The sequence below is a fragment of the Streptomyces viridiviolaceus genome (genome assembly GCF_014650995.1).
GTDB lineage: Bacteria > Actinomycetota > Actinomycetes > Streptomycetales > Streptomycetaceae > Streptomyces > Streptomyces viridiviolaceus.
In genome coordinates, this window is sequence record NZ_BMWA01000037.1 from 1 (window position 1) to 57,671 (window position 57,671).

48 protein-coding genes and 1 pseudogene (1 of these 49 running past the window's edge) are annotated in these 57,671 nt (G+C 70.7%); 26 read left to right on the forward strand and 23 right to left on the reverse strand.

Annotation, left to right across the window (positions count from 1 at the left end; genetic code table 11):
- Positions 1–82 precede the first annotated feature (82 nt).
- Positions 83–982, forward strand: a complete 900-nt coding sequence (locus IE260_RS36370; RefSeq protein WP_189879886.1) for a TauD/TfdA dioxygenase family protein — start codon at positions 83–85, stop codon at positions 980–982.
- A 33-nt stretch (positions 983–1,015) separates the two neighbouring features.
- On the opposite strand, the gene IE260_RS36375 is transcribed toward IE260_RS36370, so the two are convergent.
- Both IE260_RS36375 and IE260_RS36380 read right to left on the reverse strand, forming a co-directional pair.
- Positions 1,016–1,855 (reverse strand): CbrC family protein, encoded by an 840-nt coding sequence (locus IE260_RS36375; RefSeq protein WP_189879888.1) that lies wholly within the window; start codon positions 1,853–1,855, stop codon positions 1,016–1,018.
- A gap of 57 nt (positions 1,856–1,912) precedes the next feature.
- Positions 1,913–2,614: a bleomycin resistance protein gene (locus IE260_RS36380; RefSeq protein WP_189879889.1), complete on the reverse strand. Its 702-nt coding sequence runs from the start codon at positions 2,612–2,614 to the stop codon at positions 1,913–1,915.
- Between the two features lie 356 nt (positions 2,615–2,970).
- Here IE260_RS36380 and IE260_RS36385 point away from each other — a divergent pair, with 356 nt between their 5' ends.
- Positions 2,971–3,441 (forward strand): lamin tail domain-containing protein, encoded by a 471-nt coding sequence (locus IE260_RS36385; protein WP_229881663.1) that lies wholly within the window; start codon positions 2,971–2,973, stop codon positions 3,439–3,441.
- 184 nt (positions 3,442–3,625) lie between these two features.
- Here the strand turns inward: IE260_RS36385 and IE260_RS36390 are convergent, their stop codons facing one another.
- On the reverse strand, positions 3,626–4,075 hold the full coding sequence (locus IE260_RS36390; RefSeq protein ID WP_189879891.1) for a DoxX family protein: 450 nt from the start codon (positions 4,073–4,075) through the stop codon (positions 3,626–3,628).
- Positions 4,076–4,305: 230 nt separating this feature from the next.
- Between IE260_RS36390 and IE260_RS36395 the strand changes: the two genes are divergently transcribed.
- Complete coding sequence (locus IE260_RS36395; protein ID WP_189879893.1) at positions 4,306–4,863, forward strand: GNAT family N-acetyltransferase; 558 nt, start codon at positions 4,306–4,308, stop codon at positions 4,861–4,863.
- 75 nt (positions 4,864–4,938) lie between these two features.
- Here the strand turns inward: IE260_RS36395 and IE260_RS36400 are convergent.
- Positions 4,939–5,190, reverse strand: a pseudogene (locus IE260_RS36400) (VOC family protein); the annotation flags it as partial.
- Positions 5,191–5,319: 129 nt separating this feature from the next.
- Entirely contained in the window at positions 5,320–6,207 is an 888-nt protein-coding gene (locus tag IE260_RS36405) for an NAD-dependent protein deacetylase (RefSeq protein WP_189879895.1), read from the reverse strand.
- Positions 6,208–6,501: 294 nt separating this feature from the next.
- On the opposite strand from IE260_RS36405, the gene IE260_RS42225 reads away from it, so the two are divergent.
- Positions 6,502–6,744 carry a hypothetical protein gene (locus IE260_RS42225; protein WP_229881665.1) on the forward strand — a complete coding sequence of 81 codons (243 nt, stop codon included), beginning with the start codon at positions 6,502–6,504 and terminating at the stop codon, positions 6,742–6,744.
- Between the two features lie 60 nt (positions 6,745–6,804).
- Here the strand turns inward: IE260_RS42225 and IE260_RS36415 are convergent, their stop codons facing one another.
- From IE260_RS36415 to IE260_RS36425, 3 genes are all read right to left on the reverse strand, one after another.
- A complete protein-coding gene (locus tag IE260_RS36415; protein ID WP_189879899.1) occupies positions 6,805–9,441 on the reverse strand; it encodes a SpoIIE family protein phosphatase in 2,637 nt (878 codons plus the stop codon).
- Positions 9,442–9,729: 288 nt separating this feature from the next.
- Positions 9,730–10,518 carry a hypothetical protein gene (locus IE260_RS36420; RefSeq protein ID WP_189879901.1) on the reverse strand — a complete coding sequence of 263 codons (789 nt, stop codon included), beginning with the start codon at positions 10,516–10,518 and terminating at the stop codon, positions 9,730–9,732.
- A complete protein-coding gene (locus IE260_RS36425) occupies positions 10,515–11,132 on the reverse strand; it encodes an ABC transporter ATP-binding protein (RefSeq protein ID WP_189879903.1) in 618 nt (205 codons plus the stop codon). The genes IE260_RS36420 and IE260_RS36425 overlap by 4 nt, the downstream gene beginning before the upstream one ends.
- A gap of 616 nt (positions 11,133–11,748) precedes the next feature.
- Between IE260_RS36425 and IE260_RS36430 the strand changes: the two genes are divergently transcribed.
- Positions 11,749–13,530: an N-acetylglutaminylglutamine amidotransferase gene (locus tag IE260_RS36430; RefSeq protein WP_189879905.1), complete on the forward strand. Its 1,782-nt coding sequence runs from the start codon at positions 11,749–11,751 to the stop codon at positions 13,528–13,530.
- Positions 13,527–15,761: a S9 family peptidase gene (locus tag IE260_RS36435; RefSeq protein ID WP_229881667.1), complete on the forward strand. Its 2,235-nt coding sequence runs from the start codon at positions 13,527–13,529 to the stop codon at positions 15,759–15,761. Before IE260_RS36430 ends, IE260_RS36435 begins: the two co-directional genes overlap by 4 nt.
- Positions 15,762–15,841: 80 nt before the next feature.
- Here the strand turns inward: IE260_RS36435 and IE260_RS36440 are convergent, their stop codons facing one another.
- From IE260_RS36440 to IE260_RS36450, 3 genes are all read right to left on the reverse strand, one after another.
- Positions 15,842–16,936 (reverse strand): carboxylate-amine ligase, encoded by a 1,095-nt coding sequence (locus tag IE260_RS36440; RefSeq protein WP_189879908.1) that lies wholly within the window; start codon positions 16,934–16,936, stop codon positions 15,842–15,844.
- Positions 16,937–17,297: 361 nt separating this feature from the next.
- Complete coding sequence (locus tag IE260_RS36445) at positions 17,298–18,155, reverse strand: hypothetical protein (protein WP_189879910.1); 858 nt, start codon at positions 18,153–18,155, stop codon at positions 17,298–17,300.
- Between the two features lie 234 nt (positions 18,156–18,389).
- Complete coding sequence (locus tag IE260_RS36450; protein WP_189879913.1) at positions 18,390–18,686, reverse strand: GYD domain-containing protein; 297 nt, start codon at positions 18,684–18,686, stop codon at positions 18,390–18,392.
- Positions 18,687–19,173: 487 nt separating this feature from the next.
- Between IE260_RS36450 and IE260_RS36455 the strand changes: the two genes are divergently transcribed.
- A complete protein-coding gene (locus IE260_RS36455) occupies positions 19,174–21,393 on the forward strand; it encodes an MMPL family transporter (protein WP_189879915.1) in 2,220 nt (739 codons plus the stop codon).
- A 209-nt stretch (positions 21,394–21,602) separates the two neighbouring features.
- Positions 21,603–21,839 (forward strand): hypothetical protein, encoded by a 237-nt coding sequence (locus tag IE260_RS36460; RefSeq protein WP_189879917.1) that lies wholly within the window; start codon positions 21,603–21,605, stop codon positions 21,837–21,839.
- 142 nt (positions 21,840–21,981) lie between these two features.
- Here the strand turns inward: IE260_RS36460 and IE260_RS36465 are convergent, their stop codons facing one another.
- From IE260_RS36465 to IE260_RS36475, 3 genes are all read right to left on the reverse strand, one after another.
- Positions 21,982–22,422, reverse strand: coding sequence for a VOC family protein (locus IE260_RS36465; RefSeq protein ID WP_229881668.1), 441 nt, complete (start codon positions 22,420–22,422; stop codon positions 21,982–21,984).
- A gap of 386 nt (positions 22,423–22,808) precedes the next feature.
- A complete protein-coding gene (locus IE260_RS36470) occupies positions 22,809–23,267 on the reverse strand; it encodes a TIGR03618 family F420-dependent PPOX class oxidoreductase (RefSeq protein ID WP_189879919.1) in 459 nt (152 codons plus the stop codon).
- Between the two features lie 33 nt (positions 23,268–23,300).
- Complete coding sequence (locus IE260_RS36475; protein ID WP_189879921.1) at positions 23,301–24,254, reverse strand: hypothetical protein; 954 nt, start codon at positions 24,252–24,254, stop codon at positions 23,301–23,303.
- 62 nt (positions 24,255–24,316) lie between these two features.
- On the opposite strand from IE260_RS36475, the gene IE260_RS36480 reads away from it, so the two are divergent.
- Positions 24,317–24,988, forward strand: a complete 672-nt coding sequence (locus tag IE260_RS36480; protein WP_189879922.1) for a TetR/AcrR family transcriptional regulator — start codon at positions 24,317–24,319, stop codon at positions 24,986–24,988.
- Positions 24,989–25,134: 146 nt separating this feature from the next.
- Here the strand turns inward: IE260_RS36480 and IE260_RS36485 are convergent, their stop codons facing one another.
- Positions 25,135–26,166, reverse strand: coding sequence for a LacI family DNA-binding transcriptional regulator (locus IE260_RS36485; protein WP_189879923.1), 1,032 nt, complete (start codon positions 26,164–26,166; stop codon positions 25,135–25,137).
- A 353-nt stretch (positions 26,167–26,519) separates the two neighbouring features.
- On the reverse strand, positions 26,520–27,065 hold the full coding sequence (locus tag IE260_RS36490) for a P-loop nucleotide/nucleoside kinase family protein (RefSeq protein WP_189879924.1): 546 nt from the start codon (positions 27,063–27,065) through the stop codon (positions 26,520–26,522).
- Between the two features lie 171 nt (positions 27,066–27,236).
- Here IE260_RS36490 and IE260_RS36495 point away from each other — a divergent pair, with 171 nt between their 5' ends.
- Positions 27,237–27,938 (forward strand): 4'-phosphopantetheinyl transferase family protein, encoded by a 702-nt coding sequence (locus IE260_RS36495; RefSeq protein ID WP_229881669.1) that lies wholly within the window; start codon positions 27,237–27,239, stop codon positions 27,936–27,938.
- A gap of 123 nt (positions 27,939–28,061) precedes the next feature.
- On the opposite strand, the gene sbnA is transcribed toward IE260_RS36495, so the two are convergent.
- Complete coding sequence (gene sbnA / locus IE260_RS36500) at positions 28,062–29,096, reverse strand: 2,3-diaminopropionate biosynthesis protein SbnA (RefSeq protein WP_189879925.1); 1,035 nt, start codon at positions 29,094–29,096, stop codon at positions 28,062–28,064.
- A 431-nt stretch (positions 29,097–29,527) separates the two neighbouring features.
- Between sbnA and IE260_RS36505 the strand changes: the two genes are divergently transcribed.
- The 9 genes from IE260_RS36505 to IE260_RS36545 all read left to right on the forward strand — a co-directional run bounded on the left by IE260_RS36505 (position 29,528) and on the right by IE260_RS36545 (position 47,109).
- Positions 29,528–32,233 carry a Pls/PosA family non-ribosomal peptide synthetase gene (locus IE260_RS36505; RefSeq protein ID WP_189879926.1) on the forward strand — a complete coding sequence of 902 codons (2,706 nt, stop codon included), beginning with the start codon at positions 29,528–29,530 and terminating at the stop codon, positions 32,231–32,233.
- Positions 32,234–32,287: 54 nt separating this feature from the next.
- Complete coding sequence (locus IE260_RS36510) at positions 32,288–34,849, forward strand: non-ribosomal peptide synthetase (RefSeq protein WP_189879928.1); 2,562 nt, start codon at positions 32,288–32,290, stop codon at positions 34,847–34,849.
- 55 nt (positions 34,850–34,904) lie between these two features.
- Positions 34,905–35,945 carry a TauD/TfdA family dioxygenase gene (locus tag IE260_RS36515; protein WP_189879930.1) on the forward strand — a complete coding sequence of 347 codons (1,041 nt, stop codon included), beginning with the start codon at positions 34,905–34,907 and terminating at the stop codon, positions 35,943–35,945.
- On the forward strand, positions 35,942–37,027 hold the full coding sequence (gene sbnB / locus IE260_RS36520) for a 2,3-diaminopropionate biosynthesis protein SbnB (RefSeq protein WP_189879932.1): 1,086 nt from the start codon (positions 35,942–35,944) through the stop codon (positions 37,025–37,027). Before IE260_RS36515 ends, sbnB begins: the two co-directional genes overlap by 4 nt.
- Before the next feature lie 162 nt (positions 37,028–37,189).
- Positions 37,190–37,702 carry an arginase family protein gene (locus IE260_RS36525; protein WP_229881670.1) on the forward strand — a complete coding sequence of 171 codons (513 nt, stop codon included), beginning with the start codon at positions 37,190–37,192 and terminating at the stop codon, positions 37,700–37,702.
- Between the two features lie 34 nt (positions 37,703–37,736).
- Positions 37,737–39,428, forward strand: a complete 1,692-nt coding sequence (locus tag IE260_RS36530; RefSeq protein WP_189879934.1) for a hypothetical protein — start codon at positions 37,737–37,739, stop codon at positions 39,426–39,428.
- Positions 39,429–39,481: 53 nt separating this feature from the next.
- Positions 39,482–39,811 carry a trypco2 family protein gene (locus IE260_RS36535; RefSeq protein ID WP_189879937.1) on the forward strand — a complete coding sequence of 110 codons (330 nt, stop codon included), beginning with the start codon at positions 39,482–39,484 and terminating at the stop codon, positions 39,809–39,811.
- Between the two features lie 36 nt (positions 39,812–39,847).
- Positions 39,848–43,897: a tetratricopeptide repeat protein gene (locus IE260_RS36540; protein WP_189879938.1), complete on the forward strand. Its 4,050-nt coding sequence runs from the start codon at positions 39,848–39,850 to the stop codon at positions 43,895–43,897.
- A 386-nt stretch (positions 43,898–44,283) separates the two neighbouring features.
- A complete protein-coding gene (locus IE260_RS36545) occupies positions 44,284–47,109 on the forward strand; it encodes a SpoIIE family protein phosphatase (RefSeq protein ID WP_189879940.1) in 2,826 nt (941 codons plus the stop codon).
- 52 nt (positions 47,110–47,161) lie between these two features.
- Here IE260_RS36545 and IE260_RS36550 read toward each other — a convergent pair whose 3' ends face one another.
- Both IE260_RS36550 and IE260_RS36555 read right to left on the reverse strand, forming a co-directional pair.
- Positions 47,162–47,776, reverse strand: coding sequence for a dihydrofolate reductase family protein (locus tag IE260_RS36550; protein ID WP_189879942.1), 615 nt, complete (start codon positions 47,774–47,776; stop codon positions 47,162–47,164).
- A gap of 197 nt (positions 47,777–47,973) precedes the next feature.
- The gene (locus IE260_RS36555; RefSeq protein ID WP_189880005.1) at positions 47,974–48,699 is read right to left on the reverse strand and encodes an alpha/beta fold hydrolase; all 726 of its coding nucleotides are present in this window, start codon (positions 48,697–48,699) and stop codon (positions 47,974–47,976) included.
- Positions 48,700–48,879: 180 nt separating this feature from the next.
- Here IE260_RS36555 and IE260_RS36560 point away from each other — a divergent pair, with 180 nt between their 5' ends.
- Positions 48,880–49,278 carry a winged helix-turn-helix transcriptional regulator gene (locus IE260_RS36560; RefSeq protein ID WP_189879945.1) on the forward strand — a complete coding sequence of 133 codons (399 nt, stop codon included), beginning with the start codon at positions 48,880–48,882 and terminating at the stop codon, positions 49,276–49,278.
- A gap of 98 nt (positions 49,279–49,376) precedes the next feature.
- Here IE260_RS36560 and IE260_RS36565 read toward each other — a convergent pair whose 3' ends face one another.
- The gene (locus IE260_RS36565; protein ID WP_189879947.1) at positions 49,377–49,928 is read right to left on the reverse strand and encodes a YciI family protein; all 552 of its coding nucleotides are present in this window, start codon (positions 49,926–49,928) and stop codon (positions 49,377–49,379) included.
- A gap of 85 nt (positions 49,929–50,013) precedes the next feature.
- Here IE260_RS36565 and IE260_RS36570 point away from each other — a divergent pair, with 85 nt between their 5' ends.
- Complete coding sequence (locus tag IE260_RS36570) at positions 50,014–50,514, forward strand: type II toxin-antitoxin system Phd/YefM family antitoxin (protein WP_189879950.1); 501 nt, start codon at positions 50,014–50,016, stop codon at positions 50,512–50,514.
- Positions 50,515–50,539: 25 nt separating this feature from the next.
- On the opposite strand, the gene IE260_RS36575 is transcribed toward IE260_RS36570, so the two are convergent.
- Positions 50,540–50,989 (reverse strand): carboxymuconolactone decarboxylase family protein, encoded by a 450-nt coding sequence (locus tag IE260_RS36575; RefSeq protein WP_189879952.1) that lies wholly within the window; start codon positions 50,987–50,989, stop codon positions 50,540–50,542.
- An 83-nt stretch (positions 50,990–51,072) separates the two neighbouring features.
- Here IE260_RS36575 and IE260_RS36580 point away from each other — a divergent pair, with 83 nt between their 5' ends.
- The gene (locus IE260_RS36580; RefSeq protein ID WP_189879954.1) at positions 51,073–51,951 is read left to right on the forward strand and encodes a sigma-70 family RNA polymerase sigma factor; all 879 of its coding nucleotides are present in this window, start codon (positions 51,073–51,075) and stop codon (positions 51,949–51,951) included.
- Between the two features lie 334 nt (positions 51,952–52,285).
- On the opposite strand, the gene IE260_RS36585 is transcribed toward IE260_RS36580, so the two are convergent.
- Entirely contained in the window at positions 52,286–53,188 is a 903-nt protein-coding gene (locus tag IE260_RS36585; RefSeq protein ID WP_189879956.1) for a LysR family transcriptional regulator, read from the reverse strand.
- A gap of 326 nt (positions 53,189–53,514) precedes the next feature.
- Between IE260_RS36585 and IE260_RS36590 the strand changes: the two genes are divergently transcribed.
- From IE260_RS36590 to IE260_RS36605, 4 genes are all read left to right on the forward strand, one after another.
- On the forward strand, positions 53,515–54,135 hold the full coding sequence (locus tag IE260_RS36590; RefSeq protein ID WP_189879957.1) for a LysE family translocator: 621 nt from the start codon (positions 53,515–53,517) through the stop codon (positions 54,133–54,135).
- Positions 54,136–54,382: 247 nt separating this feature from the next.
- Positions 54,383–55,255, forward strand: coding sequence for a trypsin-like serine protease (locus tag IE260_RS36595; protein ID WP_229881671.1), 873 nt, complete (start codon positions 54,383–54,385; stop codon positions 55,253–55,255).
- A 280-nt stretch (positions 55,256–55,535) separates the two neighbouring features.
- Positions 55,536–55,976: an OsmC family protein gene (locus IE260_RS36600; protein ID WP_189879961.1), complete on the forward strand. Its 441-nt coding sequence runs from the start codon at positions 55,536–55,538 to the stop codon at positions 55,974–55,976.
- Between the two features lie 171 nt (positions 55,977–56,147).
- Positions 56,148–56,765 carry a TOPRIM nucleotidyl transferase/hydrolase domain-containing protein gene (locus IE260_RS36605; RefSeq protein ID WP_189879963.1) on the forward strand — a complete coding sequence of 206 codons (618 nt, stop codon included), beginning with the start codon at positions 56,148–56,150 and terminating at the stop codon, positions 56,763–56,765.
- 165 nt (positions 56,766–56,930) lie between these two features.
- On the opposite strand, the gene IE260_RS36610 is transcribed toward IE260_RS36605, so the two are convergent.
- Positions 56,931–57,671, reverse strand: partial view of an MFS transporter gene (locus IE260_RS36610; RefSeq protein ID WP_268255002.1) — the 3' portion only. Its footprint extends 654 nt past the window's final position; the window shows 741 of its 1,395 coding nt (coding positions 655–1,395); the start codon falls outside the window, past its right edge; its stop codon occupies positions 56,931–56,933.

A 57,671-nucleotide genomic window follows, 5' to 3' on the forward strand; every position in this document is an offset into this window, starting at 1 on the left:
ACAGCCATACCCAGAGCCCCTGGGCCCTCCGATCTTACGAATGACCAGATCAGACCCACGTCTTGAAAGGTAGGACAGACACGTGAGCATCCTCAGTGCCCGGCCGGAGACCGAGCAGTTGCTGATCACCGAGCTCGGCCCGAGCTTCGGCGCCGAGATCCGCGGCATCGACCTCGGACGCCTCGACGACGACCAGGTCCTCGCGCTCCGGGAAGCGCTCGTACGGTACAAAGTGCTGTTCGTCCGCGGCCAGGACGGCCTCGACGACGCCGCGCAGATCGAGTTCGGCAGGCGTCTGGGCGAGGTCACCGTCGGGCATCCGGTCCACGACTCCGGCGACGTGGCACCCGAGGTGTACAGCCTGGACAGTCAGGACAACGGGTTCGCCGACGTGTGGCACACGGACGTGACCTTCGTACGCCGGCCGCCCGCGATCTCGGTGCTGCGGGCCGTGGTGCTGCCGCCCACCGGCGGTGACACCAACTGGGCCGACAGCCAGCTCGCCTACGAGTCGCTGTCGCCTGGCCTGCGGGCGTACGTCGACACGCTGACCGCGGTCCACGACGGCAGCCGCGAGTTCGGCTACTACCTGGCCCAGCGCCGGCAGGGCCGGGGGAACCTGTGGGAGGGCGAAGTGTTCACCGAACTGGTGCCGGTCGAACACCCGGTGGTACGGGTGCACCCCGAGAGCGGGCGCAAGGGCCTGTTCGTGAACCCCGGCTTCACCTCGCACATCGTCGGCGTCTCCGAGCACGAGAGCCGGGGCATCCTCGACATCCTCTACGCCCACCTCACCAAGCCGGAGCACGTCGTACGCCACCGCTGGCAGCCCGGCGACGTCGCCCTGTGGGACAACCGCAGCACGGCCCACTACGCCAACCGCGACTACGGTGACCAGCACCGCGTCATGCACCGCATCACGCTGCGCGGGGACACTCCCGTCGGCCCGGGCACGGCGCGCCCCGAAGGCAGCGGCGCCTAGGCACCGGTTCCCACGCCGGGGGCGGGGCGCCCGTCATCCGCACACTGTGTCGGCGACCGGGCTGTCGCAGCTTCGGCAGCGGAAGGACCGGTCGGCCGTGCGGCCGTCGTCCGTGACGGTGCCCACGAAGAGGGCGCCGTCGCGGCAGTGCGCCGGCCAAGGCCGGCGCCCGCGGCCCGGCAGGCCGGGAGTGCGCTCACGGATCCTGGCGGCGACCGCGCCGGGCACCTGATCCGGCAGGACCTCGTTGAAGTACAGGCCGTGCCGACGGGCGGCGGTGCCGAACGCGACGCAGTACGGACAGAGACGGCCCTCCGGCACGTCCTGGCCGTCCCGCCCGAGGGCCGGGACCGTGCAGAGCCAGCCCTGGTCGTGGCCGCAGCAGGCGCACCTCTCGTCGGCCGCGACGACCGCGCCGGACGCCACCGGATCGGGCAGGTACGGGAACGGCGGCAGCACGGGCCGGGTGCGCGGCTCCGGCCGGGGCCTGATGACCAGTCCGATCGCCCGGCCGGTCAGGCCCGGGGGCGGTACGACGAACGCGCTCTCCCGAAGCGCCTGGGGCAGGTGCTGCCGATCGGACTCGCTCGTCACGATCGCCCCCTCCACGCCCGCCGGGAGGACGGCGGCGCCCGTGCGGCGGGCGAGTTCGGCCACGATGTCGAGAACGCCGGAGCCCGGCCGGGCGAACGAGACGCCGTGGTCGACGGACACATCGGCCTCGCTGCCGTCGGCGGCCCGCACCCACGCCACGTGCTCCTCGCCGGGGACCTCGTAGGGGGCGTACGGCTCCAAGACCTCCCGAACGAGGGCTTCTTCCACCGGGACGATGCCGCCGTCGCGGAACCTGTACACGTAGATGCCGGAGCCCATGGGACCCACCTCATCACGCCGGTCCGACAACGCGGCCCCGGCTCGTCGTCGCCGGCGTCAGACCCGCAGCTCGTCCAGGCGCTCCAGGTCGTCGCGGGCGGACGTGCGCTCCTCCTCGGTGAGGCGGACGGCGGCGGCCCGGTCGAGCGCGGCCGTCGCGGTCCGTTCGTCACCGAGCCGCACGGCGACGTCGGCGCGCAGGACGAGGAGGCGCAGCAGTTGCACGGGCGTGGGCCGCTCGTCGTCCAGGCCGAGGACCCGGTCGACGACCTTCGCGGCGCCCTCCGGGTCGTCCTTCGAGTCCGCGAGGAGGGAGGCGTGGTGCAGAGCGCGGGCGAAGGTCTCCTCGGGAGCGGCCCGGTGGTGCTGGTCCTGGCTCATCGGGCGGCCGACCCGGATGCAGTTGCCCGCCGGATCGGTCATGAGGAACTGCCTTATGCCGTACGACATGTCCTTGAGCGGTCCGATGCGCGGCAGCCCCCGGGTCGGGACGCGTCCGTACGCCGCCGCGAGGCCCGCCCGGAAGGCGGTGTGCAGCCCGTCGACGTCGTCGGTGAGCACGTAGCAGGTGCTGAACGACTCGGCCGGCTCGTGTTGCTTCCGCCCGAAGAACTGAAGCTCGATGCCGCCGCGCCGCACGACCGCGTAGGGGTTGGGGCTCTTCTGCCGGAAGGTCACCTCGAACCCGATGGAGGTGTAGAAGTCCAGAACGGGCTCGATGGTCCTGCACGGCAGGATGGGAATGGTTCGCTCACTCATCGCCTCGGATTCTAGTCAAAGTTGAGTAGTCGGGGTGGTCATCTGTTACACACTTTCGGGTACCGGTCTCCCGATGCCGGGGCGCGCATGCCGCCGTGTCGACTGACGACAAACCTGGTCTTCTGCCCTCAGATCACGCATTCCCTGCCTGAAGTAAGTAAATGGACGTTACAGGTGAGAGTCACAGCAATGTGGGTGTTCCGTAACACGGTTCACGCCTCGCCCGTGTCCCGGGTGAAGGCGGAGAAGGTGGCTGTGCGCGGCCGTCCGGCCGCCGGTACACCCCGCACAGCCCGGATCCCCGGCAGCTTCCGCTCCGTCGTCCCGGCTGTGCCCGCACCCCGCAGGGAGAACCTGTGTTCCAGTCCACGACAGCCCGCCGCCTCACCGCCGCCGTACTGAGCGCGGGAGCGGTCACCGCCGTCCTGGCGGCGCCGGCCTCCGCGACCGATCACCGTCGGCACCGGACGGACGTGGAGATCAGCCGCGTCCAGTACGACTCCCCGGGCCGCGACGACCACTCCCGCCGGTCCCTGAACGGCGAGTGGGTGGAAGTCACCAACAACACCCGCCGCGCGGTGAACCTGGACGGCTGGACGCTGACCGCCGAGGACGGCCGCACCTACACCTTCCACCACTACCGCCTGGACGGCCGCTCCACCGTCCGCGTCCACACCGGATCCGGCCGCGACAGCCGCCACGACCTCTATCAGGACCGCCGCACTTACGTCTGGGACAACCGCTCCGACACCGCCACCCTGCGCAACCACCGCGACCGCTTCGTCGACGACTACGCCTGGGGCCACCACCGCTCGGGCCGCCGCTGACGCCGGCACCCCATCCCACCGACGGCGCGACGTCCAGGACGGCGCGCCGTCCGCTCGGTGGGGCCGGCCACGCAGCGGGCCACCAGGGCGTGCACGATGTCGGGCCGCTGCCGTTGCAGACAGACCTTGCGCTTCGACGGACGCTGTCTGCTCGGGTGCCGGTTCTCCCAGCGGGCGAGGGCGGTTACGAGGCCCGTCCCGGTACCGGCCCGGCCGCGCCCGGTTCGGTACCGGGACGGCGGACGAGGCCCGCCAGGGACAGGGCGCCCGGCCCGAAGAAGAACAGCAGCAGGAAGCCCCAGCAGAACAACGCGGGAGCCAGGCCGTCGTTCTGCAACGGGAAGAGCCCGTCCGGCTGGTGCTCGGTGAAGTAGGCGAACGCCATGATTCCCGAGCTGAGGAACGCCGCGCCGCGTGTCGCGACCCCGAGCAGGACGAGCGCACCGCACACCAGCTCGATCACCCCCGCGTACCAGAACGGCCAGTCACCCACGGGGCTGGCCCGCCGGCCCAGCAGTCCGAAGACCGTGGCCGCGCCCTCGGTGGTGAACAGCAGGCCCCAGACGATGCGGAACAGGCCGAGGACGAGAGGCTGGTGCCTCGTCGTCCGGTCGCTCGGGCGCGGGGTGCTCATCGGTGCGGTCTCCTCGGGTCGGTGACCGCGTCCCCCAAGGACGCGGGGCGGGCATGAACCCTCCTGTATGTCCTACGTGCGCGCGAGGGGGTCCGCTCAGCCATGCCGTCACCGATTCGGCTCCCCATATTTGCCCAGCACCTTCTCACCGTCCTCAGTGGTTAAGATCCGGGAGTTCCGGCGGCCGGTGCGCGGCGAGCGCATTCGCGAGACCGTTCGAGGGGGATCACATGGCGCAGCAAGGCATCGTCGCGATGGAGCGCATGGATGGATCGGCCGCAGTGCGGGCCGAGGACGCGTTCGAGCTGATCTACGCCGAAGCGTTCGCCGAACCTCCGTACAACGAGACCGAGGACGATGTCGCCGCCGCCTTCCGCCGCTTCCCGGTACAGGCTCGCAAGCGCGCCTTTCGCGCTGTCTTGGCCCGTACCTCGGAGGGCGAGCCGATCGGCATGGCGTACGGCTACCCGCTCGCGCCCGACACGGTGTGGTGGGACGAACTCACCGAGCCCGTGCCCGACGAGATGCGGCGCGAGGACGGGCATCGCACCTTCGGGCTCATGGAACTCGCCGTGCGCGGACCGTGGCGCGGACAGGGTGTTGCGCGACGTCTGCACGAGACGCTGCTCGACGCCGTCGGAGCCGAGCGGGTGCTGCTGAACGTCCACCCGGCGAGCAAGGTGGCGTCGGCCGCCTACCGGGCGTGGGGATACCGCAAGATCGGCGAGGCGCGGCCATGGGGCGAGGGCCGGGACCTCCACGACGTGATGCTGCTCGATGTGCGCTGAGAGCACGGCGTCGAGGCTTTGATGGACGACGCTGTTCGGTGTGGCTCACCGTGTCGTCGGGGCTTCCGGGCAGGACGGGGCGAGCACGCAGAACTCGTTGCCCTCCGGGTCGGCGAGGACCGTCCACGGCACGTCGCCCCGGCCCACGTCGGCGGGCGTCGCGCCGAGAGCCCGGAGGCGCGCGACCAACTCCTCCTGATGGGCCGCGGAGGTGGTGGCGAGATCGAGGTGCACACGGTTCCTCGTCGTCGTCCTGGGTTCCGGGACGGCAACGACGTCGATGCCGACGGCGACCGGGTCCGGCCAGACGAAGTCGCCGACGGGTCCACCAGCCGGACTGCCCTGCTCGCCGACCAGAGCGCTCAGCCCCGCCAGGTGAACTGCCCAGTCGTCAGACGAAGTGCTGAGTCGCAGTCAGCTTCTACGGCATCAGGAGTTCCATCTCAGTGGGCAGTGCTAGTCGTCGACGGGGACACCGAGTCGGTCGGCCACGGTGGTGAGGGCCGTGCCCAGGGGGAGCGCGACCCGGGTGACGGCGTGCCGGTCGCCCCGGGTCGGGTCCCGGTTGACGATCAGCACCGGCTTCCCGGCCTCGGCCGCCTGGCGGACGAACCGGAGTCCGGACATCACCGTCAGTGAGGATCCCAGGACCAGCAGCGAGGTCGCCTCCCGGACCAGGCCGCGGCAGTGTTCGACTCGCCCGGGCGGCACGGCTTCGCCGAAGAACACCACGTCCGGTTTCACAATGCCGCCGCAGACGGTGCAGGGCACCACGCGGAAGTCCCCGACCTGCTCGTCGGTGAGGTCGGCGTCACCGTCCGGGTTCATCCCGGCGGCCACCGGCTCGAAGCCGGGATTGGCCTCCTGAAGCCGCCGGGCGAGCTCCCGGCGCGGGCTCGAAGCGCCGCAGGAAAGGCAGACGACCCGGTCCAGGCTCCCGTGGAGCTCCACCACGCCCTCGCTGCCGGCGGCCTGGTGGAGGCCGTCGACGTTCTGGGTGATCACACCCCTGAGCAGGCCGTGCCGCCCGAACGCGGCCACGGCCCGGTGCCCGGCGTTGGGGAGGGCGCGGCGGAACGTGCGCCAGCCCAGGTGGCTGCGCGCCCAGTACCGTCGCCGGGCCTGCGCGCTGGTGGTGAAGTCCTGGTAGGTCATCGGGGTGTGCCGGCTCAGGCTGCCGCCCACGCCCCGGTAGTCGGGGATACCCGACTCCGTGGAGATGCCCGCCCCGCTGAGCACCAGCACACCGCCGGTGGTCAGCGCATCGGCGACCGGCTCCAGGTCAGTCGTGCCCGGCGGCAGGTCCTCCGCGGGGGTCCAGCTCAGAGTGGGGCGCATCCGCATGCCGCCAGGGTACGGAACGGGCTGCCAAGACCTGCTTCCGCCGTCGACGGCGTCGTGGGTCCGAACGTCCGGCTGTCCGTGGTGGCTGGGATGCCGGGCCACGGCGGGCCCGGCTGCGGGAACCGCTCGCCGTGGAACGTGGGGGAGGCAACGGATGCTCGCCCGCCTGGGCATCCGCTCCTCGGTGAGGGACCTCCAGGACGAGAGGGTCCACGACTGGGGCGAGCGCGGCGGCGAGTACACATCGCAGCGCAGTTACGCCTGATCATCACCGGAGCGAACGCGGAGCGCTACATGCAGGTGGTCGGCTTCCTCAACTCGGCCAAGTCCGGCAAGTGGGGAACGCTCACCGGAGACATGCGGCGCGGCTTCTACAAGAAGCCCTACACGGCGACTGTGGAGGGCGTCGAGCCCGATGGGCACGAGGGTGTCTACGACGTGACAGTGGCCGACGTGCACGCCTTCGACGGCAACGGCATCGTGCTCCACGACTGGGGCGAACCGTCGCCGGACCGCTCGAGGTCCTCGGCAGGGTGAGTTTCGCCGACGGGAGGCACACGGTCCGGGCGCGATGCCTCCCTCACGGTGGCGCCAGGATCACCACGCCAGGTCGTCCAGCACCGGCACCGGTATCGCTGCTTCCCCCGCTCCTGCGGTGAGGGGCTGTTCGCTCCAGATGACCTTGCCGCGTTCGGTGTAACGGGTGCCCCAGCGTTCGGTGAGCTGGGCGACGAGGAACAGGCCGCGGCCGCCCTCGTCCGTGGTGGCCGCGTAGCGCAGGTGCGGGGCGGTGCTGCTGCTGTCGGAGACCTCGCAGATGAGGCTGCCGTCGCGGATGAAGCGGACGTGGATCGGCTCGGCGCCGTAGCGGATGGCGTTCGTGAGCAGTTCGCTGAGGACGAGTTCGGCGGTGAAGGCGATGTCGTCCAGCGCCCAGTCGGCCAGTTGCCGGGAAGCCTCGGCGCGCACACGGGAGACGGCGGCCGGGTCGGCGGGCACGTCCCAGTCGGCGACCTGCCCGGCCTCCAGGCGACGGGTGCGGGCCACCAGCAGCGCGACGTCGTCGCCCGGGTGAGGGGAGAGCACGGCGTCGAGGACGTCGGTGCAAATCTCCTCCGGGCTCCGGCCCGGGCGAGCCAGTGCGCCGCGCAGGAGGCCCAGTCCGGTGTCGATGTCCCGGGCGCGGTCCTCGACGAGCCCGTCGGTGAACAGAACCAGTCGGCATGCCTCGGGCAGGAGCAGTTCGGCGGATTCGAAGGGCATGCCGCCGACGCCCAGGGGCAGGCAGGCGGGCACATCGGGAAAGGCCACGCGCCCGTCGGGATGGACCAGGGCGGGGCCGGGGTGTCCGGCCCTGGCCACGGCGCAGCGCCCGGAGACCGGATCGTAGATCGCGTACAGGCAGGTGGCGCCGGCTATGCCGTCGCTGTCGCGGGACGCCTCGTCCCGGTCGATCGTGACGACCAGCTCATCGAGGTGCCCGAGCAGCTCCTCCGGCGGCAGGTCCAAGGTGGAGAAGTTGTGTACGGCGGTGCGCAGGCGGCCCATGGTGGCCGCCGCGTGCAGGCCGTGCCCCACCACGTCCCCCACGACCAGTGCCACGCGGGCGCCGGGCAGCGGGATCACATCGAACCAGTCCCCGCCGACCCCGGCCAGCGCCGGCAGATACCGGTGGGCGACTTCCAGCGCGTCCTGCTCGGGCAGTGTGCGGGGCAGCAGGCTGCGCTGCAGCGTGACGGCCATGGTGTGCTCGCGGGTGTAGCGGCGGGCATTGTCGATGGCCACCGCGGCACGGGCGGCCAGCTCCTCGGCGACGGAGACGTCGTCCTCGGCGAAGGGTTCGGGATGCTCCGCACGCCAGAAGTTGGCCATCCCCAGGATCACGCCGCGGGCCTGGAGCGGCGCCGCGATCAGCGAGTGCAGGCCGTAGTCGAGGGCCTGGTCCGCTCCTTCGGGGTCCTGGGCCCGCCAGCCGGCGGCCGCACTCAGATCGGGCACGAGCACCGCATGGCCACCGGCCAGGGCCGCCGCCATCGGTGTGGTGGGGACGAGGAACCGGATCAGGTCGCCCACCGGCTGCAGCGGTGAGTCCTCGCGGATGCCGCGGATGGCCGTGCGGCGCATTTCGGTGTACGCGCCCGACGGTTCCTCACCGCGCAGCACGGGGTCCAGGAGCTCGACCGTGACGAAGTCGGCGAACCGGGGGACCGCGATCTCCGCGAGTTCCTCGGCGGTGCGCGCCACGTCCAGGGTCGTGCCGATCCGCACCCCGGCCTCGTACAGCAGCCGCAGCCGACGCTGGGCCGCCTCCGCTCGCCCCGCCAGTGCCCGCAGCTCGGTGGAGTCCCGCAGCGTCGCCACGCTGCCCGGCCGGCCGAAGGGGGCGGTGGGCCGCACGTTCACCGCCAGCAGCCGGTCCCCGGCCAGGCGCACCTCGTCGGTGGCCGCCCGGCCCGAGGCCAGCAGCTCGGCGGTGTCCTCGTCCAGACCCAGCTCCCGGACATGGCGCCCCTCCGCGCCCTCGGGCAGTTCGAGCAGCCGACGGGCCTCGTCGTTGACCAGCAGCAGCCGGTGGTCGGCCCCGACGATGAGCACGCCCTCCCGGACGGCATGCAGCACCGCGTCCTGGTGTTCGTACATCCGGGTCATCTCCGCCGGGCCCAGTCCGTGGGTCTGCCGCCGCAGCCGCCGGTTCACCAGCGCCGAGCCGGCCGTGGCGAGCACCAGCGCGCCCGCCGCGGCGCCGAACAGGATCGGCAGCTGGCGGTCCACCGCATCGGCGACGTTCTCGACCTCGATGCCGCTGCTGACCAGCCCGACGACGGAGCCATCGGTGTCGAAGACGGGGGCGATGGCCCTGACCGCGTCGTTCGGGGCTCCTTCGAAGACCTCCGTGAAGGACTCCCCGGCCGCCGCTCGCTCGATGTCTCCGGCGGCGCGCTTGCCGATCAGCTCGGGCTCGGAGTCGGTGTAGCGGATCCCGTCCGTGCTCATGACGGCGATGAAGTCGACTCCGGATGCGCGGCGGGCGCCTTCGGCCTGCGGCTGCAGCACGGCCGTCGGATCGGGAGATTTCAACGCCTCCACGATGCCCGGGGCGTGCGCGAAGGACTCCGCGGCGACGAGCGAACGGTCGCGGGCATTCTGTGTGCTGTCGCGCTGGGCCTGGAGCACGAGCGCCAGCGCCGCGGCGACGACCAGCAGCGCCACGATCAGCCCCTGCAGGGCGAACATCTGCCCGGCGACGCTGCGCGCGCCCAGCAGGGAGCGAGAGGGTTGCTCCGGCGAACGCCGGTGCCGTGACGCCTTGTACCCATTCCCGTGCCGAGTGTTCCGAAGGCACGGGTCGGAGAGCCGGTGGACTGGCCGAAGCAAGGATCGGCCAAAATGTCCGCTCATGAGCCATTTCTAACACTGCCGCCCTTCCCGGGGCGAAGCCGGCATGATCGGCGTCGGCGGCCCTGCGCGCCCGGGGTCAGGGGGTGGGCGTCCAAGCCGCCGGCGAGCAGCGCGACTGCCGGCTCACAACCGTGCCCTGTGAGGACGCTCGCGTGGTTGCTGTCCGACGTTGTGGATGCGTGTGCGCCGCACGAACGCCGCGAGTGCGATGGCCGACAGGGCGCACAGCCAGGCCAGGCTGTTGGCCAGGGGTGCCACAGTGAGGTGGTGGGTGAAGCCGGCCTGGAGGGCCGTCTGCAGGGATCCGTAACTGGGCAGCAGCGTGATCAGCAGGCTGTCGGCGGTCGTCGCGGCGACGGGGTTCTGCGGGGCGAGGTCGATGATGCTGGTCATGATGATGGCGACCATGCCGGCGACCTCGCTCGACAGGAACAGCGCCAGGAACAGGCCCATGGCGCCGTAGATGAGGGCCGCGGAGAGTACGGCGAAGATGAGCAGGCCGGTCTGGCGCGGTGTCCAGTACAACAGCATCCAGGCCACGGCGTAGGCGCTGACCATGGCGGCGGTGGCGAGCAGGGTGGTGAGTTCGGCGGCCAGCAGCGCACGGCGCGGGTAGCCCGCCGCCGTCAGGCGCCGGTCGAAGTCGCTGGTGCGGCGGGCGGCGCTGAACATCCAGAAGCCGACCAGCAGGGACACGGCGTTGAGGGATCCGCTGATCATGGTGATCTCGTCTCCGCCCGCGTGGAGGACCTGTCCGGTGGCGCGCAGCCGGAACGCGGTGGAATCGGGGGTGGCGACGGTCTTGGCGATGGTGATCCACAGGGGAACCAGGACGGCCAGGAGGGTGAGGGCCAGCCGGTTCTTCACCAGAGCCAGAAAGTTGTAGGCGGTAGCGGTGCGGTAGGCGTTCATCGCTGCGCTTCCGTGGTCGGTACGGGGTGCAGCCGGCCGTCGCTCAGCCGGTACAGGGCGTCCAGGCGGTGGGTGTCGTAGGCGAGGTGGGAGACGATGACCACGGTGCGGCCGGCCGTCCTGAGTTCGTGGGCGATGTCCCAGAACCGCAGGTAGGTGTCCCAGTCGAAGCCTTGGTAGGGCTCGTCCAGCAGCAGCACCTCCGGGTCGTGCATCAGGGCGAGGACGAGGTTGAGTTTCTGCCGTGTGCCCCCGCTGAGCGTCTTGACCGGCTGTTGGTCGTAGGCGGCCAGCCCGAGCGCTTGCAGCAGGTTGTCGGCCCGGTCGAGACGGGACAGCCGGTGGGCGATCTGGAACAGCCGCAGGTGCTGCCGAATGGTCAGCTCCTCGTCCAGCACAGGATGCTGCGGGCAGTACCCCAGTGTGCCGTCGAGGCGCACGGTCCCCGCGTCCGCACGCAGATCGCCGCTGAGGATACGCAGCAACGTGGTCTTGCCGGCACCGTTCTCACCCACGACGCCGACGAGCTGCCCGGGTTCCGCCCGCAAGCTCGCATCGCGCAGAACGCTCCGAGAGCCATAGCTCTTGGCGACATGCGCCACCGTCAGGACCATGGCCGACGCGGTTCAGGAGGAGCAGAGGCCGCAGGCGGCGCGGCCGCTGTCGTGGAGGGCCCGGTCGCGTGCCCGTGCCCGGTCCCCGCGCAGGCTGCCGGCCATGGGCGGACCCAGGTCCTCCCGGGCCGGCTCGACGCCACCTCAGCCGTCTCGTCGACGTGGTACAGGTTCCGCATGCCCCGCAGCTCCTCCACGGCCGTCAGAAAATCCGGCGTGTGTTGCCCGACCGGGGAGCCGGGCACGGCGGTGCGCTCGTCCCACGCGCCATCCGGGTCCCTGACCACGGCCATCAGGTGATCGCGATCCCCTGTGCGGTCTCCTTGCACACCGAGTACAGGTCGTCGGTCCACGATACGACGGCTGTGGGCCGCAGGCCGCGCGTGAGCATGGGGCCTGCAGCTCCCGTTCATCCTCGCTCACCTGTGCCATGTAAGGCTCGAATGAGCAGGGGATGCTTACTCGTCGCTTGTCTGGGAACTCCGAGTGGGTCAGCCCGCCTCCCGTGAAGGAGAAGTTCCACCATGTCGACCAGTCCGGCCCGGATTCCGACCGGCGGGACCGCGTACGCATCATGGCTGTGGGTCGCCGACGCACGCCGCGGAGGTGGTGCTTGATGTGCGGCCTGAGCGGCGAGATGCGTTTCGACGGCACACGGCCCGATCTCGCGGCCGTACAGCGCATGAGCGAGCGCCAGGCCGCCCGTGGCCCCGACGGCCGGGGGATCTGGTCGCGGGGCCCTGTGGCGCTGGCCCATCGCCGCCTGAAGATCATCGACCTTTCCGAGCTCGGGCACCAGCCGATGACGGATGCCGAACAGCAGATCACCGGGGTCTTCAACGGGTGCATCTACAACTACAAGGAGCTGCGCGAGGAGCTGCGGGGCCTCGGACACAGCTTCGAATCGACCTCGGACACGGAGGTCATCCTCAAGGCCTACCGTCAGTGGGGTACGGGCTGCGTCGACCGCTTCTTCGGCATGTTCGCGTTCGCCCTCGTCGAGCACCGAAGCGGCCGTCTGGTCCTGGGCCGTGACAGGCTCGGCATCAAGCCGCTGTACCTGGCCCGGACCTCGGGCCGGCTGAGGTTCGCCTCGTCGCTCCCGGCCCTGCTCGCCGGCGGTGATGTCGACACCTCGCTGGACCCGGTGGCCGTGCACCAGTACCTCAGCTGGCACGCGACCGTGGCGGCGCCGCGCACGGTCCTCGCCGGCGTACGCAAACTCCCGCCGGCGACGGTGCGTGTGGTCGAACCGGACGGAAGCCACCGGGACCACTGCTACTGGCAGCCGTCGTACACACGCCGCCCCGAGTACACGGACATGGGCCCGAGCGAATGGCGGGACGCCGTGCTCGACGCGCTGCGTACCGCCGTACGCCGACGGATGGTCGCCGACGTCCCCGTGGGCGTCCTGCTCTCGGGCGGTCTCGATTCCAGCTTGATCGTGGCGCTGCTGGCCGACGAGGGACAACGTGACCTGGCGACGTTCAGCGTCGGTTTCGAGTCGGAAGGCGGCGACGACGGCGACGAGTTCCGGTACTCCGACCAGGTCGCCAGGGAATTCGCCACCGACCATCACCAGCTGATGGTGCCGTCCGAGCGGGTGTCGACGGCGCTCGACGGAGCGGTCGCGGCGATGAGCGAGCCGATGATCAGCCATGACGTGGTCGCGTTCCATCTGCTGTCCGAGCAGGTGGCGAAGGAGGTGAAGGTCGTGCAGAGCGGGCAGGGAGCCGACGAGGTGTTCGCCGGCTACCACTGGTACCCGCAGTTGGCCTCCGTCGCCCGTGAGGCGGAACCCGACAGGTATGCCGAAACGTACTTCGACCGGCCGCACGGCGATCTCGCCAGGATGCTCCAACCGGACATGCTCCCGCGGGACGACGTCTCCGGCCGGTTCGTCCGGGACCACATGGCGGTGCCGGGGGCCGAGACCGCCCTGGATGCGGCCCTGCGGCTGGACACCCACGTCATGCTCGTGGACGATCCGGTGAAACGGGTCGACAACATGACCATGGACTGGGGTCTGGAAGCCCGTGTGCCCTTCCTGGACCACGAGCTGGTGGAGCTGGCGGCCGCCTGCCCGCCGGACCTCAAACTGGCCGACGGCGGCAAAGGTGTGCTCAAGGAGGCGGGACGCAAACTGCTGCCCCACGAGGTGGTGGACCGTCCCAAGGGCTATTTCCCCGTCCCGGCGATCACTCATATGGCCGGACCCGTCCTGGACCGCGTCCGAGGGGCACTCAACGCCCCGGAGGCGAAGCGGCGGGGACTGTTCAAGGACTCGTACCTCACCGAGCTCATGGCGGCACCCGGAGAACACCGCACGAAGCGCGGGGCCAACGCCCTGTGGCAAGTGGCTTTGTTGGAGATATGGCTTCAGACGCACGGGATATGACCGACGGGGACGTGACGTACGGCGCGGACGGCGACGGCACGGTGGCTGCCGAGCGGCCCGCCGTGCCCCACGTGACGCGCGGCCCCGGGCCGGGTCCGCGCGAGGCGGACGGCCGCGAGCTCGCGCATGCGGCCCCGGCCCAGTTCGCCCTGCTCGACACGTCCGGACCGCGCGACGCCACGACGCGGCTCACCGCCCACGGCTGCTGGTATCCCTCGGCCGACCCGACCGGGGCGCAGGTGGCCTTCATCTGCGACCGCGGCGGCGTACCGCAGTTGTGGGCCGGGCCCGTCGACAGCAATGAGGTGCGGCTGCTCGACGCGGAACCGGACCCCGTACGGGAGGTCTCCTGGTCGCCGGACGGCCGCTGGATCGCCTACACCACGGCCCCCGGTGGCGGCGAACACACGCGCGTGCTGTGCGTACGCCCCGACGGCACCGACCGCCGCATCCTGGCCGGGGCGGAGCCGGGCACCTCGGCCTACCTGGGCTGTTGGGCGCACGACGGATCGGCCGTCGCGGTCACCGTCGCCGTCCCGACCGCTCAACCCCTGTCCCTGGACGCGGTGGGCGAGGCTCCGGCCGAACCGGACGGGCTGGTCGCCGGCAGGCCGGCCGGCTGGTACGGCCGTGACGGCGACGCCGTACTCCTCGGTGCGCCACCGCTCACCGACACGGAGCCGGAGGCGACGCACCCCACCGCGCCGGCCGAAGGCACGGCGGCCAGGCATCCCCAGCTCTCTCGGACGGGCCCCATGACACCCGGCGCCCATGACTCACTGTCGGCCTACCTGATCGACCCCGACGGTGTGGCCGCCGCGGTTCTGCTGGCCGGCGAGGCGGACGCGGCGACGCTGCGCGTGTGCGACATCAGCCGGGACGGCAGGCTCGCCCTGCTGCGTCGTGGCCCACGCGGACGGCGTGAGGCGGTCGTCATCCGCACCACGGACCTCGTCACGACGTATGTCGTACCGGTGGCCGACGGCGATCCGTGGATCGGCAGGTTCTCCGCCCAGGCGGACAACCTCTGGCTGCGGAGCAACGCCAACCGTGAGTTCGCGGTGCTGCTCACCGCCGGACTCGACGGCGAAGGCCGTCCGCGGGGCTGGTCCGTCGCGGCGGAGCGAGAGGGCAGCGACCTGGAACTGCTCGCGTTCGCCGAGAACGACCGTGCCGCCATCCTGGCCTGGAACATCCGAGGCGCGAGCGAAGTCGAGGTCGTCGACACGCACCCGCCCGGCACGACCGGAGCCGCCGCCGGTCCGCCCCGGCCCGTGCCACTGCCTCACGAAGTGGTCACCCGCATCGTGGACGCCGGCACGGGGCGGCTGGTGATGTCCCTGTCCGGCTCCCAGCGCCGCCCCGGCATCTGGTGGCTCCCCAAGGGCGTGGCTCTCCTGCGCACGCCGTGGTCGTCCCGGGACGAGGACGCCGTTCCCCCGGGCCGCCCGCCCGTGCGACCGGTCCAACTGAACCTGACCGCCCGGGACGGCCAGGCCCTGAACGGCTGGTACTACCGCGCACCGGGACGGGGTCCGGCCGAACCGGCGCCCTGTGTGATCCATCTTCACGGTGGCCCCGAAGAACAGGAACGCCCTGTCTTCAACCCCCTGTACCACGAAATCCTCGGGCGAGGGCTGGACATCTTCGCCCCCGACGTCCGCGGCTCCTCCGGTCACGGACGGTCGTTCGTCGACGCCGACCTGGGGACGGGCCGGTTCGCCGCACTCGACGACGTGGCGGACTGCGCCGCCCACGCGGTGCTGGCAGGCCCGGCCGACCCGTCCCGCCTGGCCGTCATGGGCCGCTCGTACGGCGGCTATCTCACGTTCGCCTCCCTCGTCTGGCATCCCGATCTGTTCCGCACCGGGGTGGCGGTCTGCGGCATGTCCGACTTCGCGACGTTCTTCGAGGGCACCGAACCCTGGATCGCGCAATCCGCCGCCCACAAGTACGGCCACCCGGAACGCGACCGCGAGCTGCTGCGCTCGTTGTCGCCCATGAGCCGTATCGACGCGCTGCGGGTTCCCGTGCTGGCCGTCCACGGGGAACACGACACCAATGTCCCGCCGGGGGAGTCGGAACAGTTCGTGAGGGCGGCGCGCGAACGGGGTCGGACCGCCGAGCTGCTCACGCTGTACAACGAGGGACATGACTTCCTGCGCGCCGACAACCGGCGACTGTTCCGCCGTGCCGCTGCCGACTGGCTGCAGCGGCACCTGAGCGACTGACCGTTCCTCGGAACCTCACTGCTGGGGGCGTGAGGGCACATCAGTCCGTTGAAATGCGGATCATTGCCCTCAGGGGCGGTTCACGGCATCACGGTGGCTTCGGCGATCATGTCGATCACAGCGTCGAGGCCGCCCTGGGCCAGCGCCCGGCGTTGCATGTCCGCACCCGTGCCGTGCTGCATCCGGTGATGGAGCAGCGCGGCGACCTCCCGGGCGTCGCCGGCGTCCTCGAGCGCGGGACCGATGTGTTCCAGGAGCTGGTACACCACGTCACCGGCACGGCAGCGCCTGCCGCCGGGATCGATCAGCTCCTGGCTCAGTCCATGGCGCGCGGCTTGCCACATCGCCGCCTTCAACAGCTCCGGGCTGGTGTCCGGCACCGTACGGCCGGTGGCGGCCTCGCGCAGGGCCGTTTCCACGAGTCCGCGCGCCACACCGGCGAACATCACGGCGCTGTCGGGACGCATCTGCACGTCCAGGCAGCGTATCTCCACCGTGGGATGGCGCTCGCACAGCCGGGCCTGCCAGTACAACTGCCCGCTGTCGGCGATCATGCCTGTGGACAGCAGGCGCGCGACCCGCTGATCGTAATCTCGGTCGTCGGTGAAGCGCGGCGGCATTCCACTGACCGGCCAGCGGTCGAAGACGATGGTGCGCCAACTGGCGAACCCGGTGTCGTGCCCGTCCCACAACGGGGAGTTCGCTCCCATGGCGGTGAGCGTGGGCAGCCATGGCCGCAGTCGGTTCAGCACCTCGACGCCGACACGTCGGCTGGGCACGGCGACGTGTACGTGCATGCCGTTGACCATCTGTTCCGCCACCAGTTGCGGCGCCTGCCGCCGCATGGCCCGGTAGCGGGCCTTGTCCGTGACGGGCACGGGGGTGTCGTGCACCATCGAGGCGGTGCCGCTGGCCAGGATCCGGCAGCCGTACATCTCCGCCGCATGCGCCACGGCGTGCCGCAGACGCAGCAGGTGCCCACCGACCTCCTCCAGAGTGCCGCAGACGGGGGTGGCCACCTCGACCTGGGCCTGCAGAAGCTCGAGCTGTATCTCATCGGGTGTGACGAACGGTTCCAGGCCGGCCGCGGTCCGCACCTTCTCGCCGTTCGGACTCAACCGGCGTGTGGCCGCATCGACCAGAATGTACTCCTCTTCCACACCGATGGTCGTCATGCGCAACCCTTCCACGGCGCCGGGCATCGCTCTCGCGCGAGCGGTGCGATCCCTTCCGGGCCCGTCCGGACGACGCCCGGTGTCGCATCCGACTCTGCCAGGATGCCCCGTGCGGCGCAGGATTCCACCAGCTCGACCGGCGAGGCCGCGATGCCGTCCGGCGTCGCCCCCCGGTCGGCCCCTGGGCGGGCAGACCCCGCGCAAGCACGGCAGGCGCGCCGGTGCCGAGAAAAAATGCGCGAACCGGCGGGCCGGCCGACACTGGTTGCAGGATGCTCGGCCGGCCCAAGTCCACGACGGCCGTCGGGCCTGGGCCGTACTCGTCCCAGAGTCTTGTGGCGAGCGGAGAAGCCGGGGCCTGTCAGAACAACAGGCTCACCACCTGGCCCACGGTCATGACGAGCCCGAGCAGCAGGATCGGGCCCCCGAAGAGCGCGATTCCTGCCGTCCGCCAGGCCAGGGTCCGCCCGGTCAGCGTGCATACGGCCTTGCCCGGCTCCTCCGGGTCGTAGACGACCTCGATGCGGTCCGGGTCGCCACCGATCTTCGGCGCTGCGTAATCGGCCAGGATCTCGTGGTCGCCGCCCTGAAGGTCCGTGTATCGGAAGTACCTCTTCTGGCCACCGCCGTGGGAAAACCGCGCCACGACCGCGACCCCCCGCTTCCTCAGCGCCCACCGCCGGCGCGCCGCTGCGGCTCCTATTCCGACGAGGAGGATGCCGAGGGCGAGCGGGCCTATCCCTGTCGCCCACATGATCACCCGGAACATGTCTCCCGCCAGGGCCAGCCCCGCGATACCCCCGAGGTAGACCACGAGCACGGTGAGGACTTCGGCGCGAGTGCGCCGTTTCCTGCGCCGGACGGCCTCGGGTGTTCCCGGGGGCAGCACGTCGACCAAAGCTGCCCCGCCTCGGGGCGGTCCCGTCCGCGGTCTCGCCCGGTTGATCACCTCGACGAACCGCGCCGCCGCCGCGGCATCGCGTCCCTCCACCACGAACACCGGCCCTGGCAGCCCGTTGGTGCCCCACAGCGCCACCTCGACCGACCGGCCGTGGCGTCCCGTCGCCCGGGCGCCCTCGACGGCCGCGATCGGTATCCGGCGACGTTCTTCCCCATGGTCCAGCCACACGGCCCCGGCATCGAGCCAGATACTCCCCCTACGCCCGCGGAGCGAGAGCGACGGCAGCCGGGGGAGCGACGGTTCGGATTGACGGGGCATGACTACCTTTTCCTTGCGGCCACTCGAGCGTCGGACGTCGAGTGGATTTTCGCAGCAACTGCCTCGTGCATGGAATGCATTGACCTCACACAGCAGGTCATCGAACCGGGGAGACGTCCGCGTGGCGGCGTGTCGGCGGGGCCGGAGCGTCACCGTCTGCTCCTGCGTACGGTCCCGGCCGGCATGCAGGGGCCGGCCGGGGTGGCACGACAGAGCCTTGAACCTGACGGCTTCTCAGCCGGCAGCCTTGGCGAGGATACGATCCATCTCCTCTTTGCCGAAGGCACGCAAGGTCGTGGTGCGGACGTTGCCCACCCCGCCGAGTTGCAGGATCGCCGCGGTGGCGGTCTCGTCGTCGGGGGCCTCGACGACGGCCACGAGGTCGTACGGACCGACGGTCCAGAAGACGTTCAGGAGATTGGCCCCGAGCTTCTGCACCGCCGAGCCGAATGCTTCGGCACGCTTCGCGGTGTCCCTGTAGTTCCGGATCCCTTGATCGGTCCAGTTCAGCAACGTGACATACGTCGGCATGCTCTTTCCGCCTTCGTTGAGATTCTTCGTGGATACCCGGCCTTCAGGCCGGGGACGGGATGAAGCGCCTGCAGAGCAGGGCGGGGCAGTCGTCGGTGCAGACCCAGCGGGAGCCCGCTGGAGCCCCGCCTTTGGGCGGGGGAGGAGGTCGAGAGGGAACACATCGCGAGGCCCATCCTGGACATGACCCCTGCGGAATGCATGACGTAGGCATCCGATCGGGTTGCCCGAGCGGGATCGCCATGACCAACTGACCTATCCGGCAGCGCGCAGGAGCGGATGCGGCGTACACGCATCGCCGTGACCTACGCCCGTGGGAGAGGCGCGCAGAGGCGTACTACACCCGACGCAGTACGTCAGTCCAGATCCAGGGACGGATCAAATGCAGGAGAGCCCGGGTGAGCATGGACGGGTACCCCGGTCAAAGTCTGCCTTCTCCCCTGTGCCGGGTCTTCGCCCTGCCCGTAACCCGACGGATTGGTCCCAGGTGGCTACGTTCCTCTATCGACTCGGTCGACGTGCGTTCCGGCGCCGCGGCCTCGTTGCCCTGCTGTGGGTGGCCGTACTCGTGGGCGCCGGCGTTGCCGCGTCCGCAGCGCCCGCCCCTCCCGAAGACTCCTTCTCCATGCCTGGCACGGAGTCGCAGAAGGCGTTCGACCTGCTCGACGAACGCTTCCCGGCCGCCAGTGCCGAAGGCGCCACGGCCCGCGTGGTGATCCGTGCCCCGGAAGGCGAGAAGATCTCCGACCCGGCCGGCAAGGCCAAGGTCGAAGAACTCGTCGCGGCCCTCGGTGACGGCCCGCAGGTCGCCTCGGTGGCCGACCCGTTCGAGGCGGACGCCGTCAGCGAGGACGGAACGACCGCGTACGCCTCGGTGACGTACAAGGTCAACTCCATGGAGCTGACCGACCAGGCTCGCGAGTCGCTCACCGAGGCCACCGACGACGCGCGCAGTGACGGATTCACCGTCGAGACCGGCGGCGACGCGGTGATGGCCGAGCAGGAGATGGGCGGCACCGCCGAGCTGATCGGCATAGGCGTCGCCGCGATCGTCCTCCTGCTGACCTTCGGCTCACTCGTCGCGGCAGGCATGCCGCTGCTCTCGGCCATCATCGGCGTCGGCATCGGCATCTCCGGTATCGGAGCGCTGGGCAGCACGCTCGAGCTGTCCGCCACGACCTCGACGCTGGCCATGATGATCGGCCTGGCGGTCGCCATCGACTACGCCCTGTTCATCGTCTCGCGCTACCGAGCGGAGATCGCCGAGGGCCGGTCCCCCGAGGACGCGGCGGGACGCGCCGTCGGTACCGCGGGCTCCGCGGTGGTCTTCGCCGGACTCACCGTGATCGTGGCCCTGGCAGGCCTCGCGGTGGTCAACATCCCCATCCTCACCAAGATGGGCCTGGCCGCCGCGGCCACGGTCGGCATCGCCGTACTGATCGCACTCACCCTGACCCCGGCACTGCTGGCCTTCGCCGGCAAGAAGGCGCTCAGCCGCAAGGACCGCAAGGTTTCCGCGGCAGAACGGAAGGCGCCCGCCAAGCCCAAGCTCGGCACACGCTGGGCCGGGTTCGTCCTCCGGCGCCCGGTGACCGTGCTGCTCACCGCGGTGATCGGCCTCGGCGTCGTCGCCGTACCGGCCACCAGTCTGGAGCTGGGCCTGCCCGACGAGGGCAGCGCGGCGCCCGACTCCACTCAGCGCAAGGCCTACGACATGCTGTCGGAGTCCTTCGGCGCCGGGTTCAACGGTCCGTTGATGGTCACCGTCGACACACGGGGCGCGGACGACGCGAAGGCCGCCGCGGATGCCGTCGGCAAGGAGATCACCGGCCTGGGCGAGGCCGCGGCCGTCACCCCTGCGAACTTCAACAAGGCGGGCGACACCGCCGTCCTCACGGTCGTGCCCAAGACCGGGCCGAGCGACGCGGCCACCGAGTCGCTGGTCAAGGACATCCGCTCGTTGTCCGGTGACATCGAGGCCGAGACGGGCGCGACCATGCTGGTCACCGGCATGACGGCGATGACCATCGACTTCTCGCAGACCCTGGACGACGCGCTCATCCCGTACCTGGCTCTGGTCGTCGGCCTCGCCTTCCTGCTCCTGATGCTGGTGTTCCGCTCGATCCTCGTTCCGCTGAAGGCCGCACTGGGCTTCCTGCTCTCGGTGGCCGCCGCGCTCGGCGCGGTCGTCGCGGTGTTCCAGTGGGGGTGGCTCGCCGACGTGTTCGGCGTGGACCAGCCGGGTCCGATCATGTCGATGATGCCCATCTTCATGATCGGCGTGGTCTTCGGACTGGCCATGGACTACGAAGTCTTCCTCGTGACGCGCATGCGCGAGGCCTACGTCCACGGGTCGTCGTCCGCCGAGTCCATCACCACGGGCTTCACCCACGGCGGGCGGGTCGTCGCGGCGGCCGCGATCATCATGATCAGCGTCTTCTCCGGCTTCATCATGGAGAACGACGACATGATCAAAATGATGGGCTTCGGCCTCGCGATCGCCGTCCTCTTCGACGCCTTCGTGGTCCGCATGGCCATCGTGCCCGCGGTACTCGCACTGCTCGGGACCAAGGCGTGGTGGCTGCCCAAGTGGCTGGACCGCGTCCTGCCGAACGTCGACGTCGAGGGAGAGAAGCTGCACAAGGAACTCGGCGACACCAACGCGCCCGCGCCGCACACCCGCGAGCCGGAGACGGCCGGAGTCTGACCCTCACGCGTACGGTTCCCGGTGCCCTGGTCTTCAGGGCGCCGGGGCCTTTGCTTGCCAGGGCGGTTTCGACGCGGCTGGGCATCACGGCCGTAGAGTTCAGTCTGCCCTGATCGATCACCTGGGGAGGAACACATGCGGGCAGGCAAGGTGGTGACCCACGCCGTTGCCACGCTTCTGATCGTAGGCGTCGGCACCGGAGCGACAGCGTGCACGAGCGCTTCCGGGACGGACGCCCCCGCCTCGGACACGTCGAGCACCCCGGCGCCGGCAAACCCGACGCCGTCTCGGCAGACGCCGACTCACCGCGCGGAGACAGGGAGTTCCTCACCGAGCCCCGTGCGAACCTCTCCGGCGACTCCCTCCCCGAGGCCCGCTGCTCCCAGTCCCGCCACACCGAAGCAGACGGCCCCGTCCGCCGGAGGCGGACCCACGGAGTGGCCTGAGAACGCCACGGTGGAGGAACTCCGGACCATGGAACCGGGCGTCGACCGGCCGAAGTCGTCGGGCGAAACCCAGTGCGACTGGCTGCGTGAGCAAGGCATAGCGTGCTGATTCCCTGATCGGTCGACCGTGCCGTCCGCGGTCCTAGCCGATCCGTTCGGCCAGAGCGACGATGATTCCCGAGGGGCCGCGGAGGTTGCAGAGTCGGTAGATGTTCTCGTACTGCGCCACCCCACCGAGGAGTTCGGCGCCATGGCGGCGCAGGCGGGCGATCGTGTCGTCGATGTCGTCGACGGCGAACATGACACGGTGCAGGCCCAGAGTGTTGGGTGGCGGGTCGAGTGGTCCGGAAGTGATCGCCGCGGGGGTGTGGAACTTCGTCAGCTCCAGCTTGCCGTGGCCGTCCGGGGTGCGCATCATCGCGATGGCGCTGCGGACCCCGTCGAGGCCGACCGTCTGGTCTGCCCAGGTTCCCTCGATCTGCGCTTCGCCTTCCAGCTCCATGCCGAGCTCGGTGAAGAAGGCGATGGCAGCCTCCAGGTCGTCGACGACGATGCCTACGTTGTCCATCCGCTGAATCGTCACGGGGTGCTCCTTCTTCGTCGCGCAGTCCGTTCGGGCCAGTGGTACCCCTGGGACGGAGCCGGTGCCGCATTCCCGACACCCGGAAGTGTCGATGTTCCGGGTGCTTCACCTTGCCGACGGGAGACAGAACTAGCAGCCCGCCTCGGCGTCGCTGTCGACGAACGAGTCGATGTCGATCGAGTACCCGGCACCGATGGTGAGGCCGGGGCGGCTTCGGTGGCCGTCCTCCGCGAGGTACTAGTGGTCAGGAAGGCGACCCGCAGGACCTTTTCGTCTCTGGTGAAGCACAGGCGGTCGGGCACGGATTCGAGGGCCGGATGCCAACCGTCCGGTGCGAGACGGCTGTTCGTGCTCGCGCCGCTGCGGCACCGCCCACCTCCACCATCTCAGCCTTCGACGTCGAGCGCTGTTCCGTACAACCGGTCCACCTTCAACCGGACGACCACCCGACGCTCGGCAACCAACTCCTCCAGGAACGCATCCTCGTCCTCGGGCTTCACAGCACTCGGCATCATCCCGAGCAGTTCCCGCCCGACCGCGTCACCAGGCACCTTCGTGATCTCGGAGACCTCGGCCTCGCCTTCGGCGACGGCGAACGACCACACGTCGCCGCCCTGCACATGCAGCGCTGCGCGCGGATTGCGGCGCAGATGCCCGACCTTGATCCGGTCGGCCGTAGTCGAGAACCGCACCAGGCGGGCTTCGGGGTCCCAGCTGTACAGCATGGTGGTCAGGTGAGGGTGGCCACTGCGCTTGACGGTGGCGAGCGTGCCGAACTGCTGCTTGCCGAGCAGGCTGGACAGGGCATCGTCGGACAGGGGGAGAGGCGCTGGTCCTTGTGTCATGACTTGGTCAACATCCTTGACTGCCCAGGAATTTCAAGAACTCAGTTCCTTGATGAGCCGCTGGTAGGTCGCGAAGGCCGGCTTGGGAGTGTAGTCGTCGCGCAGCAGGCCGAAGTGATGGAAGAGCCCCTCGGCGCCGCTGTCGGCGTCGCGCAGGGCGAAGAGTGAGTAGCCGTCGATGTTCAGGTCGGCGGCGAGGGCGGCCACGGTCTGGATGACGGTGTCGAGGGCGGCGGCCTGTCGCTGCTCGGTGCGGCCGGGGCCGGTGGGCCAGCCGTTCTCGCACACGCGGATCGGGACGGCGTCCGCGATTCCGGCCTGCGGCAGGCTGGTGCGGCGGTACGCGCTCAGGACCGCGGTGACCGCGTCGGCCAACTGGTCCGCGGCGATGGGCCGGAACACGTCCGGGAAGAAGTCCAGGCCGACGTAGTCCAGGCTCTGCCGGAAGTGCTCGTCGGCCAGGGTGCCGAGGTCGGACCAGAAGGTGTCGGCCGGATCGAACGTGGGCACGGCGTTGAAGCCGACGGCCACCCGGTGGCCGAGGGACCGGGCCTCCTGCTTGGCGGCGACGACGCCTTGGACGAGCGCGTCGAGGACGTTGGGGGTGCTGCCGTCGACGGAGGCGACGTCGAGGTTGGGCTCCTCGCAGATCTGGACGGACGCCAGATCGGGTCCGCCGGACCGGACGGCCTCGCGGACGAACTCCGGCCAGCCGTCCAGGTTGCCGGACGGCTCGCGGAACTGCAGAACGAGGTCGAGGGTGCGACCGCGTCGGAGGTAGGTGTGCGGATCGGCGGGCGTGGGTGCGGGCGGTGCCACGGTGGCGGCGAACGAGCGGTAGGCGCGCACCGTCAGCGTGGCCGCCTCGCCCTGCAGTTCGTCGAGGGCTTCGACGATGCGGTCCGGGACGTCCGGGCTGACCGGATGGATGATGCCCTGGTCGTCGCCCAGGAGGCCGCCGGGATAGATGCCGAAGGTAATGGTCACGGTGGTCCCACCCCGAAAATCTTGGTGTCACTCCAACATTGTGGTGACACTATCATTGAGGTGTGGGCCTTCGAGAGACCAAGAAGCGGCAGACACGCACGGCCATCGCCGACGCGGCTCTGTCGCTGTTCCTGGAACACGGCTTCGACCAGGTGACGGTCGCCGAGGTGGCACGACAGGCAGGCGTGTCCACCAACACCGTGTTCAACTACTTCCCGTCCAAGGAAGATCTGTTCTTCGACCGCCAGGCCGAGGTGGAGAACCACCTCGCCGCCCTGGTGCGCGACCGGCCGCCGGGCACCTGCCCGGTCGCGGCCGTCCGGGACGACCTGCTGTCCGCCCTGCGGCAAGACGACGCCACGCTCGGGCTCCAGCCCGGAGCGCCGGCGTTCTGGCAGGTCATCGAGGACAGTCCGGCCCTGCGCGCACGTGAACGCGAGATCGGCGAACGCATCGAAGCCGCCCTGGCGACCGCGCTGGCCGACCACCCGCCGAAAAGCGCAGACGCACCCGGCAGTGCCGGGGACCTGCTGTCCGTGATGCTCGCGGGCACCATTGCCGGAACGCACCGCGCCGTTCTGCGCGAGCTACGGCGACGCATCATGTCCGGCGATCCGCCCGCCCAGGCCGGCGACACCGTCGCGAGGGCGGCGAAGCTCGCGTTCGACCGTCTCTGCTCCGGCCTGCACGACGACGGCGGACCGACGCCGCCGGAGCAACACGCGCCCCGATAGGCATGGCGGACGGTGGGCCACCGCCACCACCGTTCGATCCGCCACCAGGTGCCCGATGCCGGCGTGGACGGCCGCCTCCTCGATCGCGTCCAGCGCGGCCGTGACCTCGATCAGCAGGACGATCGGCGAACAACCGCAGCGTCGGGTCAGGCTCCCGTGCCGCCCCTCGTCGCCTGGCGGCCCAGCGTGCTCTCCCGCTCGGCGAGACGGTAGTCCGCCCGGATGCGGCGCGGCTCGGGAGCCTTTCCACCGAGCCGCGCCAGCACCGACTCCACGGCGAGCCTGCCGATGGCCTCCTTGTCCGGCGACACGGACGTGAGCGTCACCGCGCCGAAACGGCCTTCGACGACGTCGTCGAAGCCGACCACCGCGATGTCCTCGGGTACCCGCAGTCCCCGTTCGTGGAGCACCCGCATCGCTCCGATGGCCATGGGGTCGTTGTAGGCGAAGACCGCGTCGGGGCGCCTTCCCGTCTCCAGGATGCGGGCCATGGCCGCGGCGCCGTCCGCGTGCCCCCAGCCGTCCGTGGCGGCGACGAGTCCGTCGTCGGCGGGAAGTCCGGCGTCGGTCAGTTCCTCGCGCCAGCCGCGCACGCGCAGTTGGGCGGGTTCACTGCGCCCCCGCCGGGCGCCGATGAACGCCACCTCCCGGCGCCCCAGACCGATCAGGTGCCGTACGGCCGCGCGCGCTGCGGCGACGTTGTCGATGGCGATGTGGTCGTACGGCAGGTCGTATTCCCGTTCGCCGAGCAGCACCAGTGGTACGTGCTCCGCACGGTCGCGCAGGTCGTCGGTCTCCAGCTCGATGGGGCTGAGGATGAGCCCGTCGATGACCCTGGCCCGGAATCCCTGGCTGACGAGGATCTCCTGTTCGCGTCGGCCGCCGGTGTGGTCGAGCAGCACGATGTAGTCGTTCGCGGCGGCGGTGTCGACCACGGCCGCGGCGAGTTCGGCGAAGTACGGATTGCCGAGTTCCGGCAGGGCGAGCGCGATGATGCCCGTGCGCCCCTTGCGCAGGTGACGGGCGGCCAGGTTGGGCCGGTAGCCGAGCGCGTCGATGGAGCGCTGGACGCGTTCGCGCATCGCGGGGGTGACGTGCTGGTAGTCGTTCACCACGTTGGAGACGGTCTTGATGGAGACCCCCGCGTGCGCGGCTACGTCCTTGAGGCTGACCCGCACGTCATTCCCTTCCACGGTGACCCGACTCGGGTGGTCGGTGCGCACCCGCGCTCGTCACCGTGAGCCGCGCGCCGAGCCTCTGCGCTCGATCTTCACAACGGTATACAGCCGTCCACGCCGCACTGACAAGGCGGTGGACCCACCGCTGCCGCCAGGGCCCCGCAAGTCTCCTTACGGCCCGACGCCCCCGGATCGCCCGCGCCGGTGTCGCAGAGCGGCACGGGCCGGGGCGGCCTGAAGGCGCCGGGGCGTGTCGGGCGTGGGGCGGCCCCGGAGGCGGCCGGGGGGCCTCGAGCGGTCGGTCCTTCGGCGCTTCGCCGGGCAGTCCGGACCGCACCCAGCGCCCGCCGGCATCACTCGGCGCCGTTGTCGGCCCACCGGGTCACGGCGACCACCTCTCGGGCGATGTCCGCGACGGATCGACCGTCCGTCGCCACCCGCGCCGCGTCCACCGGCGTCCGCTCGTCCAGCAGGCGCGCCTTGCGTATGCTGCCCCGCAACTCGTGCTCCAGTTCCGAGCCGAGTTCCCGGCCGGTGAGCCGTTCACGGGCGGTGGAGTCCGACGCCGTCAGGAGGATCCGGATGATCCGCGTCCGTTCCCCCATGGCACGCAGGAACATGCCTGCCGACTCCGGCAGCACGCTCACGGTGTTCGTGTAGATCAGACGCCGGTAGCCGTGCCGGGCGAAGTTGGCCCACACGGCGGTCAGGTTGCTCTCGGTGATCCGCGACCGGTCCGGGTCACCCTCCGGTGCCGGATGCACCTGGCCCATGTAGTCGCCCTCGACGACCGCGTGCCGGACCTGGCGAGCGCGCAGCAACGCCGACACCTCCCAGGCCACCGTCGTCTTGCCGACCCCCGCCCGTCCACCGATGAGCAGTGCTTCAGCGTGATTCATGGAAGCAGACTGCCAGGCGCAATGTCCTGCCTCGAGACCGAAGGCGTTGTTCGGCTCACACACGGCGGCACGGTTGCGCACCGCAGCGCTCGAGAGGCCCGGAGTCGTCGCGCAGCCCGGCAGCTGCGACGCCGGTGCCGACCTCCGTATCCTGCTTGTGTGGTGCCTGGTGTGGTGTTGCGACCTGTGGAGCTGCGGGACGGGGCGTGGGAGCAGCCACTGATGGCGCCGGGGACCGGGGGTCGGCCCGGGTTGTGGCTGGTGCGGGCGGAGGCTTTCAGGCCGGTGGTGGCCCGTCTGGCCCGGTCGGTGCTGGACCGCCTCGAGACGGAGCGCGCGGCGGCCTTCAGGAAGGCGCGGGACAGGGACACGTATCTGGCCGGGCATGTGGGCCTGCGGTTGCTGCTGGGCGCGTATCTCGGCGTATCGCCCGCTGAGGTCCCCCTGGAACGGCTCCCGTGCCCGATGTGCGGAGAGCCGCACGGGCGCCCCGTGGTGCGCGGCGATGCCGTGCATTTCTCGCTGTCCCACAGCGGTGGGTTGTGCCTGCTGGCGTTCGCGGCGACGCCGGTGGGCGTGGACATCGAGGCGGTACCCGACCTTGCGGTCGCAGACGAGGTCGGGGCCTGCCTGCACCCGCGGGAGAGCACCGAACTGCGTGATCTGCGGGCGGCGGACCGACCGGCGGCGTTCGCCCGGGTATGGGCGCGCAAGGAGGCCTATCTGAAGGGGCTGGGCATCGGGCTGGGACGCGCCATGTCACGGGACTACCTGGGTACGGCGAGCGGAGCGGCGGCCACGGTGCCGGGCTGGACGATCGGGGATGCGGCGGTGGACGACGGCTACGCCGCCGCGGTCGCCGTTCGCTGCTGAGGAACCGGTCTGGGGACCAAGGAGCTCCCCGGTGATCGTGCGACCGCAGACTGCCGTCCGTGGACTCGGTGAGGCGGGCATGGCCGGGCTGGTCGCCGGGGCCCTCGTACCCGGACCGGCCGGTCAGTGGCACCGGCCGGTCCGGAGCGCGCTGGGGCCCGGGAGTCGGACCGCGGGGGAGTGGGCGGCGACTTCCTGCCGGTCGAGCGTGTTGTCGCCGTAGAGGTCCTGTACCCAGTTGGTCTGGTAGATGGTTTCCAGGTAGCGCTCGCCGAGGTCGGGGGCGATGGCCACCGCGGTCGGCTGCCGACGGCGCCCCGAGTGCCGGCTGAGCCACTGGGAGGCGCCGCTGACGACGGTGCCGGTGGAGCCTCCGAAGACGAACCCGTGTCGCGCCAGCCGGTGGCAGGTGCGGATGGTGTCGGCTTCGTTGACGTGGATCACCTCGTCCACGTACGAGTCGTCCAGCAGTGGCGGGCGGACGCTGCTGCCGAGGCCGGGGATCATGCGTCGGCCCGGGGCGTCTCCGAAGGTGACCGATCCTTCACTGTCGACGGCGACGATGTGTACCGGCCTGCACCAGTCGCGGAAATAGCGGGCGCAGCCCATCAGAGTTCCCGTGGTGCCGGCTCCGACAAAGAGGACGTCGAGGTCGGGGAAGTCGCGGGCGATGGCCGGGGCGGTGGTCTTGAAGTGAGCCATGTGGTTGCTGGGATTGGTGTACTGGTTGAGCCATACATACCGGTCGTCCGAGGCACACAGCGCGCGGACATGGTTGATGCGCGCGGCGAGCAGACCCCCTTCGGGGGCGGGCTCGGTGATGATGTGGATCTGGCTGCCGAGGGCCTCCATGAGCAGCCGGGTGGGCAGGTTGCAACGGGAGTCGGTCACGCACACGAACCGGTAGCCCTTGCTGGCCGCGATCACGCTCAGGGCCACGCCCAAATTGCCGGAGGAGGATTCGACGAGGATCGAGTCGCTGGTGAGACGGCCCTCGCGTTCGGCAACCTCGACCATCTCGGCGGCGGCCTTGAGTTTGATGGAACCGGCGAAATTGAAGCCCTCACATTTGAGGAACAGCCTGTGGCCGATGATCGCTTCTAGATCGACGTAGAGGTCGTCCTGGTTGAACGCCTGGGGGGTGGATATGACCGGCACGATTGCCTCCTGGTCGTCGGTGACCCGTCTCGTGCCGCTCATCCGTGTGTTTCGGGCGGCTGACGGAAGAGGTCGCCTGCCGGGGGCGACGCCCTTGGGACCCCTCCAGTACGCACGGCCCGTCGCGGTCGTGTCATGCCACCGAATGTCGGGACTTGACGGCGGTCGCTTCATCGTGTAAAAGCACTCGCTCTTTGTCATTCGGGGCGGGGGCCGGCACCGGCTCGGTGCAATTCGCGCACAGATTCTCCGCCCAATAGTCCTGCAGGCGCGTGGTGTCAAGTCACGAGATTCAGCGGCGTGACGCGAATCGTGTCGGCACGGCCTACTGGAGGGGCAGGCGTCAGAAATACGGCCACGAAAAGCCCCCGGCGCCTCTGCGGGTGGAGGAAGCCGTCACCCGCGATCACACCGACGACACCGGAGCTGACATGGCAGGGAATTCCACCGGCGCCTGGACCGTCGCGCCGCCCGACCTTTCCACGTGCCTCGACGAAAGCGGCAGCGGCAGGACCGATGGCAGGTCCGCCGACCCGACGGCCGATATCGCGCGGCTTCTGGGGGAGGTGCTGGCCGAGGTCGTGGACGTGGAGCAGGTGCCGGCGGACAGTCACTTCTTCCATGATCTGGGCGCGGATTCGATGGTCATGGCCCGGTTCTGTGCGCGGGTCCGCAAGCGGGCGGACCTGCCGTCCGTGTCGATGAAGGACGTCTACCGGCATCCCACGGTCGAGAGCCTGGCCGCCGCGCTCACCGGACCCGAAGCCGGGACCATGCCCCCCGCAGTCGTGGCTCCGGCGTCCGCCGCCACCGGCGCGGCGGCCACGACCAGCGCCTCGACCGCCGGCGCGTCCCCGACCGGCGCGCCCACCCCCGTCCAGCAGCCCGGCCCGGGTTCCGCTCCGGAGTCCGACGCGAACGCCGCCCGGGCGACGAGCGAGGCGCCGGCACGGGCAGGCACACGGCAGTACCTGCTCTGCGGAGCGCTGCAGTTCCTGTTCTTCCTCGCGTACTCCTACCTGGCGGCTCTGGCCGCGGTCCGAGGGTACGAATGGATCAGCGAGACCACCGCCCTGACGGACCGCTACGTGCGTTCCGTGCTGGCCGGCGGTGTCGGCTTCATCGGCCTGTGTGCCGTGCCGATCCTCGCCAAGTGGACGCTCATCGGCCGGTTCAAGCCATGCCAGTTCCCCGTGTGGAGTCTTTCCTACGTGCGTTGGTGGGTCGTGAAAACCCTGATCCGCACGAGTCCTTTGCGTCTGTTCACCGCATCGCCGTTGTATGTGCTGTATCTGCGAGCGCTGGGCGCGAACATCGGACGGAACGTTGCGATCTTCACCACGAAGATTCCTGCGTGCACGGATCTGCTCACCATCGGAGACGGGACGGTCATCCGCAAGGACTCGCTGTTCTCCGGTTACCGCGCCCACGCCGGCCTCATCCAGACCGGCCCGGTCACTCTCGGCAAGGACGTCGTCGTCAGCGAACAGACAGTCCTCGACATCGACACTTCCATGGGCGACGCGTCCCAGCTCGGGCATGCCTCCGCCCTGTACGCCGGTCAGGCAGTGCCCGCAGGCGAGCGCTGGCACGGGTCACCGGCCGAGGCCACCGCCACGGACTTCCGTACGGCACAGCGAGCGGACTGCTCCACAGCCAGGCAGGTCCGTTACAGCATCGGGCAGTTGCTGGCCCTGCTGCTGGTGTATCTGCCGCTGGCCATGGGCGGCGCGGCCCTGCTGTCCGCCGCTGTGCCGCAACTGAATGCGCCTGTCGCTTTCGGATCGTCGTCATTCGCCGGCTGGACCTTCTGGCTGGGCGCCATGGCCGCGTCCCTCCTGCTGTTCTTCGGCAGCGCTTGCGCCGGGCTTCTCATCCAGGGCACGGTGCCCCGCCTGCTCAACCTGGCCATCAAGCCGGACAGGGTCTACCCCCTCTACGGCATCCACTACGGCCTGCAGCGGGCGATCGCCTTTCTGACCAACAGGAAATTCTTCACCACGCTTTTCGGCGACAGCTCGGCGATCGTCCACTACCTGCGCTACATCGGCTACAACCTGACTCCGGTCACGCAGACCGGCTCGAACTTCGGCACCGAAGTGAAGCACGACAGCCCGTTCCTGAGTTCGGTGGGCAGCAATACGATGGTCGCCGACGGCCTGTCGGTCATCAATGCCGAATTCTCCAACTCGTCGTTCTCCCTCTCCCGCGCCTCGGTCGGAGCGCGCAGTTTCCTCGGGAACCGCATCGCCTATCCGTCGCGGTCCAGGACCGGCGACAACTGCCTGTTGGCGACGAAGGTCATGGTGCCCATCGACGGAGAGGTGAGGGAGGACGTCGGTCTGCTGGGTTCACCGCCCTTCGTCATTCCGCGAACGGTGATGCGGGACACCCAGTTGAGCCACATCGACAGCGGCAGCGAGCTGCGTCGCCGGCTCGCCGCCAAGAACCGGCACAACGCCGTGACCGCGGTGGTGTACCTGCTGGCCCGGTGGTTCCACGTCTTCGTCCTCACCCTGCTGGCACTGGGAGCCGAAACCCTCCGCGCCTCCTTCGGCGCACCGGTGATCGCGCCGACGGTCATCCTCGGCCTCGTCTTCACCGTCTGCTACTTCTCGCTCCTCGAACGGGCCACCACCGGTTTCACGGCCCAGAAGCCACTGAACTGCTCCATCTACGATCCGTCCTTCTGGCGGCATGAACGCTTCTGGAAGATGGCGGCGGTCGATCACGCCCAGTTCTTCGACGGAACCCCGTTCAAGAACGTGGTCCTGAGGCTGCTGGGTGCCCGTATCGGCAAGCGGGTCTTCGACGACGGCTCGTTCTTCCCGGAGCGGACGATGGTGACGATCGGCGACGACTGCACCCTCAACGCGGGCACGGTGGTCCAGTGCCACTCGCAGGAGGACGGCGCCTTCAAGGCCGACCGCACCACGATCGGCGCCGGCTGCACCCTCGGCGTCGGCGCATTCGTCCACTACGGCGTGACCGTCGCCGACCACGCCGACCTCGCCTGCGACTCCTTCCTCATGAAGGGCGAACACGTCCCGTCGCACGCCCGATGGGGAGGAAACCCGGCCCGGCACCTGCCCGACAGCAACCCCCACCCGCACGTCCTCGTGGCACCCCGCGCCTGAGGCCGCGCACACGCACCCCGCCACACCACGACCCGAGCACAAGGACAGACCCCGATGGCACCCAACACCCCGGCCGATCGCAACTTCTGGCACGGTGTCCTGACCACCTCCGGCGGCTTCACGCCCCTTCCGCGCTGGACACTCAAGCCGGTCGTCGGCCTGGCCGAGCACATCGCGCCGATCCCGGTCAGCCACGCGACAGCATTGCAGCGCCTGGCAGACGACCTGGCCGTGCCGCTGAGCTCCGTGCTCCTGGCGGCGCACGCCAAGGTTCTGGCCGCACTGACCGGCGAACGCGACGTCACCACCGGCTACGTCGCCGCGGACAGCGCCTCGCCGCTCCCGTGCCGACTGACGACAGCTGCCGGCTCGTGGCGGGCCCTCCTGACGAACACCCACGAGGTCGCCGCGCAGTTGCTCGCCCATCGCGACTACCCGGTGGACGACCTCGGGCGCGAAGTCGGTCTGGCCGAGCCACCGTTCGAAACAGTGCTCGATGCGAGGGGCGCCGACGGCGACAGCATCGACACCGACGACGAACAGGCTGCCGACAGCCCCGAGCGGGGCACGGAGGCAGTGCTGCGGGTAGCCGTCGTGCGTCACGGCGACGGCCGGCTCACGCTGCGGCTGCGCTACCGCACCGACGCTCTCGACGCCGACAGCGCCGCCCGCATCGCCGGCTACCACCTCACCGCACTCCGCCTCATCGCCGCCGACCCGGACGCGGAGCACGCACAGCAGAGCCTGGTGTCGGCCGGGGAAATGCGCCGCCAGATCGAGGGACTCGCCGGGCCGCACCGCAGCCTGCCCGATGCCAGGGTCCATGAGCTGTTCGAGCAGCGCGTCAGGCACAACCCGCACGCGGTGGCAGCCGTGCACGGCAACCAGCAGTGGACGTACCGGGAGCTCAATGCCCGCGCCAACCAGCTCGCCCGAGCGCTGCTGGCGCGAGGTCTCGACCGCGAAGGCGTCGTCGCGGTGGTGATGGACAGGAACCTGGACTGGCTGGCCGCCGTCCTGGCGGTCTTCAAGGCGGGCGGCGTGTACCTGCCCGTCGAGCCGCATCTGCCCGCCGACCGGATCAAGGCCATGCTCGCCCGTTCCGACTGCAGGCTTGTGCTCACCGAACTCGCCAGCACCGGTACCCTCCAGACAGCCCTGGCGTCGATGCCCGCAGTCCGGACCCTGCTCACCGACACCGCTTTCGAGGAGGGTCACGCCGCGTGTGATCTCGGCGTGGCCGTCGAGCCGGACCAGCTCGCCTACATCTACTTCACCTCCGGTTCCACCGGCGAGCCCAAGGGCGCCATGTGCGAGCACGCCGGCATGCTCAACCACCTCTTCGCCAAGATCGACGACCTGGAGATCGCCGAGGGGCAGGTGGTCGCCCAGACCGCGCCCCAGTGCTTCGACATCTCGCTGTGGCAGCTCGTCTCCGCCCTGCTGGTCGGTGGGCGGACGCTGCTGGTCGAGCAGGAGGTGATCCTCGACGTCGAGCGGTTCGTCGACAAGATCGCCCGCGGCCGGGTCTCCGTACTCCAGGTCGTGCCCTCCTACCTCGAAGTCGTCCTGACATACCTGGAGCAGCACTCGCGCGGACTGCCGGACCTGCGGTACGTGTCGGTGACCGGCGAGGCGCTGAAGAAGGAGCTCGCCCAGCGCTGGTTCGCCGCCAAGCCCCACATCAAGCTGGTCAACGCCTACGGCCTGACCGAGACCTCCGACGACACCAACCACGAGATCATGGACCGCGCACCGGACGGCGACCGCGTACCGCTCGGCCGGCCGGTCAGCAACGTGCACCTCTATGTCGTCGACGAGCACCTGAATCCGGTGCCGCTCGGGGCGCCGGGCGCGATCGCCTTCTCCGGGATCTGCGTCGGCCGCGGCTATGTCAACGACCCGGAGCGCACCCGCCCCGTCTACCTGCGCGATCCCCACCGTGAAGGCCGGCGCCTCTACCTCAGCGGAGACTTCGGCCGCTGGCTGCCCGACGGCAAGCTGGAGTTCCTGGGCCGCCGCGACACCCAGGTCAAGATCCGCGGTTTCAGGATCGAGATCGGAGAGATCGAGAACACCTTGCTGAAGGTGCCCGGTGTCCGCGACAGCGCCGTGGTGGTCGCCGAACGCCCCGACCGCAGCGCACATCTGGTGGCGTTCTACTCGTCCACGCAGCCGCTCGACACCGATGTCCTGCTGGACCGGCTCGGTGCCGCACTGCCCGCGTACATGGTCCCTGCGGCCGTCCACTGGAGCGACGCCCTCCCGCTGACCGCCAACAGCAAGATCGACCGGAAGGCTCTGACGGCACTGGCCACCCGGCTCCACGCCGCCGAGGACGACGGCCCGACACCCGGTGAGCCCGGTACGCCCGCCGAACAGCGGCTGGCAGCGGCGTGGGCGGGCGTGCTCGGCATCCCGCAGGGCCGGATCGGACGCCACGACCACTTCTTCCACCTGGGCGGCACCTCGCTGGCGGCCGTGAAGCTCGCCATCAGCCTGGACCGCGCGGTGTCCCTGGCGGACATCACCCGCCACCCCGTTCTCACGGACCTGGCCGGGCTTCTGGACACCCCTTACCAGCGGCAGCCAACCGCACAGACGGACCGGGTCTGACCCGAGCCCCTCCCACCGCCATGAAATCCCCCACCCCACTGAAAGAACAAGGACGATGTCACTTCCCACCTCCGCCGTCCCCACCACCTCCGCCGTGCCCGCGCTGCCCGGGACGAACCTGGACCTGCACCCCGGCAAGCCCCCCGTCCTGCACGTTCACCTCCACACCTCCCATGACGTGCCAGGCTGGGCCGCCGAACACCGCCACGTCCTCCGCGGCCTCGTCACCGACCACGGCGCGCTCCTCGTCCGCGGTCTCGGGCTGCGCGACCCCGGCCAGGCCGGAGCCGTCTTCCAGCGCCTGGTTCCCGGCCTCATGACGGAGAAAGAAGCCTTCGCGCCCCGCCACACCTGCGCACCGGGCGTCTACTCCTCCACGCCGTGGCCGGCCAACCAGCCCATGTGCATGCACCACGAACTCAGCTACACCCACGCGCCGCCCGGCCTCCTGCTGCTGGCCTGTCTGACACCGCCCCGCACCGGCGGGGCCACCGCCCTCGCCGACGCCTCCGCCGTCCTCGACGCGCTCCCGCCGCAACTGGTGCGGCGGTTCGAAGAGGAGGGCTGGCTGCTCACGAGGACGTACAACGACGAGATAGGGGCCTCCTGGGAGGAGGCGTTCGGGACCGACGACAAGGCTGCCGTCGAGGACTACTGCCGCGCCAACGCGATCGACTTCTGCTGGCAGCCCGACGGGGGCCTGCGCACCCGCCAGCACCGCCGCGCCGTGGTACGGCATCAGGTCACCGGCCGGCGCTGCTGGTTCAACCAGATCGCGTTCCTGAACGAGTGGACCATGGCCCCGGACGTGCGGGAGTACCTCATCGACCTCTACGGCCCGGACGGGCTGCCCTTCAACACCCTCTTCGGGAACGGCGACCCGATCGGCGAGGACGTCGTCCAGCTGATCAACGCGGCCTACGACAGCCGCACCGTGCGCGAGCCGTGGCAGGCAGGGGACCTGATGCTCCTGGACAACGTCCGCACCGCCCACAGCCGAGAGCCCTTCGAACCACCGCGCGACGTCGTCGTCGCCATGGCCGAGCCGCTGCACCCGACCACCCGCACGCAGAACCCCGAGGGGAGCACCCGATGACCACGTTCCGTTCCGACGCCACTGAGCCCGCCGTGCCCGAGCCGAGCACCACGCCGTCGCCGCTCACCGTGCCACCGTTCGCGGTGATCCCCGGCGCCCAGGTCCAGCAGACCCTGCGGGGTCAGGAACGGCAGATCGTGGACCTCGTCGAGGCCACCTACCGGCTGCACGCCGCCGGGGACTCGGTCAACCCGCCGTCGTACTTCCTGCGCTTCCCCGACCGGCCGACGGCGCGGATCATCGCACTGCCCGCGTCGATCGGCGGGCAGGTGCGGGTGGACGGCGTGAAGTGGATCTCCAGCTTTCCCGACAACGTGCGGGCCGGTGTCCCGCGTGCCTCCGCCGTCCTCATCCTCAACGACCACGACACCGGCTATCCGTTCGCCTGCCTGGAGAGCTCCATCATCAGTGCCAGCCGAACGGCCGCGATGGCCGCATCGGCGGCCGACTGGCTCAGCCGCCACCGCCGGCGCCCGACCCGCATCGGATTCTTCGGAACGGGCCTGATCGCCCGGTACATCCACACCTTCCTGACCGCGACCGGCTGGTCCTTCGACCAGATCGGTGTCCACGACCTGTCCGCCGACAGCGCGGCCGGCTTCCACTCGTACCTGCAACAGACGGACACAGGTCGGATCACGGTGCACGCCGATCCCGAGCAGTTGATCCGCTCCAGCGACCTGGTCGTCTTCGCCACCGTCGCCGGGCGGCCCCACGTCACGGACCCCGGTTGGTTCGCTCACAACCCGCTGGTGCTGCACGTGTCCCTGCGCGACCTCGCCCCCGAGATCGTGCTCGCCTCGGCGAACATCGTCGACGACGTCGACCACTGCCTCAAGGCCGACACCTCACCGCACCTGGCCCAACAGCTCACCGGTAACCGGGACTTCCTCACCGGAACGCTGGCCGACGTCATGACCGGCCGGGTGTCGCTGCCGGATGACCGACCGGTGGTGTTCTCGCCCTTCGGCCTGGGAGTGCTCGACCTCGCCGTCGGCAAGCACGTGTACGACGAGGTGACCGGCGCCGGGCAACTGCACGTCGTCGACGACTTCTTCCACGAGCTGCGTCGCTATGGATGAGCGGTGCGGGGATGCGGCGCCTCACTGGAGGCCGGATCGGTCCCAGACCGTGACGCCGACCTCGTCGCCGAGGGGTGGTACGACAACTCGACGACACGGGCCATGGCTCCGGGATCTCCCTCACAGCACCCCCCCCGGAGTACGTACCAGGGCTACCACGCGATGGCCGTCGCCACCCTGACCGGCCACGGCCACCCCGATGTGCAGAAGCTGCTGCCCGCCACCGTGTCCCCGGACCGCGTCGGCCTCGTGGGGCCGCACGAGTGGACGGACGACGACTTCCCCAACGTCGCAGCGTGGGGCATCCAGTCGTACAGTCCCGACGACCTGCGGGCCTCCAGCGGGCCTCTCCTTCGCTGGCTCAAGGCCACCGGCTGTTCCCGTGTCGCCGTCCACTTCGACGTCGACACCATCGACAGCGACGAGGTCGGACTCGGGCTCGGGTTCGTTCCGGGCGGACTGACCAGCGTCCGGCGAATCGTCGCCGACATCGACCGGGCCGCGGACATCGTCGGCCTCACGATCGCCGAGTTCATCCCCCGGCAGGTCATGCACCTCCAGCAGATCCTCGAAGGCTTCCCCCCTGCTCCGGGACAGGTGACCTGCCCGCTCACGACAGAGCCCGCCTTCCCCTCCCGAGTGGCCCCCGGACGTACGTGGGGACGTCGCGGTTGATTCGTCCCTACGCCTGCCGCCATGCTGTCGAGGCATGGGGGAACCGACGACACCGACGGCCATCGGCGCCGACACCGGACAGGTGGTCTTCCATCTCTTCGCCGCGTCGGAACGCGAGGAGACGGGCGCCGCGAGGGATGTGTTGAGCCGGGCCGGTATCGGGTACGCGGACTTACGCCCGCCGGGCGCCAACGCCCCCGGCGACGACGTCCTCACCGGCACCGCCACCGTCGCCGCCCTCGCGGACGCCGTCGCCGCGCTCCGTCACCGCTTCCGGTACGGCATCGCCGTACGCCTCGCAGGGCCGACCGACGTCGTCGTGCGGTCGGACCCCCGCGTCGAGCACGGGCAGATCGTGATCCGCAAGCCGCGCCGCGACGTGCCCGTACGGGACACCCGAGCCCTGCGCTCCGCTCTCAACGGCCTGCTCGCGCAAGGTGCGCCGGACCCAGTGCCCCTCCCTCACCCGCCCAGCATCATGTTCCGCGACCATCAGAGCGCCGAGCTCGCCGCCGAGGCCACCCGGCTCGCCCGTGTCCTCACCGACCCGGACTTCGTCAGCGGCGCCGATCCCACCGGCACCCTGCTCGACAACCCGGAGATGCTGGCCGACGTGTCCGGCAGGCCCCGTACACTGCTCGACCTGCTCCTGCTCGCCCACGCCTTCTCCCGTACCGACGACGGCGATCACCGCGTGCGCGACCTGCGCGTTCCCGACCTGGACGAGGTCCGACGCCTGGCCTCCACCGTCGAGGTCTTCGTCCAGCCGTCCACCGAGCCGGAGTCCCGGGTGCTGGCCCGCCCCCTCGCCGACGGCCGGCAGGGCTTCGTCATCGGACTGCCGCCGCAGACCGGTGAGCTGATGGCCAACATCTCCTGGGCCCTGCCCAGCCTCTTCGCCTTCGCAGAGGGCATGGCATCCGACTCCGCCGGTCCCGACTCCTTCACGTCCGAACGCGATCGCACCTGGGCCGACGTCGACGTCACCGTCGCCTCGTATCTGCGCTCCTGGCGACCGCCGCGCGCCGCCGCCCTGATTCCGCCCCGGCCGCTCATCCCGATGACCATGCCGCAGGACGCGAGCCGCCACGGCCCCGGGGACCCCTACTTGGTCTTCGACGCGTGCACCCTCTTCCTCATCGCCCGCGAACTCAGCCCGATCCTCCAGGGCAGGTACAGCGACAGGGCCGAGCCGCCCCTGGTGCCGTTCACCGCAGGGCTGCCCCGGGATGTGCGCCTGGAGACGCAGGCGGACTGCGCCGCGTACGTCCACACGATGAACGCCCTCATCCTGGGGGCCGGCAAGGACGGCCCCTTCGTACCCGACTTCGACAACATCCGGCGCCACTTCCATCACGGTCGGCCGAGCCGGTTCGGCCGGACCCGACGGCTGGAGGAACAGGCGCGGCACGAGGCCGCAGTGGTGCTGGCCTGCGTGCACCGCACGACCGAGGCCGTGCTCAGCTACTACGCCGTCGTGGACCTGTTCGCCGCGCTCGCCCGCGTCCGCCGCGACGGCGCCCTCGCCCGCCGCCTGGAGGCGATCGGCGACCGGCGCGAGGCGGTGTGCCGCTACATGCTCTGGGTCAAGGAACACGGACTGCCCGAGGCCTGGGGGCTGCGCACGCGGCTGGTGGGGGAGGAGGACGGGTGGGAGCGCGTGTGGGAGTACGTCCGTCATGCGCAGCGGCACCTGGTGCCCACGCTGGTCGGCCCACCGGGTTGACCGCTTCCGCCGTCGCAGGGACAGCCGCGTCGGTACGTCGCTACGGTGGCCCCATGAACGACATCACCGTCGGCGAAGCCATCGACCATCTCCGAGCCGAACTGACCGCCGCCCGCGATCGCGCCGCGCACTCCGGTGTGCGTTTCGAACTCGGCGACATCTCCCTGGAGTTCACGGTCGAGCTGCGCCGAGAGCAGAGCGGCAAGGGGTCCGTCAAGGCGTGGGTCGTGTCCGGTGAGGCGGGGGCCGTGCGGTCCGAAACCGCCGCCCACAAGCTGGCGTTCACGCTGCGCGCGGTGGACCAGGACGGCGAGGGCATCCGCATCGGCAACAGCGACGCTCCGACGGGCGGTCTGGCCGGTGGAAGCGGGCTGATCCGGTAAAGCACCGCGGTCGTACGACGGTGAACGGGGGCACGGATGGAACTGAGCCGTATCGTCGCGGTCCTGCTGCCGGGTGCGGAGCAGCAGTACGGCGGCAACGGAACCGGCTATCTACTGGGCAGCAGACTCGTCTTGACGGCCCGACACGTGCTGGAAGGGCGGGCCGGCTGCGACGTACAGGTGCCGGGCGGCCGCGCCGTACCCTGCACCGTCGTCTGGCGCGGCGCCGCTCACGTCGACGCGGCCCTGCTCCTCGCCGAGACAGACGTCCACGAGCGGGTCGCCCCGGTCCGCTGGGGACGGCTCGTCACCGCCCGGCACCAGCCCTGCGACGTCGCCGGCTACCCCCAGGCCGGGCGCCGGACCGGCGGCGGCCTCGACCTTCAGCAGCCGCGTGCCACCCTCGCCCCCGGCACCGGCGCCCTGTCCCACCGCTACACCGTGGAACTCGTCAGCGCGCCTCCCGCCGACCCCGCCCGACGCGCGCCCTCCCCGTGGAGCGGCCAGTCCGGCGCGGCCCTCTTCAGCCGAGGGCTGCTGACCGGCGTCGTCGTGACCGACGTCAGCGGCTGGGGGCTGCCGCGATGGGAGGCCGTACCCGTGTACGCGCTGCTGGCCGACCCGGCGTTCACGGACCTGGTCACCCGGCACACCGCCGCCGCGCCCGTGTGGGAGCCGGTCGACCTTCAGCGCCTTGTCACGCCCGCCGCGAACTGGCGGGTCCGCTCCCCGGCGACGCTGCTGGACCAGCGCGCCGAGGTGGTCCGCTTCCACGGCCGCGAGCACCTGCTAGGGGAGCTGATCGGCGACTGGTGCGACGGTGACGGCGTACAGCTCGCCGTCCTCACCGGGCCCGGCGGTGCTGGCAAATCCCGGCTCGCCCGGGAACTGTGCACGCGGCTGCGCGACCGGCACGGCTGGGTCTGCGGTTGGCTGGACGAGCGCGGGCCGGCCGAGGACCTCGGCGTGCTCGCCGAGGTGGACCGGCCGCTGATCCTGGTCGCCGACTACGCCGAGCTGCGGATCGCCCAGCTGACCGCCCTGCTCACCGTGCTGGACCGACGGCCAGATGGCCGTCCTCCGGTACGGCTGCTGCTCACCGCACGGGCGAAGGGCGACACCACGGGCGGCTGGTGGGACCAGCTCAGGACCCGCACGCGTGAGACGAGAAACCTGACCTACGACGCCCTGCACCACGAACTGCCTCCGCTGACGGAGTTACCGGACCGCGACGCGCACTACCGCGACGCCCTCACGGACCTCGCCCGGCGCCTCCCCGAGGCACTGCCCCGGGCGCTCAGGGACGCCACCGGTGACTGGACGGGACGCGTCGCCCTCGTCGCCCCACGCGATGTGAGCGCCCCCGAGTACGGCTCCGCCCTCACCCTGCACATGACCGCGCTCACCGACCTCCTCGCCACACACCCCGCGACCCGTCCGGACGACACCGGTCTGCGCGTCGAGGAGCAACTCCTCCTGCACGAGCGCGCGTACTGGGAGGACAGCGCCGCCGGCCGTCCCCGACTGGCGGAGGCGGGCCCCGTACCCCTGGCCGACGCGGTCGGCACCGCAGTCCTCACCGCGGGCGCCGAACCGGCCCTGGCCGCCCCGCTGTTGCGCTCCTCACCCGGCTTCCGCACGGCGGACGCCCCGACCGTGGACCAGGGCGCGGCCTGGCTCGCCGAGATGTACCCCGCCCCGGGCGACAGCTGCTGGGGTGCCCTCCAGCCCGACCGCCTGGGGGAGTACCACGTGGGGGACCGGACGCGGGCGGACACGGACCTGGTGACGCTGCCCTTGCTGACGTTGGCGGGGGCGGGCACGGCGCCGGGGCGGTCCCGCGTCGAGGCGCCGACGCCTGCCGGGAACCCCGAGTCGCGAGCGGCCCCGCCGAGCCCTGAGCACCGTACCGTGTCGGCGGCCGTCCGCGCCGAACAGCCGACGTCGGCGGGGAGTCCGGGTTCGCCGCCCACCCGCGCCGAACAGCCGACACCGGCCGAGACCTCGCAGCCCCCCTCCGCCGCCCTCACCCTCCTCGCCGCCCTCGTCACCCTCTCCCGTGTGTCCGAACTCCCCCGCCACTGGGACCCCGTCGCCCGCGCCCTGGACGAAGCCCTCGCCCGTGAACCGGCCCTCGCCGGCAGCCTCATGGAGGCCGCCACCCTCACCGAGTCCCCCGAGCCCCTCCTCGACGCCCTGCATCGCCTCACCGACGCACCCGACACCGACCCCGAGCTGCTGCTGGAGCTGCTCGACCGGCTGGGTGCGGGGCGTAGTCGGGTGCTCGCCGGCTGGGCCACGCGTACCGCCGCCACGGCCGCGCGGGAGCTTCCGCCGGCCCAGCGGGCTGCCGCGCTCGTGCACGAGGCGGGGTGGCGGCAGGCCGCCGGGGACCACTGGACGGCCGTACGCCGATGTGACGAGGCGCTGCGGCTGTACGACTCCGGCGAGGCCGAAGCCACCCCCGCCGCACGGTTCGCCGCGCTGCTCACCATGGCCCGCTCGCACCGCTGGACCGCCGAGTTCGATGCGGCCCTGGCCGCGCTGGACCTGGCCACCGGCCTGGTCGACACACTGGCTCCGGCCGACCAGACCCCCGCCGAGGCCGAGGTCCTCGGCGAGCGTGCCCGTGTCCTCGTCGGCCGCGGTGACGACGATGCCGCGCGCGCCCTCCAGGAGCAGCGCGTCACCCTCCTCGACTCCCTTGCCGACGGCGGCGATCCCGTCGTACTCGAACGTCTCGCGGACGCCGAGGCCGAGCTCGCGCACACTCTCAATCGCAGAGGTGAGTTCCGTGCCGCCGCCGAGACCCTGTCCGAGTCAACCGCGCAGACCCTGCGGCAGATGGCCGACCAGCGGCCCGACGCCGTCGGCCACGACGCCGTGGGCAGCCTCGTCGGCCGTGCCAACCGCCTGCGCCTGCTGGGCCGATTCGAGGAGGCGCTCGCCGTCCTGCGTGACGCGCTCGCCGTCGTCGACCGGCCGGAGAGCCTGGCCACCCCCGTGGCCGCGGCCTCCCTTGCCGTCGTCCTCAACAACATCGGTGGGACGCTCGTCTCCATGGACAGACCCGAAGAGGCGCTGGAACCGATCCGCCGCGGTCTCGCCATCCGACGGAGCCTCGCGGCGGACGAGGGCGCGCCGAACGAGCTGTTCTGGAGCTCCCTCCTCCAGCACGGGTCCGTCCTGACGGAGCTGCGCCGCCTCGACGAGGCGAGGGAGGCCGCCGAGGAGTGCCTGAAGGTCGGCTCCGAACTCGTCCGCCGCAAGATCTCCCGGCCCAAGGTGGAGGCCCAGGCCCAGCTCATGCTCGCCGAGAACCTGATCGACCTGGCCCTGAGGAACCCCGACCACCCGGGGGACCTGCGCAGGGCGAAACGACTAGTCGACCGGGCCGTCCGCAACTATGACCGCGACATCAAGAACCTTCCGGGCGACCACCTGGGAGAGTACGCCGCGCTGCTGTCCGTCGCCGTCGACCTCTACTTCGCCCTCGGTCGGCGCCGGTCGGCGCGCTCCACGATCCGCCGGGTGATGTTCGTCCGCCGTCTTCTGGTCCGCCGCGACCCCGAGCAGCACGGCGACCGCGTGGCGGCTCAGCTCGAGGTCCAGGCCCGGGAATGCCTGGAGGCCGGGCAGATGGGCCACGCGGAAAACCTGTTCGGCCAGGCGGTCGCCCTCCGGCAGGTGATCCTCGACGTGTGCGGCCTGCCCACCGACCGGTCCGCCCTGGCCAACACCCTCGCCCAGTACGCCCATGCGCTCTCCCGGATGGGCCATCAGCGCGAGGCCCTGCCCCACCTGTACGAGGCACTGGAGCTGATGCGCGAGGTGGAGCCGCACGCCGAGCCCGACCAGTACGCGCTCGCCGTCGCGACCTGCCACTACAATCTCGCGGACACCCTCCCCTGGACCGGCGCCTTCGACGAGGCACTGCGCGAGGTGGCGGCTTCCGAGAAGAGCCTCGCCCCGCTCGCCGGCCTGAACCCCGATCTGTACGCGCGCGAGATGGCCGACTGCGCCGAGCTGCGCGCCGAGATCGTCCGGGCGGCGGAGCACGGTCTTCCCGAACGACGTCATCCCTGATCCGCCGACACTGCCTGGCTCAGCTGCGTAAACGCATCACGATCGCCTCCGGGCAGAGGCGGGCACGCCATGGCGCGCAGGGGCCGGCAGGCGCGGCCCCGGGCACGCCATGGCGCGCAGGGGCCGGCAGGCGCGGCCACCTCGCCGATCAGGCCGCCGGAGTTCTACCCCATGCCGGGCAGACGTCGAATCCGGCGGCACGCAAGCCAGACCGCCCCATGGCGGCGAAGCGCCCCCCGGGCCAGGGCCTCTCCTCACCCGGCCCGTGGAGCGCGCTGCCCCGATACGGCCACGTCGGCAGGACCGGCCGAGCCGGACCATGACTGCTCGGCGTCGCGGGCGCCTCCCACCCGTGAATGTCCTATATGCCCGTTTATCCTGATTCTGTGGAGCCGTATCCAACTTCTCCGGGCAGCGGCCACGGCGATCGGACGCCGCCGGTCGCCGAAGTACGTCCGGAGATCCGCGCCTCCTGGCAGCGCTCGCAGTCGCTGGGCATCGACCCCGAGGGGGCGGCCCTGCCGATCGAGGGCGACCTGGATCCGGACTCCCGGCTGATCCGGGCCGCCGCGCCGGTGCTGGAGCGCTTGTACGAACGGTTCTCGGGCGTGCCGGTGACCGTGGCGCTCGTCGACTCACGGGCGAACATCGTGGACCGGTGGGGCGCCCCGGCGGGGCTGAAGCTGATGGACGCCGCATCCCTGGTGCCCGGCGCCAACGTCGATGAGCGGTTCATGGGCACCAGCAGCGTCAGCATGGTGCTGAGCACCAGGGCACCGTTCGTGGTCGTCGGCCACGAACACTTCCTGCACGACCTCAAGGAGCTGACCTGCATGGCCGCGCCGGTGCGCGACCCGGTGGGCGGCACCGTGCGGGGCGCGGTCAACCTCTCCGTGCCCCGAGTGCTGGCCGACCCCGGAATGGCGCTGGCCTTGCAGGACGCCACCGAAGACATCGGGGAACGCCTGCTGGAGCTGAGCACGGCCCGCGAGCTCGAGCTGATGCGCTCCTTCCGCCGGGCCAGGGAGCGCGGCGGGCACGGCGAGCTGGACCTCGGTTCGGGAGAGCTGTCCCGGCTCAGTGGACCGACGCCCAGGCTGGACCCGCAGGAGCGGCTGATGCTGCTGGAGCGTGCCGTCGAGCTGATCTCCTCGACGGGTGAGACATTCGCCGAGGTGCCGCTCGCGGGCAGTCGCGTGGCCGTGCTGCGCCGCCGGGAACTGCACCACGGCGATGCGGAGGGTGCGGCAGTCGAGGTCAGCTTCGAGCACACCCGCGGCACGGGGACACCGGGCCCGGCCACCGCGACCGCCCCCGACGGTCGCCATGTGCCTCTCCTGAACCGTCCCACCGTGAAGGCGGAGGCGAACGCGCCCGAGGCGCCGACGGAACCACCCGCCGCCGGACCGGCCGACGCGTGGCTGCTGCTGGTGGGAGAGCCGGGCGTCGGCCGGCTGGCCGCGGAGGCGCGCGGGCGGCTGTCCCTGCTGAATGAGGCAGGCATCAGGCTCGGCACCACCCTGGACATGTGGCGGACCGCCGAGGAACTGGCGGAGATCGCCGTGCCGCGCTTCGCCGACCTGGTCGTCGTCGATCTGCTGGAGAGCGTCCTGGCGGGCGAGGAGCCACCGCCCGGACGGCTGGGCCCCGACGCGGCACTGCGCCGGGTGGCCGCCTGGGCGGGCGACGACTCCCGCGGCACCCCGACCGGTGGCGTGGACGAGCCGGCCGGCTACCCCGCCGGCACACCCCAGGCCCGGTGTCTGGAGACCGGGCAGCCGGTCACGGACTCCGTGCTGACGGCCGCCCTGGCGGTGCCCCCGGCCGGCCGGGGGCACCCCGTCGACCTGCTCGGCGAGGGCGAGCACTCCTACCTGGGTGCTCCGCTGTCCGCGCGGGGCTCCGTCCTGGGCCTGGCAGGCTTCTACCGCCGCGGTAGGACCAGGCCGTACGAGCAGGACGACCTGGCGCTGGCGGGCGAACTGGCGGCCCGCGCCGCGATCAGCGTGGACAACGCCCGCCGCTACCGCCGGGAACACCACGCCTCGCTCACCCTGCAGCGCAGCCTGCTGCCGCACGACCTGCCCCGGCTGAGCACCGTCGACCTCGCCTCCCGCTACCTGCCCGCGGACGCCAGAGCAGGTGTGGGCGGGGACTGGTTCGACGCGATCCCACTGTCCGGGATGCGGGTGGCGCTGGTCGTCGGGGACGTGCCCGGATACGGTCTGCAGGCGGCAGCGACCATGGGCCGGCTGCGTACGGCTGTGCGGACGCTGGCCGGGCTGGACCTGCTGCCCGAGGAGGTGCTGGCCCACCTGGACGACCTGGTCAGCCGCGCCCCCGACGAATCGGCCGACGAACAGGACCCGGCGACCGGGGCGACCTGCCTGTACGCGGTGTACGACCCGGTGTCCTGCCGCTGCACGGCCGCACGAGCCGGTCATCCGCCGCCCGCCCTGCTGACGCCGGGCGGCGAGGCGCGGCTGATCGACCTGCCGGCCGGTCCACCGCTCGGGCTCGGCGGGATCCAGCCGTACGAGTCCGCCGGCGTCGACCTGCCCGCGGACAGCCTGCTGATGATGTACACCGACGGCCTGCTCAAGGAGAGCCGCGGCTACGGGGACATCGAGGCGCGCACCGGGCAACTGCTTGCCTCGCTGAAGCACGCCGATCCGGCCCTGGAGCACATCTGCGACCGGGTCGCGGGCACCCTCCCGCCCGGCGGCCCGCACGACGACGTGGCTCTCCTGCTGGCCCGTGTGCACGCGCTGCCCGAGAACAGGGTGGCGTCCTGGGAGTTTCCGGCCGACTCCTCGATCGTGGCGCGCGCCAGGGCGCTGACCCGTGCCCAGCTCGCCGCCTGGGGCATGTCGGAGCTGGACTTCAGTACCGGGCTCGTGGTCAGCGAGCTGGTCACCAACGCCGTGCGGTACGGCGGCCAGGGGCCGGTGGGCCTGCGGTTGCTGCGCGACGGCTCATTGATCTGCGAGGTGTCCGACCGCAGTAACACCTCTCCGCGCATCCGACGGGCGGCCACGACCGAGGAGGGCGGGCGCGGTCTGTTCCTGGTGGCACAGTTCACCAAGAGCTGGGGCGCCCGCTACATGCCGCAGGGCAAGACGGTGTGGGCCGAACAGATTCCGCAGCCGGAGCAGCCTGAGTCAGAGATGGACGAGCAGGCGCTGCTGGCCATGTTCGACGAACCCGGCTGACCCGCCGGCCGACAGCACGGCCCGAAACCGCCCGCACTTCGCGGCCTCGTCTTCAGTCCGGTGTGGCCGTCGCGTACTGCGGGCGCCCGGTGGGCCGGTAGACCTGGATCGTCACCCCCTTCGGAGTGGACCGCGACTCGACCAGCTCAAGGGCCGTGTCCGGGCCGGTGTCGGGGAACAGCCGTGTGCCCTGGCCGACGACCACGGGATAGGTGAGCAAGGTGATCTCGTCGACCAGATGGTTGTCGAGCAGCCGGCGGACCAGCCGGCCGCTGCCGTGCACCTGCAGCTCACCTGGCGCCTTGGCTTTCAGTTCGCCGATGGCCGCCGCGGCGTCTCCGCAGAGGACGGTCGTGCCCGCCCATCGCGGGTCGGTGAGCGTGCTGGATGCCACGTACTTGGGCCGCGCGTTCAACGCCGCTGCGACGGGGTTGTCCGGATCTGTCATCACTCCCCAGTAGCCGGCGAAGATCTCGTACGTCCGCCGGCCGAACAGGAAGGCGTCCGCGCGCTGGTAGATCTGGTTCACGAACGTCGCGGCCTCGCCGTCGAACAGCGGCAGGGCCCATCCGCCACGCTCGAACCCGCCCCTGCGGTCCTCATCGGCCCCGCCGAGTCCCTGCATGACGCCGTCGACGGAGACGTGCGTGATCGTCGTCAGTTTCATGGTCGCAGTTCCCTCCGCGCCGGTTTCTGCCGTCGTTGGATTCGACCGGACCGCGGCGCCGATCTCATCGGTCGCAGCACCGCCCGTCCGGCCGGCGCAGTACTCACTCAGAGCACCCGGGTCACATGGCGAACATTTCCCGCTCCAGGGGAACCAGCTGCGCGCGGAGCATGACCTATCGGTGGTGCACAAGCTCGCTAGGCGAGCTCGAGAAGCAGTTCACTGAGTTCGGCCGGCATGGTGATCATGCAGTCGTGGCCTGTCGGCAGCTCCCGGACCTGCGCGGCAGCGCCGTTGGGCTGGATCGGGGGAACGGGGCGACGGGTGACGCCCGCCGGCATGGCGCCGACATTGTGGATGTGCGTGCGAGGGATCGCGTTCACCGCTGGGTTGTCCAGCCGCGCTGGCTGCTGCAGACAGCGCACCGGCTGGTCCGACAGCATCCCGCGCAGCCAGGCGACATCCGCCGGGTCTGTGACGCCGAAGAGGCCGAAGGGCGCGGGCTGCTCGGGCATCGGCGGCACGCGCCAGCCGCTCTCGGACTTCTCGGCGAGCTCGATCAGTTGCCGTGTCACGGGTTGGACGTCGACCGCGGACTCGCCGTCCTCCGGGACCATCGCGTCGAGGTAGACCAGGTGCGCGATGCGTTCCGGTATCCGATTGGCCGCGGAGGAGATCACCAGCCCCGCATAGCTGTGGCCGACGAGTACGACGTCGCCGAGGTCCTCCTCGGTGATCAGTCCGACCACGTCGTCGACGTGCGTATCGAGCCCGACCTCCGGACCGAGCAGGTGAGCCTTGTCGCCATAGCCGGTCAGAGACGGCGCGAACACCCGGTGTCCGGCAGCCTCCAGCAGCGGCACCACCCGCTCCCAGCACCGTCCGCTATGCCAGGCTCCGTGTACCAGAAGAAATGTGGGCATCAGCAGATCAATCTCCCTTCGTAGAGGCAGAAGAGCATGGCCGGTCACCACCGTCGGTTCGCGGTCCGACGGTTACCATTCGTGCCCCGGTACTGTTTGAGTACCAAGAGCATGCTTGTGCAAGTAACGCGCTACAGGCAATAAGGCACTTTTCGGTGCCCCGGTTCTCTGGAGGTAACCATGGACGCGGCACACGGCGATCCGCGGCCGACGGAGCGGCCCGGCGACGCATGCCGGACCCGGGTGGTGCTCGACATCGTCGGGGACAAGTGGTCGCTGCTGGTCGTGCGAAATCTCAGGAACGGACCGCGCCGTTTCACCGAGCTCAAAAGGGCCATCGACGGAATCAGCCAGCGCATGCTCACCGTGACGCTGCGCAGCCTGGAGCGTGACGGGATCCTGACACGCACCGTCCACGAAGTGATGCCGCCCCATGTCAGCTACGAGCTCACCGAAATGGGCATCACCCTGCGCGAGGCCACCGCGCCCCTGCTCGAATGGAGCGTCGCGCACCTCGCCCGGATCGACGACGCCCGCGCCGCTTACGACGCCCGCACGGACACAACAGTGGTCTCGTAGCGGAGCAGTCCAGTACGCGGCTGACCTGCTGAGAAAAGCCACCACCTCGGGTCACGCCTTCAGGTCGGCTTCCCGCCCTTGGCGGCACCACGCGAGGGTCATGACGGCCGTCCGCCGAACTGCCAGCTGTGGACCTCGATGTCCGCGTACCGGTCCGAGGTCAGCACAGCGCGTGCCGCCTTCGGGTCCGGCGCCCGGACCAGCGCCGCCGTACCCAGCCACCTGCTTCCGTCGTCGGACAGCAGAGGCCCGTACGCGATCAGTTCGTCCCGGTCGTCCGGCACCGTGTCGTCAGTGGCCTTCCCCGAGCCCAGGCCGAGCACCAGGAATCGATCGCCACCAGTTCGCCCTCCGGGGAAGTCCCACATCGTGCGCCCCAGCATGTTGTGCCATCGCCGAAGCAGTACGTCCCGGTACACGCCGGCCTGATAGCCCGGCTCGTCGAAGACGAAGGCGCGGGCAGCAGCAGGGTCGGCCAGATCGACAATATGCACGCTGCCAGTGGGCACCCCGTCGGCCCCCGAGAAGGTGGGTCCTCGGGCGATCATCTCCGACGCGTATCGATCCATGTAGGACCAGTGCTGTTCGCCCATCTCCATGCGCAGCGCCAGCGAGTCGGGCCGATCGCGGTGGTAGCAGAAGAACTCCATGGCCGGCAGTCTTCCGGCCGCGGGGACGCCAGTACAGCAGATACCGACTGTGAGTTGGTTCCTTGGGCATATAGCGTCCTGCTCCATGGATGATGTGAAGATCGTCGTCGAGCGTCGGTACGCACCGGATCCGATCGATTACGAGCGTCTCGTCTCGTTGGTCGAGTCCACCGGCGAACGCGTCGTGCTCACCGACGCGGACGTGCCGGTGAGCGTGCTGTTCCCGGCGGGGGTGGTGGCCGAGTTGGAGCACTGGGCCCGCGCCGACCACCCGACACCCGCACCGATACAGCAGGGTCCGGAAGAGGACGACGCGAGCGAGACGTCGTGGGATGTCGGCCGGCTTCGGATCGAGCCGTTGGCCCGCCCGCAGGAGCACGGGCCCTATACCCGGTACGTGCGCGCCGATGGCAGACGCGTCAGCTTCGCCCGGGGTGGGACAGTGGTGGCCGTGCAGCTGACCGCCGACGAGGCGGCGTGGCTCGAGGGTCGAGCCACCCGAGCGCGCCAGGGTTTCATGGACCCGAAGCAGGCAGCGGCGTTCGAAGAGTTCCTGGCCCGACAGCCTTCGGCCGGAGAGCAGTGACCTCGTGGAACGACGCCCGCCCATCTCACCAGGTCTTACCGGCCTGTTCCCGGACCGTGCGATTGATCCGGTTGAAGAAGTTGGTCATCGCGATTTCCAGGACGATCGCGCCCGATTGGGACTCGGTGAAGTGGTCGACGGCGGCGTCCCAAATTTCGTCGGTCACGCCCGGCGCGCCGTCCTGGATCCGGGTGGCGGCCTCGGTCAGCGCGAGTGCCGCCCGCTCCGCATCGGTGAAGAAGGGTGTCTCGCGCCACGCGACCGCGTTGTGCAGCCGCTCCTCGGTCTCCCCGGCCTTCTTCGCCGATGCGATCGAGGCGTGGACGCACGGGCTGCAGCCGTTGATCTGGCTGGCTCGCAGGTGGACCAGCGACAGCAGGCGCTGGTCGACGCCTCCGGCGGCAATCACCTTGTGGAGGTGCTGGATCGCGGTGATCAGGTCGGGGTTCATCGCGCTCTTGATGCGTGCTTCCATCGGTCCTGCTCCTTCATCGGTTACCTGCGCCCGTCCGGGCCCGTCATCACCCATGACGGAGCGAAGCGGAGGAAGGTAACGACATGTCCGACACCAGCCCCACGGACCTGATGGGCGAGGCGTTCGAGTCGCAGCGCGGCCGCCTGCTCGCGGTCGCCTACCGCATGCTCGGATCGCACGCCGATGCCGAGGACGTGGTCCAGGAGGCCTGGCTGCGGCTCTCCCGCCAGGACACGGCGACCATCGACAACCTCGCCGGCTGGCTGACCACGGTGGTGGGCCGGATCAGCCTGGACGCCCTGAGATCGCGCCGCGCCCGGCTCGAGGCGTCGTACGACGACCGCCTGCCCGAGCTCGTGGTGTTGCTCGACGACGGTTCCGCTCCCGAGGACGACGCGGTGCTCGCCGACTCCGTGGGGCTCGCGCTCCTGGTCGTCCTCGACTCGCTCGGGCCTGGCGAGCGGTTGGCGTTCGTGCTGCACGACCTGTTCGCGGTGCCGTTCGACGAGATCGGCAAGATCCTCGGCAGGTCCACCGCTGCCGCCAAGATGCTCGCCAGCCGCGCCCGCAGGAAGGTGCGGGCGACCGAGCGGCCGGCAGGCGTCGAACGGAAGCAGCACGAGGTGGTCCAAGCTTTCCTGGCGGCGGCTCGCCGCGGCGACTTCCAGGAGTTGTTGCGGGTGCTCGACCCCGAGGTGAAACTGACCGTCGAGACCCCCGCCGGCGTGGTCGTGACTCTCGGTGCCACCAAGGTCGCCGGCGGCGCGCAGCTGGCCGCCGGCGCAGCCACACTGGGGCGGGCGGCGCTCGTCAACGGCCTGCCGGGAGTCATCTCCTGGTGCGAGGACGGCGCTCCGCTGTCGGTCCTCGCGTTCCACGTCGTCGACGGCCGGATCACCGACATCACGGCCGTGGTCGACCCGGCCAAGCTCGCGCTGATGGACCTTCCGGCTCCGGCATGAGCCACAGCCCAGGCAGTCGCCAACAACGCGAACAGCCAAGGTGCATCACTCAGTTGTGGTTCGTGGTGCTGGTCGCCGTCCTGGACGACCCCGCCGGGGACGGCCACCTGGCGACCGTCCACCACCGACCTGACGGGCCACCGCCGGGCACCGCTGCCGCAGAGGCGGGCCGTGGCCCAGCCGACTTCCTCGGGGTACCATTCCACTTCGCCTCCCCGGACGTTCCCGACGACCAGGCCCCGCGTTGGCCGACCGGACCGGTGTCGGCCCGAAGGCCCGCGAGCGGAACCATCTCGGTGTCCCGTATACAACCTTCCACCGTCACTTCACCGATCTAGGTGACCGCGCGGCGGAGGGCGTCGCGGCATGCGAGGACGGCGGGGTGCCGACTGCGGCCTCGGCGCACGACGGTGAAGATACGGCGCGTGCGCTGACCGCGGGGGAGTTGCCTCAGGGTGACGGTCGGGGGCTGTCCGCTCCAGACGAGGTCGGGGAGAAAGGCCACGGCGTGTTCCTGCTCGACGAGGCGCTGGTGCAGCAGGAGGTCGGTGGTCTCGAACCGTACGTCGGGTTCGAAGCCGGCGTTGCGGCACAGGGCCATGGCCCAGTGCCGGGCGGGTGTGCCTTCGGGTTCCATCACCCAGGGGTGGTCGGCGAGTGAGCGCAGTGCCGCCGTCGGGCCGTCGGCGTGCGATGCGCCGGCCGACTTCGGCAGGGCGAGATGCAGGGGGTCGTCGAACAGGTCCTCCTGTTCGAGTTCGGTGGGCCGCGGGTTGGGGTTGCCGGGGTATTCCTCGGCGAGGACGAGGTCGAAGTCGCGGGCTTGGAGAGCGGGCAGGGCCCTTTCCGGTTCCATGTGCCTGACGTGGACGCGCAGTTGCGGGTGCTGGTTGCGCAGCAGGCCGAGCGCGGTCGGAACGAGGGCGAGGGCGGCTGTCTGGAACGAGGCGATGCGCAGTGTGCCGGTCAGGTCGGTCAGGGAGGCGGTGATGTCCGCTTCCGCGCGTTCCAGGCGTTCGAGGACCGCTTCGGTGTGGGCGACGAGGATCTCGGCCTGCTCGGTCAGCCGTACCCGCCGCCCGACCGGCTCGAGGAGCGGGACGCCGACCTCGGCCTCCAGCTGGGAGAGCTGCTGGGAAACGGATGAGGGGGCGTAGGAGAGAGCGGCAGCGACGGCCGCCAGGGTGCCGCGGTGCTTGAGTTCTCGGAGCAGGCGCAGCCGGTGCAGATCGAACATGGAAAGCCCGCTCTCCTCGCCCTCGCGGACCGATGCCTGAATCGTCGGCTTTTCCGATGAGTATAGGTCGGAAACATTCGCTGGACCGGTCGTACGGATGCAGTGGACCCTCATCATGTGTCTGCCAGCGCTTCAGCCCCCCGTACTCTGCCGTGGCTGCTGTACCCCGATGCCCGTGCCCGGCGGCTTCTCGGCGTCTCCTCGGGGCCCCGCGGTGCCGCGGCGCTCGCCGGTCCGCGCGCGGCGCTCACCGGCGTGGGCGCCGACGAACGCAGCCCGGCACCACGTCCGTTGCCCACCAGTTCGACCGGAAGGGGGGCGGCAGCGTGCTGACCCACTTCGTCGCCGCACTCGGTGTGCTCGGCCTGCTGACCATCGTCCCCGGCCCGGACATGGCGGTGGTGACCCGGCGCGCCGTCGCGGGCGGGCCCCGGGACGGCCTGTGGACGGTGGCCGGCATCGCGAGCGGGCTGCTGGTCTGGGGCGTGCTGACCGTGGCCGGGCTCGCGGCCGTGCTGGCCGCCTCGCCCGTGGCGTACCTGGTCGTCAAGCTTCTGGGCGCGACCTACCTGGTCTTCCTGGGCGTACAGGCGCTGCGGCACAACCGCGAGGCGGCCTCCGCGGTGACCGACACCGACGCCCGGTTCCCCGCCGGGAACCCGTGGCGGACCGGCCTGATCGGCAACGTGCTCAATCCGAAGATCGCGGTCTTCTACACCGGCCTCCTGCCCACCCTGGCCCCGGCCGGAATGCCGGCTGCCTGGGCCATGACACTTCTCGTCCTCCTCCATGCCGCCCTCACCCTCGGCTGGCTGAGCAGCTATGTGCTCCTGCTGTCCAAGGCGGGGCCGGTACTCGACAGGCCGCGGGTCCGCCGCGCTCTCGGACGGACCACCGGCGTCGCACTGATCGGTTTCGGCCTCGCGGTCGCGGTCACCGCCGGCTGATCGGTTCGTGCCATTACCTCGTCCTTGCGATGCGTCACCGTTACCGACACCGCCGGATCGAGATGGACCACGTACGGGGCCGGGCCGGGCCGAGCCGCGCCGACCTCCGGGCGCCCATGCCCGCCTGCGTACAGCCGGCCACGCCGGTTCCCGGTTCGTGGTCTTGCCGCAGACGATCACAGGCGCTTCAATGCACCCACCCCCCACAGGAGGAACGCCCGATCCAAACCCAGCGAAGGGGTTCTTCTTGACCGCCATACGCGCCACCGCCGTGACCGCGGCCGCCTGCGCCACCGTGCTCGCCATTGCGTCGCCCTCGTCCGCGATCAACTCCTACAACGCGACCCCCGCCCCCGAACGCACCGAGGTCGGCGCCCTCGTGGCCACCTGGGACGACGACGGCGATCCGGCCACCCCGGACCGCGTCGACTGGGTCTGCTCCGGCACGATGGTCGACGCGGACACATTCCTGACGGCTGCTCACTGCACCACGGACTGGCCGGACAACGTACGGTTCCACGTCTCTCTCGACCAGGACGTCCAGGCCGGACTGGACGCCGCCGCGAGGAAATACCCGGGTGACCCCGCGGCCCAGGCGAAAGCCGTCGCCGTCCAGGGCACGGCCCACAGCCACCCCGGCTACCCGGGCCCCGCCGCCGACACGCACGACATTTCCGTCGTCGAACTCCCCGCCGCGCAGATGAGGTCACGCTGGTCCTTCACCCCGGCCGCCCTGCCGACCGCCGACCAGCTCGGGGCGCTCGGACCGCAGAAGCTCAACTCCATCGACTGGGTCGTCGCCGGATACGGCACCCAGGAGGCCGTGAACGGTCCGGGCGGCCACACCCACCCGGGTGGCGGTGTCCGGATGAAGGCACCGGTGACCTTCGACGCCCTCAACGACGCCTGGGTGCGCCTCGCCATGACCGCACCGCAGGGCAACGGCGGCGCCTGTTACGGCGACTCGGGCGGACCCAACTTCGCCGTCATCGGCGGCAAGCGCATCCTCGCGGCGACGACCATCACCGGCGACAGCCCGTGCTACGCCACCAATGTCACGTACCGGCTGGACACTCCGGGAGCGCGCGCCTTCCTCTCGCCGTTCGTGCGACTGCCGTAACCCGCGGAGCGCACGGGCCGGGTGGTGCCGGTGGCGGGCTGTGCTGCCGGCACCACCCGGGCGTACGTTGGGTCAGCCCGGATGAGCAGCGCACTCAGGGGGTCAGCCCGGATGCACGGCGCCGTCGCTCGCCACCGCGGAACCGGGCAAGGGCCCGCCGGGCCTGCACAGGGACATCCGCGACACATCCGCCGGGCGGCGCGGCCGAGGCGCGGCGAAACACCGGCACGAGTGCCACTGCGACCGTGATCACGTCGGTCCGTGGCACTACTGTCGACGCATGAGCGAAGACTCCAAGCGTTCCGTGGTCGTCGAGCGAACCAGTACCGGCCACTTCGTCGCCACCAATGCCCGCGGCGGAACGATCCACTTCGGTACCGCCTCCGACGACGGTCGGAGCACCGAATTCACCCCCGTCGAGCTGTTGCTCGCCGCGATCGGTGGCTGCACGGCCGCGGACGTCGACGTCGCCGTCAGCCGCCACGTCGAGCCCGCCGAGTTCTCGCTCTCGGTGAGGGGCGACAAGATCAGCGACGAACTGGGCAACCGCATGACGAACCTCACGGTCGCCTTCAGCGTCGCCTTCCCGGACGGTGAGGGCGCGGAACGCGCCCGCGCGATTCTTCCCCGCGCGGTGAAGACATCTCACGATCGTCTCTGCACGGTCAGCCGCACGGTCGAGACCGGCACGCCCGTCACCGTGACGATCAAGGACGCCTGACCGGCGAACGCCGCCGGCGCGGCCCGGACGATCGGATCGGTGACGCCGCGCACTGCCCACCGCACCGACACCGGCCGGGACGCACCTGCCGTCCAGCCGCCGGAGCCGGCGCGTTCACGCAATACGAATTTCGCATGCGCTGCCGTCGGTGGACGTAGCAGACTGCCCGGCATGGCCGACATGCGCATGTTCCGGGACGAGGTCACAGGCTGGGCGGGCAGTGGCTCGGGTGGGCCGGCGAGGGAGCTGGCGGAGCAATTGGGGGTGCACACGGCAGTTCTGCTGGAAGGGCTGAGCGATCTCGCGGCCGTCGAGGCGCTGGCCGCGGGGCGGGGCCGTGACCTGGCCGCCGAGGGGGTGTGCGTGGTGTCGATGGGCGGGGCGATGAGCGTCGGCCGCTACGCAACGCTTCTCGGGCCGTCCGGTCTCGGCCTGCGCCTGATCGGCCTGTGCGACGAGCGCGAGAAGCCCTTCTTCGACAGGGGCCTCAACTCGGCCCGGGCACCGCGCCCCGGCGTCTTCGTCTGCAACGCGGACCTGGAGGACGAGCTCATCCGTGCGCTGGGTCCGGCGCGGGTCGAGCAGATCGTCCAGGCCGAGGACGAGCTGCGCGCCTGGCAGACCTTCACGCGGCAGCCCGCCCAACGCGGCCGGCCCCGGCACCAGCAGTTGCGGCGCTTCATCGGCACGAAGAAGGGCCGCAAGATCCGCTACGGCCGCCTCCTGGTCGAAGCCCTCGCCCCCGACCAGGTGCCGACCCCGCTGGACGACCTCCTCGCCGGCCTCTGACGGGCCGTCCGCGCGGGCGGCCCGCCTGGGCTGACGAGCTCGCGCATGGTGTCTGGTGAGACGTCCAGTGCGGGATCGTCGATCATGACGGCGTCGCGGTCGGCTTCCGGCTCTCGTCAGCGCGGCGGCTCGGAGGCACTGCCGGGCCCGCACCCGCTGGCCGGCTTACTCGTGCGTGGACGGGATCAGCCACATGGCGACGACGGCGGAGACCGCGGCCACGCCCGTCGCGACGAGGAACGCGTCGTCGAAGCCGGACACCGTGGCACCGGTGTGGGCGGTGATGCCGGCGGCCGCGGCGCTGGAGACGGCTGCGGCACCGGCCGAGGCGCCGAACTCGTGGAAGGTGCTGACGATTCCGGAGGTCACGCCGGCTTCGTGAGGGGCGACGCTGCCGAGCGCGGTGGCCGAGGCGACGACGAACAGGGCACCCAGTCCGGCCGCGGCGATGCTCACGCCGGTGACCATGGCGGTGGTACCGGACCAGATGACCGGCACGATGAATCCGGCGGCCGCGACGAGCAGGGCCGCCACAGCCAGGGACCGGGCCCCGATGAAGCCGATCACGCGGCCGGCGGCGGTCGCGGCTGCCATGGTCAGCAGCGCCACCGGCAGGAACAGCAGGCCGGTCGTCAGGGCACCGTGGCCTTGGTGGTTCTGGAGGTAGAAGGAACCGAGGAAGAAGACACCCACCATCAGAGCCGTGGCCACGGCGATCACGAAGATGCCCGCCACGACCGGGCGCCTCCCGAGCAGGCGGAGGTTCATCAGGGGTGCGGACGCCCGACGTTGCCAGGCGGCGAAGCCGGCGTACGCGGCGGCGGCGAAGGCGAGCAGGGACAGGGAAAGGGCGTTGAACCAGCCGTGGTCCCCGGCGCGGACCAACGCGTAGATGAGGGCACCGGT

Coding starts and splice junctions, on each gene's coding strand:
- IE260_RS36375 (WP_189879888.1), bottom strand. CDS start 1,855: ATGGGCTCCGGCATCTACGTGTACAGGTTCCGCGACGGCGGCATCGTC.
- IE260_RS36380 (WP_189879889.1), bottom strand. CDS start 2,614: ATGAGTGAGCGAACCATTCCCATCCTGCCGTGCAGGACCATCGAGCCC.
- IE260_RS36390 (WP_189879891.1), bottom strand. CDS start 4,075: ATGAGCACCCCGCGCCCGAGCGACCGGACGACGAGGCACCAGCCTCTC.
- IE260_RS36395 (WP_189879893.1), top strand. CDS start 4,306: ATGGCGCAGCAAGGCATCGTCGCGATGGAGCGCATGGATGGATCGGCC.
- IE260_RS36405 (WP_189879895.1), bottom strand. CDS start 6,207: ATGCGGATGCGCCCCACTCTGAGCTGGACCCCCGCGGAGGACCTGCCG.
- IE260_RS42225 (WP_229881665.1), top strand. CDS start 6,502: ATGCAGGTGGTCGGCTTCCTCAACTCGGCCAAGTCCGGCAAGTGGGGA.
- IE260_RS36415 (WP_189879899.1), bottom strand. CDS start 9,441: ATGTTCGCCCTGCAGGGGCTGATCGTGGCGCTGCTGGTCGTCGCCGCG.
- IE260_RS36420 (WP_189879901.1), bottom strand. CDS start 10,518: ATGAACGCCTACCGCACCGCTACCGCCTACAACTTTCTGGCTCTGGTG.
- IE260_RS36425 (WP_189879903.1), bottom strand. CDS start 11,132: ATGGTCCTGACGGTGGCGCATGTCGCCAAGAGCTATGGCTCTCGGAGC.
- IE260_RS36430 (WP_189879905.1), top strand. CDS start 11,749: ATGTGCGGCCTGAGCGGCGAGATGCGTTTCGACGGCACACGGCCCGAT.
- IE260_RS36435 (WP_229881667.1), top strand. CDS start 13,527: ATGACCGACGGGGACGTGACGTACGGCGCGGACGGCGACGGCACGGTG.
- IE260_RS36440 (WP_189879908.1), bottom strand. CDS start 16,936: ATGACGACCATCGGTGTGGAAGAGGAGTACATTCTGGTCGATGCGGCC.
- IE260_RS36445 (WP_189879910.1), bottom strand. CDS start 18,155: ATGCCCCGTCAATCCGAACCGTCGCTCCCCCGGCTGCCGTCGCTCTCG.
- IE260_RS36450 (WP_189879913.1), bottom strand. CDS start 18,686: ATGCCGACGTATGTCACGTTGCTGAACTGGACCGATCAAGGGATCCGG.
- IE260_RS36470 (WP_189879919.1), bottom strand. CDS start 23,267: ATGACACAAGGACCAGCGCCTCTCCCCCTGTCCGACGATGCCCTGTCC.
- IE260_RS36490 (WP_189879924.1), bottom strand. CDS start 27,065: ATGAATCACGCTGAAGCACTGCTCATCGGTGGACGGGCGGGGGTCGGC.
- IE260_RS36505 (WP_189879926.1), top strand. CDS start 29,528: ATGGCAGGGAATTCCACCGGCGCCTGGACCGTCGCGCCGCCCGACCTT.
- IE260_RS36510 (WP_189879928.1), top strand. CDS start 32,288: ATGGCACCCAACACCCCGGCCGATCGCAACTTCTGGCACGGTGTCCTG.
- IE260_RS36515 (WP_189879930.1), top strand. CDS start 34,905: ATGTCACTTCCCACCTCCGCCGTCCCCACCACCTCCGCCGTGCCCGCG.
- sbnB (WP_189879932.1), top strand. CDS start 35,942: ATGACCACGTTCCGTTCCGACGCCACTGAGCCCGCCGTGCCCGAGCCG.
- IE260_RS36525 (WP_229881670.1), top strand. CDS start 37,190: ATGGCCGTCGCCACCCTGACCGGCCACGGCCACCCCGATGTGCAGAAG.
- IE260_RS36530 (WP_189879934.1), top strand. CDS start 37,737: ATGGGGGAACCGACGACACCGACGGCCATCGGCGCCGACACCGGACAG.
- IE260_RS36535 (WP_189879937.1), top strand. CDS start 39,482: ATGAACGACATCACCGTCGGCGAAGCCATCGACCATCTCCGAGCCGAA.
- IE260_RS36540 (WP_189879938.1), top strand. CDS start 39,848: ATGGAACTGAGCCGTATCGTCGCGGTCCTGCTGCCGGGTGCGGAGCAG.
- IE260_RS36550 (WP_189879942.1), bottom strand. CDS start 47,776: ATGAAACTGACGACGATCACGCACGTCTCCGTCGACGGCGTCATGCAG.
- IE260_RS36555 (WP_189880005.1), bottom strand. CDS start 48,699: ATGCCCACATTTCTTCTGGTACACGGAGCCTGGCATAGCGGACGGTGC.
- IE260_RS36560 (WP_189879945.1), top strand. CDS start 48,880: ATGGACGCGGCACACGGCGATCCGCGGCCGACGGAGCGGCCCGGCGAC.
- IE260_RS36565 (WP_189879947.1), bottom strand. CDS start 49,928: ATGGAGTTCTTCTGCTACCACCGCGATCGGCCCGACTCGCTGGCGCTG.
- IE260_RS36570 (WP_189879950.1), top strand. CDS start 50,014: ATGGATGATGTGAAGATCGTCGTCGAGCGTCGGTACGCACCGGATCCG.
- IE260_RS36575 (WP_189879952.1), bottom strand. CDS start 50,989: ATGGAAGCACGCATCAAGAGCGCGATGAACCCCGACCTGATCACCGCG.
- IE260_RS36580 (WP_189879954.1), top strand. CDS start 51,073: ATGTCCGACACCAGCCCCACGGACCTGATGGGCGAGGCGTTCGAGTCG.
- IE260_RS36585 (WP_189879956.1), bottom strand. CDS start 53,188: ATGTTCGATCTGCACCGGCTGCGCCTGCTCCGAGAACTCAAGCACCGC.
- IE260_RS36600 (WP_189879961.1), top strand. CDS start 55,536: ATGAGCGAAGACTCCAAGCGTTCCGTGGTCGTCGAGCGAACCAGTACC.
- IE260_RS36605 (WP_189879963.1), top strand. CDS start 56,148: ATGGCCGACATGCGCATGTTCCGGGACGAGGTCACAGGCTGGGCGGGC.